Origin of the sequence: Kitasatospora sp. NPDC004615, assembly GCF_042873545.1 — a bacterium.
GTDB lineage: Bacteria > Actinomycetota > Actinomycetes > Streptomycetales > Streptomycetaceae > Kitasatospora.
Window position 1 is genome coordinate 273,149 of the sequence record NZ_JBIALQ010000003.1, and the last position, 56,415, is coordinate 329,563.

Here is a 56,415-nt window from a genome sequence, read left to right on the forward strand (position 1 = left end):
AGCAGGCGGGCCTTGGCTCGGGCGCCGACCAGGGAGCGGACCGGCTCGCCGCCCTGGAAGACCATCAGGGTGGGCATCGACAGGACGCCGTACGCGGCCTGGGTCTCCGGGTTGCGGTCCACGTCCAACGCGACGATCTTCAGCTTGCCCGCCTGCTCCTCGGCCACCTCGGCCAGCACCGGCGCCAGCTGGCGGCACGGCGGGCACCAGTCGGCGGTGAACTCCACCAGCACCGGGCCCTTCGCCGCCAGCACCTCGCTCGCGAAGTCCTGGTCGGTCACGGTCTGCACGCCACTCATCGGATTCTCCCCTCGTCGTTCACTCGTGGTCGCGGACCAGCTCGCAACGCGGCTCCCGGTCCGCCGCGGCCAGCGCGTCGCGCGCCGCCTCGGCCTGGGCCAGCTGGGCCGCCACCTGATCCCGGACCTCGCTCAACCGGGCCACCATGGCGTCCAGTTCGGCCAGTTTCGCCCGGTAGACCTCCAGCGAGGCCGGGCAGGAGTCACCGGCCGGATGCCCGGCCCGCAGGCACTCCACGAACGGCCGGGTCTCCTCCAGCTCGAACCCGAAGTCCTGCAGCACCCGGATCTGCCGCAGCAGCCGCAGGTCCTCCTCGTCGTACGCCCGGTACCCGTTCCCGCCGCGCCGCGCGGGCAGCAGCCCCCGCGACTCGTAGTACCGCAGCGTCCTGGTGGTGGTCCCCGCCCGCTGTGCCAGCTCGCCGATCCGCATGGCTCCGACGCTAGACCTTCACCCCGGCGTCAACGCCAGTGGTGTTCCCGTGAATTGCCGGTGAGCGCCTGCCAAGATCGTTTACCCTCACCTGGTGACCGACCCGACCACGGCCCTGCTCGCGGCCTACGACGAGCACATGCGCGGCCTCGGCCCCGCCCGCGACGGCGAGACCCGGGACTCCGACGGCCCGCTGCTGCGCAAGAGCGGCGGCTTCCGCGGCTTCGTGACCTCCCCGTCCGCCGACCTCGGCCTGGACGGCGCCGAGCTCGACGCGCTGATCGCCCGGCAGCGCGACTTCTTCACCGCCCGCGGCGAGAGCGTCGAATGGAAGACCCGCGGCCACGACCTGCCCGCCGACCTCCCGGAACGGCTGACCGCGGCCGGCTTCGTCGCCGAGGAGCCGGAGACCGTCCTGATCGGACTGGCCGCCGAACTCGCCACCCCCACCCCCGCGCCCGACGGCATCACGCTGCGCCGGGTCACCGCCCGCACCGACATGCGGCGGATCGCCGCGCTGCAGGGCGAGGTCTGGGGCCAGGACTGGAGCTGGCTGGTCGGCGACCTCACCGAGAACGCCGCCGCCGACCCCGAGGGCTTCCTGGTGGTGGTCGCCGAGACCGACACCCCCACCCCCGAGGTGGTCTCCGCCGCCTGGCTGACCCGCACCCCCGGCACCGAGTTCGCCGGCCTGTGGGGCGGCTCCACGCTGGCCGCCTGGCGCGGCCGCGGCATCTACCGCTCGCTGGTAGCCCACCGCGCCCGCTGGGCCCTCGACCACGGCATCCGCTACCTCCAGGTCGACGCCTCCCCCGACAGCACCCCGATCCTGCGCCGCCTCGGCATGCACGCCGTCACGACCACCACGCCGTACGTCTGGACCCCGCCGACCGCCTCCGCCGAATAACGTCGCCCCGCGCAGAGAAGCGCCACTCCGTGTAGAGAAGCGCCGCTCCGCTCCGACCAGTGGACACAAGCACCCACCGACACAGAGGACGTGGTCCCCGTGAAGTACCTGCTGATGACCTACGGCAACCAGGAGAAGTGGGCGTCCATCTCGGCCGAGGAGTGGCCGGCGGCGATCGCCCAGCAGGACGCGTTCAACCAGCGCTACCGCGAGACCGGCGAACTGATCGGCGCGTACGGCCTCGGCGACGCGGCCGCCAGCCGGCTGGTGCGCCGCCAGGACGGGCTGCCCGCGGTGAGCGACGGGCCGTACCTGGAGACCAAGGAGTACATGGCGAGCTTCTACCTGCTGGACTGTGAGAACGAGCAGCGGGCGCTGGAGATCGCCGCCGACATGCCGTGGGCGGACCAGGAACCGGTCGAGCTGTGGCCGATCCTGCACGAGACGCCGATGACGGACTGAACCGCGTCATGACCGACCGGGCACCCGCCGACCAGGACCTGCTGCGCGAACTCGCGCCCCAGGTCCTGGCGGTGCTGCTGCGCCGCCACCCCGGCGCGTTCGACAGCTGCGAGGACGCGGTGCAGGAGGCGCTGCTGGCGGCCGCGACACAGTGGCCGCGGCAGGGCCGGCCGGAGAACCCGCGCGGCTGGCTGGTGACGGTGGCGGCGCGCCGGCTGGTCGATCTGGTGCGCGCGGACCGGGCCCGGCGCGAACGCGAGGAGCGGCTGTTCCTGGCCACGCCGCAGTCCGAGCTGCTGGGCCGGGCGGCCGACGCCGACCCCGCCGCGGACCGGGACGACTCGCTGGCGCTGCTGTTCCTGTGCTGCCACCCGGCGCTGACCGCGCCGAGCCGGATCGCGCTGACGCTGCGCGCCGTCGGCGGCCTGAGCACGGCGCAGATCGCGGCGGCGTTCCTGGTGCCGGAGGCGACCATGGCGCAGCGGATCAGCCGGGCGAAGCAGACCATCCGTTCGTCCGGGCTGTGGTTCGTGCTGCCGGAGCCGGGTGAGACGGTGGAGCGGCTGCGCGAGGTGCTGCAGGTGCTGTACCTGGTGTTCAACGAGGGCTACACCGCCACCTCCGGCGAGGACCTGACCACCCCCCGGCTGTCCGACGAGGCGATCCGGCTGACCAGGCTGCTGCACCGGTCGCTGCCCGCGGACGCCGAGGTGATGGGCCTGCTGGCGCTGATGCTGCTCACCGACGCCCGGCGCCCGTCGCGGACCGGCCCGGGCGGGGAGCTGGTGCCGCTGGCGGAGCAGGACCGGACGCGCTGGGACGCGGCGGCGATCGCCGAGGGCGTGGCGCTGGTGGAACGGGCGCTGCCGCACGGCCGGGTGGGCCCGTACCAGTTGCAGGCGGCGATCGCGGCGCTGCACGACGAGGCGCCGGACGTGGCGGCCACCGACTGGCCGCAGATCCTGGCGCTGTACGACCTGCTGGTACGGGTGGCGCCCGGCCCGATGCCGGAACTGGGCCGGCTGGTCGCGCTGGCGGAGGTGCACGGCGCGGAGCTCGCGCTGAAGGAACTCGAAGCGCTGGAGCGGGTGTTGGGCCGGCACCACCGTTTTCTGGCGGTGCGGGCCGAGCTGCTGGCCCGCACCGGCGAGGCGGAGGCCGCGGCGGAGGTGTTCCGCCGGGCGTCCGCGCTGGCGCCGAGCCTGCCGGAGCGCCGTTTCCTGGCGGAGCGGGCCCGTCAGCCTCGTTAGGGGCCGGCGCGGCGTCGATCAGGGCAGTTGACCGACCGCCGCGGCCACCGCGGTGTCGATCGCTCCGTACAGTTCGGAGCGCAGGCCGAGCCGGCTGGCGCGGATCTCGACGGCCTCGGCGACGGCGGGCTGTGCGTAGCGGTCGACCGACTCGCGGATGCCGTTGATCAACGGCGTGCCGGCCAGGCCGAGTTCGCCGCCGATCACGATGGCGGCGGGGTTGAGGCAGTTGACCAGGTCGGCGAGGACGCGTCCGATGGTGCGGCCGGCTTCGCCGATGACGCGGGCGGCGGCAGGGGTGTCGGTGAGTTCGCCGAGCGGCGGCAGTTCGACGTTTTCGTCGGGGCGGGCGCCGGGGGCGAGGACGTGGGCGAGGCGGCGGCGGACCTCGACGATGGAGGCGACGGACTCCAGGCAGCCGCGGTTGCCGCAGCGGCACCAGGTGCCGGTGTCGGGGAGCTGGATGTGTCCGATCTCGCCGGAGATGCCGCTGGCGCCGCGGTAGATGCGTCCGTCGAGCAGCAGTCCGGCGCCGATGCCGGTGGAGGCCTTGACGTAGATCAGGTCGTTGACGGCGTTCCCGCCGCTGTGGGCGCGTTCGCCGCGGGCGCCCATCTCGGCGTCATTGCCGACGGTGACGGGCAGGCCGAAGAGCCGGCCGAGTTCGGCGGCGGGGTCCATGCCGATCCACTGGGAGAGGGTGGAGGGGGCGCGAACCACATTGGTGCGGGTGTCGAGGGCGCCGGGGATGCCGGCGGCGACGGCGGTGATGGCGTCCAGGGGGTGGCCGGCGGCGGCGAGTGCCCGGTCGGCGAGGGTGCGGGCGGCGGCCAGCACCTCGCGGGGGTGGTTGTCGACGTCGAGGCGGGCGGTGGCCTCGCCGCGTACGGTGCCGGTGGTGTCGGCGACGGCGGCGGTGACGTGGGTGTGCCCGAAGTCGAGGGCGAGGACGAGGGCGTGGGCGCGGCGCAGGGTGACGGCGGCGGCGCGGCGGCCCCGTCCGGCGGCGGCGGTGGCGGCGGTTTCGCCGGCGAGTCCTTCGTCGATCAGGTCGGTGACGGCGCTGCTGACGGCGGAGCGGGAGAGCCCGGTGAGCCGGCTGATCTCGGCGCGGCTGAGCGTGCCGTGTTCGCCGAGGACGGCGAGCAGGGTGGCCCGGGTGCGCAGGCGGCGGGCCGAGGGTGCCGGGTGGGCGGGGGCGGTCATGGCCGGAACGGTAGCGGACAGCGACCGGATATACACCGTTGAACGGATTATCTAATGGACAACTTGTCCTCTTGACGGAGGAATTGGCCTATACCTATGGTCTAAGGACCCCTGCCGCCCGCGGAAGCCCCCCCAGGTACCGGCACGGAGGTCCCGCCGGGAGAGGAAGGCCGATGGACGCCACCCAGAGCCGTCACCGTTGGTGCGTCGAGATCCCGCACGCCAACCAGGTCCGCTCCGGCAGCCACCTGTTCATCGTGGACGCCCCCGCCGAGGACGACGCCCGCCGCACCGCCATCGAACGCGCCGGATCCGCCGAAGCCCGCCGCCACCGCCGCGGCGCCACCCTGGACCTCGCCCGGGCCACCGTCGTCCACCTCGCCCTGCTGCGCATGCACTGACCTTCCCCGCTCACCGATCCCCCGACGGCCCCCGGCCGCCGGGGGATCGCGCTTTCCCGGGCACCGGGCGCGGGCGCCGCCACCGCACGGAGGGAGGGGTGTGACTTCACCCGACCGAATTTGTATGCTTCGCTGAACCTCTACAGCTCTGTAGAAGTTCGGGCCGGCGCTCCGCCGGCCACGACGGGGAAGGGTGCGTCATGTCTGCACGCAGGGTGGGGGCCCGGAGCGACGGATCCGGCCGCGGCCGCAAAGTCCGCCGGATCGTCCTGTGGTCCACCGCCGGCGTCGTCGCGCTCGCCGTCACCGCGGGCGGCCTGGTCTACTACCGGCTCAACGGCAACCTGAGCACCTTCGACAGCGCCGGCATCAGCAAGGACCGCCCCGACGCCGCCAGCGCCGACTCCCAGGGCCGGGTCCCGGCCAACCTCCTGCTGATCGGCTCCGACTCGCGCGCCGGCACCAACAAGGACCTCGGCGGCGGAGACGACGGCGGCGCCCGCTCGGACACCGCGATCCTGCTGCACGTCTACGCCGACCACAAACACGCCGTCGGCGTCTCCATCCCGCGCGACTCGCTGGTCGCCATCCCGTCCTGCCTGCTGCCCAACAAGACCTGGACCAAGCCGCAGGCCAGCGCCATGTTCAACGGCGCCTTCTCGGTCGGCAACACCGACCAGGGCAACCCCGCCTGCACCCAGAACACCGTGGAGAAGCTCACCGGGCTGCGCATCGACCACACCATGGTGATCAACTTCCAGGGCTTCGCCGACATGACCTCCGCCGTCGGCGGCGTCGACGTCTGCCTGCCCAAGGCCGTGTACGAGGGCGACCTCAACCCGAACCTCGGACACCGCGGCAAGGAGCTCTTCGCCCAGGGCCACCAGAAGATCTCCGGCCAGGCCGCCCTCGACTACGTCCGGATCCGGCACGGCCTCGGCGACGGCTCCGACATCGGCCGCACCAAGCGCCAACAGGCCTTCCTGTCCTCGCTGATCAAGCAGGTCAAGTCGCAGGGCATGAACCCCGTCGCGCTGCTGCCGCTGGCCGACGCCGTCACCAAGTCGCTCACCGTCGACGAGGGACTCGGCTCGGCGCAGAAGCTCGTCGACTTCGCCATGTCGCTCAAGGACATCGACCTGCACGACATCAAGTTCCTCACCGTGCCGTGGCGCTACCAGGGCGACCGGGTCGCCCTCGTGCACCCCGACGTCGACCAGCTGTGGGCCGCGCTCAAGGCCGACCGCACCCTGGACGGCCAGGACGCCTCGGCCGGCGCCAGTGCGCCCGCCGCCAGTGCGCCCGCCGCCGAACCCACGCCCAGCCAGACCGTCGCACCGGCCAAGGTCGACGGGGCCGGCATCAAGGTCACCGTCTACAACGGCACCGAGACCGGCGGACTGACCGGCAAGGCCGCCGAGGCGCTGGAAGGCTCCGGCTTCACCGTCACCGGCCGGGCCAACGCCACCTCCCGCAGCCACGCCACCACCCTCGTCGAATACGGGCCCGGCGAGAAGGCCAAGGCCCAGAAGGTCGCCGAACTCTTCCCCGGCGCCACCCTGCAGGCCGGCAGCCACGCCGGCATCTCCCTCACCCTCGGCGCCGACTACGCGGCCGGCAACGGCACCACCGCCGCCCCGCCGCTGCCCACCGGCCCGCTGCCCACCAGCGTCAGCCAGGCCCGCTCCGCCGACGACGACCTCTGTTCCGACGTCAGCTACGGCTGACCGGCATTCGACCCACGGGGGACAACACCATGGACCCGCTCACCGGTCACGGCCCCACCCAGCAGGACCGCGCCGACTTCGAGTACGCCCTCGGCCGGGCCTTCGCCGACCCCGCCGTGCGCACCGCACTGACCGGCGACACCTCGCAGGCCACCCGGCTGCGGATACTGGCCCGGCAGCGCACCGAGGAGATCCTGGCCGCGGCCGAACCTGAGTACCTGACGTACTGCCGGCTCCGCGACGCCGCACCCGCCGCACCCGGGCCCGCCGCCGAACCCGGCGAGCGGATGTCCGGCTGGTTCGGCGCGCTGGCCCTGGTGGTACCGATCGTGTCCGGCAGCGCCGCCGCCGTGTTCTTCCTGCTGGCGTCCCTGATCGGCCTGTCCAGCCCGCACGCCTTCACCGCCGACGTGCTGCGCACCGCCGCATGGTCCACCGTCGCCATCGCCGTCGCCAGCGCCCTGATCGGCCTGCTCGGCCTGCTGTTCAGCGCCTCCCGCCAGCGCGCCACGCCCTCCGAGGAGCCGCAGCACACCCAGGAGCTGTCCGCGGCCCGCACCGCCTGGCGCACCGCCCTGCTGCACCGCGGCCTGATCCCCTTCCTGCTGGCCGCCCCGCGCCCCGCCGCCCCCGCTCCGGAACCGCTGGACGACTGATATCGGCCCACGTTTTTCAGCTGCGGTCCGGCACCCGGGTCAGCGTGCGGATCGGGCGGGTGAGCAGCAGCGCGGCCGGGACGAGCAGCGCGACGACGGTGCCGACCAGCAGGACGGGCGTGGTGCCGAAGGCGTGCACGGCCGGGCCGGCCAGCGCGCTGCCGAGGGGGTACATGCCGACCGAGCCGGCCACCTCGTACGCGTGGACGCGGTTGAGGACCTCGCCGGGAACCTGGGTCTGCACGCTGGTGGCCCACATGACGCCCCAGACGCCGATCCCCGCGCCGACCAGCAGCTGCGCGGCGGCGAGCAGCCAGACCGGGGCACCGAGCACCAGGCCGAGCGGGTACAGCGGGTAGGCGAACATCGCAGCCCCGCCGGCGGCGAGCGGACGGGCCGGCTTCCAGCGGATCGCGATCAGCCCACCGGCCACCGTCCCGGCGCCGAGCGCGCAGTTGACCAGCCCGAAGGCGGTGGCGCCGTGCCGGGGGACGATCAGCCCTGCGGCGAGCGAGAGTTGCGGGCCCCAGGACAGCACGGCGTAGACCATCCAGATCGCGATGACGCCCCACAGCCAGCTGCGGGAACGGAACTCCCGCCAGCCGACCACCAGGTTCCGCCACAGCCCGTCCCCGACCGGCGGGGCGGGCACCGCACCGAGGCGGAGCGCGAACAGGCAGATCGCACTGGTCGCGTAGACGAGGCCGGAGATCACCATCACCCAGCCCGTGGAACCGAACCCGACCAGCACGCCGGCCAGCGCGGGCCCGCCCAGCCCGGTGACCGCCTCGGAGGTGCGCAGCACCCCGTTGGCACCCTGCACGTCCCGGGCCACCAGCGGGACGGTGGACGAAGCCCCGGGCTGGAACAGCGCGTTGGCGGTACCGGCCACCACCAGCAGGGCGTACAGCTGCCACAGGTGGTCGATGCCGTACAGGAAGAGAACGGCCAGCAGGATGTGCGCGGTGAGGTTGGCCAGGTCGGCAACGATCATCATCCGGCGGGCGGTGAACCGGTCGGCGAGCACCCCGCCGAACAGCACCAGCCCGGCGAACGGGCCGACCAGAAAAGCCATCGCGTAGCCGGCGGCGTCCAGGCCGTGGCCGCTGCCGATCAGACCGGCCGAGACCGCGACCGGGAGCATCGCCCAGCTGAGCAGGCCCGCACTGCGGGCCGTGAAGTAATAGCGGAAGTTGCGGGACCAGATCGCCGGTTCGGCGGGCCGGACCTGTTCCGCCGCAGGGGCATCGGCAAGGCGTTCGGACACGGTTCAGTCCTTCAAATCGGTACGGGCGGCGGCGAGTTCGGCGCGCAGGGCGGCGTTCTCCGCCTCCAGCCGCGCGAGACGCTCGCGGACCGGGGCGAGGGCGTGGTCGAGTTCGGCCTCGCTGAACCGCGGCGTGATGTGGTTGGGGCAGTTCCAGGCGAACGCCTCGACCCGGACGGTGACGACCTGTTCGATCCGGCCGTCGGTGCGCGGGGATTCCAGGCGGGCGACCAACTCCGGGTACCGGTCGGCCGGGACGGCGGTGGCCCGGCCGAACAACTTGAGCCGGGCCTGCCTGGCGTGGTCGAGGAAGAACAGCGACACCCGGTCGTCGGCACGCAGGTTGCCAGTGGTCAGGTACTGCCGGTTGCCGCGGACGTCCAGGTAGCCGAGCGTGTGCGCGTCCAGCACGTGCACGAAGCCCGGCGGGCCGCCCCGGTACTGGAGGTACGGCCAGCCGTTCTCGTTCACGGTGCCGACCAGGAAGCCGTCGAGGCCTGCGATGAACGCGGCGGCAGCACCGGTCAGCGGCTCGGGCTCCCCGGCGGGCTCGCGCGGGCGGCGCCCGGCCGCGGCGGCGCTGCCCAGCTCCTGTTGGACGCGGCGCGCCGACGGGGTGGACGCCAGCAGGTCGTAGCGGCTCATGCGAAGTCCTCCGGGTGTCGGCGCGGGCGGTGCGCCCACCGTACGAAGGTGGCCTGTACCCGCTCCCACAGCCGGACCAGAGGCGCCCAAACCCCTTCTGACCTGCCGATATGACCTTCCGTCAGCCGCGACCGGCAGAAAGCGCGGAAGCGGCGGAACTGCCGCTCAGCGCAGCCTGCTCACGCCCATCGCCCGGGACAGCCGCAACGCCTCCCGCCAGTGCCCGACGGCGAGGCCGGGCGCGCCGAGCGCGGACTGCGCGCGGCCGAGGGCCAGCAGGGCCCTCACCTCGCCGGGCAGGTGGCCGGTCGCACGGTGCAGGGCGAGCGCGCGGCGGCCGCTGTCCAGTGCCGCCTGCGGCTGCTCCAGCCGGACGAGTGCGCAGGTCAGAGCGGCAAGAGCGTTGCCTTCGAGGATGCGGAAACCCGCGGCGCGGCTGATCCGGAGAGCGTTTTCCACGTGCTCCAGGGCGGCCTGCGGGTCGGTGCCGGAGCGGGTGGTGGCGAGGCCGATCAGCGCGACGGCCTGCGGGTGCCGGTCGTCGGCGGCCTCCGCGAGGCGCAGCGCCTCCCGGTATCCGGCGGCCGCGTCGGCTCGGCAGTGGGCGCGTTCGTGCGCGGCGGCCAGCGCGAGGTGGGCGCCCGCCTCCAGCGCGGGGTGGCGCAGGGTGCGGGCGGCGGTGATCGCGGCGCGGGCGAGCAGCCGGCCGGCGGCGGGGTCGCCGAGGTCGGTGCGCGCGCCGGACAGGCAGGTCAGCGCCACCGCCTCGCTGAACGTGTTGCCGGTGCGGCGGTGCACGGGCAGCGTCGCGTCGAGCAGGCGGACGGCGTCGGCCGGACGCCCCAGCGCGCGGCGGACGGCGGCCAGGTTGGTCCGGGCGATGGCCTCCTCGGCGGTGGCGCCCTGCTCGCGGTGCAGCCGGGCGGCCCGGGTGAAGTGCTCGGCGGCCTCCTGGAGCCGGCCGAGCTTCCCGCAGATCAGCCCGAGCACGGTGAGGTCGTCGGGGTGCCCGGTGGCCGCCGCCGCGGGCCGCCGCTGTTCGGCGAGCCGCCGGGCGGTGGCGGGGAAGCCGGCGTCGCAGGCCTGCCGGACAACGGGGGCCAGGTCCTCGTCGGCGTCCGTCAGATACCAGTCGAACAGCCGCTTCCGGGCGGGGCCCATCTCTTGACGCTCCGTCAACTCGCGGGCATGCGCACGCAGCAGCCCGGGGAGCCCGTACCGGCCGGCGCGCTCACGCAGCAGATGGGCGTCGGCGAGGGTCCGCAACAGGGCGGCGGCCTCGCCGGGGCCGGTGCCGGCAAGGGCGGCGGCGCCGTCGGCGGTGGTGTCCGGGCCGGGAAGCAGCCCGAGCAGGCGGTACAACCGCCGGGCCGGGGAGGGCAGTTCGCGGTAGGAGAGGTCGAGCGCGGCCCGGACGGTCGAACGCGGGTCGCCCTCGACGTGCAGCAGCTCGAGCAGGCCGTCCCCGGCCAGCCGGGCGCAGTGTTCGGCGATCGTGCCGTCCCGGGCGACCAGGCCGGCACCGGCGGCACGGACGGCCAGCGGCAGGCCGTCGCAGAGCTCGACGAGGCGGCGGGCGGCCTCGGGTTCGGCGGCGACCCGGCACTCGCCGACCACGCTGCCGAGCAGCTCGCGGGCCTCGTCCGGGCCGAGCGCGTCCAGGGTGAGCCGGCGGGCGCCGTCGGCGGCGACCAGCCCGGTCAGGCGGTGGCGGCCGGTGACCAGGACGGCGCAGCCGCGGGCGCCGGGCAGCAGCGGGCGGATCTGTTCGGCGTCGCGGGCGTTGTCCAGCACGATCAGCACGCGCCGGTCGGCGAGCAGGGTGCGGTAGAGCGCGGCGGCCTCGTCCCGGCAGTCGGGCAGCCGGTCCGGCGGGGTGCCGAGGGCGCGCAGGAAGCGGCCGAGCACCTCGGCGGGACGCAGCGCCGGGTGCGGAGAATGGCCGCGCAGGTCGATGTACAGCTGCCCGTCCGGGAAGCGCTCGCGGCGGGTGTGCGCCCAGTGCACGGCGAGCGCGGTCTTGCCGACACCGGGCGGGCCGACCACCGCCGCCAGGCGCGGCTGCGGGCCCGGGGCGGTCAGCGCGTCGAGCAGCCGGAGCTCGGCCCGGCGGCCGAGGTGCGGGCCGCTCTCGGCGGGCAGCTGAGCCGGCTGGACATCCCTTGCGGGCAGCTGAGCCGGCTGGACATCCCTTGCGGGCAGCTGGGCCGGCTGGACGCCCCTTGCGGGCACTGGAAGTTGGCGACGCAGCACCCGCAGGTGGGCGTCCTCGACCTCCGGGCCGGGGGCGATGCCCAGCTCCTCGTCGAGTCGCTCGCGCAACCGCTGGAACACGTCGAGCGCGGCGGCCTGCTCGCCGCCCCCGGCCAGCGCGAGGATCAGCCGGGCGTGCAACCCCTCGTGCAGCGGCTCGGCATGCACCAACTCCCACAGCTGGGGGACGGCGTCGGCGGGCCGGTGCAGCAGCAGGGCGGTGTCGGCGTACAACAGCGCGGCGCGGATCCGCCGTTCGCCCGCCGCGACGGCGGCCGGGTGCCGCCGCAGCGCCGGGTCGGCGTCGGCCAGCACCGGCCCGCGCCACCAGCGCAGCGCCCGGGCCAGCGTCTCGTGGACGGTGGCCGGTTCGGGCGCGTGGTGCGTGCACACCGTACGGGCCAACAGGGCGTCGAAGCGGCCGAGATCGGTGTCCTGCGGGCCGGCCGTCAGCCGGTAGCCGGTGGGGGTGCGGGCCACCCCGGTTGCCAGTAGGCGGCGGGCCTGGCTGACGTACGTGTGCACCAGGCTCTGCTGCGAGTCCGGCGGCCCGTCCGGCCACAGCGTGTCGGTGATCTCCTGCCGGGTGGCGGGCTCCGGGTGCTTGAGCGCCAGCAGGCCGAGCAGGCGGCGCAGCATCGGGCTGGTGACCGGGACGGGATCGCCACCGTTCCGCAGCTCCAGCGGCCCGAGGACCAGCAGCCGCGGCCCGTCGTCCAACTCCCGTTGCGCATCGGCGAGTTCTTCGTCGCTGATCGCCAGCGCCTCGGCCAACTGCCGCAGCGTACGCGGCCGGGGCCGGCGGACCCGGCCCTGTTCGAGGTCACGCAACGCCCGGGTGCTCAGCCCGGCGCGCTCGGCGGCGGCCTGCTGGCTGAGCCCGGAACGCCGGCGCAGCGCCCGCAACCGGGGGCCGAACGGGACCCCGCCGACCGCTGCCGGTACCGCCATCGCGCGCCCCCCTCGTCCGACCCGAGGCAAGTGTGGCCGGGCCGTTCGCGCCGGGCAAGGGAGGACGGGGTCGCTCTTGGATCAGCCGGTCAGCCAGCTGAGGAACTGGCTCCAACGCCCCGGTTTTCCAGCCGGCGCCTCCGGCTTCCGCGCCGTCTCCGGCTCCGCGGCCGCGCGCCGGGCGGGCACCGGCGGCACCGGCTCGCGCGGCGTGAACCGGCCCGGCAGCGCGGCGAGCGCCCGGTTGAACGGGCCCGGACGCCAGCTCAACGACGCCTCGGGCACGGCCAGTTCGAGATCCGGCAGCTGCTGGAACAGGTTGTCCAGCGCGGCCATGGTGATGTGCAGCGCCGGATCCTTCGACGGGCAGGCGTGCGGCCCGGCACTCCACGACAGGTAGGCGCGACTGCCGGCCTGGCGCTGCGCGACCAGCTCCGGGCCGGTGTTGGCGGCGGCGAAGCTGACCAGCACCAGGTCGCCCGCCCGCACCCACTGCCCGCCGAGGTTCAGGTCCGTCACCGGGTAGTGCGGCGCCAGGTTGGTGATCGGCGGGTTGTCCCACAGGGTGTCGTCGATCGCCTCGTCGGTGAGGCCGCCGCCCACGGTGTAGGTGTCGCCGGTGAGCCGCCGGTGCAGCGTGTTGCCGATCAGGTTGCCGAGCGGCTCGGCCCCGGCACCCAGCAGCAGGGCCAGTTGGTGGACCATCTCGTCGTCCGTGAGCCGCTGACCGTGCTCCATCAGCCAACTCGTCACGTCGTCGCCCGGCCGCTCCCGCTTGAGCACGACCAGTTCGCCGACCGCGCCGAACAGCACCTGGGCGGCCTGCTCGGCGTTCACCCCGTCGAACATGCCGGAGATCCCAAACAGCACCCGGTCGCCGATCTCGGCCGTACAGCCGAACAGGTCGTTGAACACGAACAGCGGCAACTGCTTGGCGTACGCGGCCAGTAGATCGGCCGCCCCCTGCTCCGCGAACCGCGAGATCAGGAAGTCGGAAACCTGCCTGGTCGTCCGGGCCAGCCGACCCGGATCGACCCGGGCCATGCTGTCGGTGACCGCCTGCCGCAGCCGCAAGTGCTCGGCGCCGTCCGTGAACATGCAGTTCGGACGGGGCGCGAGCAGCGGCAGCACCGGGCTGTCGGCCGGGATCCGCCCCTCGTACAGCGCCCGCCACCGGTGCGGATCCTTGCGGAACGTCGCCGGATCCTGCAGCAGTCGCAGGGCCGTCGCGTAGTCGGTGACCAGCGTGGCCTCCACCCCGGGCGCCAATTCCACCGGAGCCGCCGGCCCGAACCGCCGCAACCGCTCGTAGTACCCCTGCGGATCGGCGGCGAATTCCGGCCCGTACAGCGGCACCCGCCCGCCCTTTACCGGGCACCCCGGCACTGCCTCGTCGAGTCGTACGTCCATCGTCCCGGCTTCCTCCTCGCAGGCACACACCTCGGCCGACCGCGCATGCTACCTGTGCACCCGCCACTCCGCCGAAGCAGAACTCCCGCCCCTCGACGTCGACTTGAGGCCACGTCCGCTCCCCCTCCGGGGCCAACCGGATGAATCCCGGCCCCCGCAAGCCGCGCCGCGACACCCCTGAACACTCGACTTCCGATGCTGGCGCCATGTCCCATCACCTCAGCGGCCCCAACCTCCGCTCACCCCTGGACGACGCCCGCCTCGACATGACGGACCTGTTCGCCTTCGCCGCCCCCGGCGACCGCACCGTCCTGATCCTCAACGTCAACCCGATCGCCCCCACCGGCGGCGACGCCTTCCACCCGGACGCCGTCTACCGCATCAACATCGACACCGACAGCGACCACCGGGCCGACATCGCCTACAGCTTCACCTTCTCCCCACCCACCAACAACCATCAGACCGCCACCGTCCGCCGCGCCACCGGCGACCAGGCCCGCGCCCACGACGCCACCGGCCAGGAACTCTTCACCGACCTCCCGGTGAACTTCGACGCCACACCCACCGTGACCGAGTCCGGCCCCTACAAGTGCTACATCGGCTTCCGCAGCGACCCGTTCTTCGCCGACCTGGACGGCATCGTCGCCAAGTTCCAATGGACCGGCGTCGACTGGGGAGCCGACAAGAACGTCTTCGCCATGGCACTGGAAGTCCCGAACACCGAACTCGGCCCGCACCCCGAAATCGGCGTCTGGGGCCGGGTCAGCCTCCACCAGAACGGCCGACTCACCTCCGTCGACCGCGGCGCTCACCCGTCCCTGACCGCCTACTTCAACGCCGAGGACGTCAAGGACGCCTACAACGCCGGCGAACCCGCCGACGACTGGACCACCTACCGCGAACCCTGGTCGGCCGTCCTCCAGCACTTCGGCGACTACACCCCCCAAGCCGCCGAACAGGCCCTACGCGCCGTCCTCCCCGACATCCTCCGCTACGACCGCACCAAGCCCACCGCCTACCCCAACGGCCGCACCCTCACCGACGACGTCACCTCCGCCCGCCTCACCATGCTCACCGGCGGCAAAGTCCCCACCGACCACATCACCCCCCACACCGACCTCCTCCCCCACTTCCCCCACCTCGGCGCCCCGCACCCGGCCTGACCCCACCACCACAAAGAGCCCCGGACCACCGGCCCGGGGCTCTCCGCTGGAGCGGGCGACACGAACCGAACTCTCGTTCCAGGCTGGTGATACTGGTGGCCTACCAGCCCCGGGCTCTGTGCGCACCAGCCTGATGGGGTTTCGAAAAGCGAGAGGCAACCGTTCGGCGTCGGCCGCAGTACCGGCCTTCCCGGCATCCCCGGGGCCGACCCACTGCACAATGACGACATGACCAACTCGGAACGCCTGCTCGATCTGATCGAAACCCTGGCCAATCACCTCGACCGCGAATCGGGCAACAGCCGGCGCCCGGCCGATTGGCCTACGGCGGCAGAGATCCGCGGCACCGTCGAGGAAGCTCGCGCGGTGCTCAAGCGCGAACGCATGGATCTGGATCTGCTGCGGGAAGAGAACGACCGGCGCACCGCGTCGCTCCAGAACTGGTACTCCGAGATCGACACGAAGAACGCTCCCATGCTCCGCAACACCGAGAAAGTGAGGGCTGCGGACCTCCGCGCAGGCGACACAATCCTGATTGAGGCGCAGTCCGGGCGGTACCGGACAGCCGGCGTCCAGAAAGTCGCGCCCTCCGCGCACTACAGCGAAATGTACGAGGAGCCCATGGTCGAGGTCACCCGTACCGGACGGAGCACGCCGGAGCCCTTTGGGGAGGACCAACCCGTCCTCCGAAAGATCAAATAGCGCCGGACCCGTGCCGAGCCGGCCTTCACCCTCGAATTGGCCCAGGCAACGAGAAAGCCCCAGGCCACTGGCCTGGGGCTTTCTGCTGGAGCGGGCGACGAGAATCGAACTCGCGCTCTAAGCTTGGGAAGCTCATGTTCTACCATTAAACTACGCCCGCAGCTGACGAACCGTCAGGGACGGATCGATCAAGCACCACTGTACCCCATCGGGTGGGGTGGGAGTACGGGGTTCTGGGTGGCGGCGAGCCTGGTGGGGTGGTGTCCGGTTGGTCCCCTAATGTGACGGCTTTCGGTGGATGCGGAAGTACGGGAAGGGGACCGATGGAGCAGCGCACCCTGGTTCGTTGTGCGGAGGGGCATCTGTTCGGGACGGCGGCGTTTCCGATGCAGCAGTTGCAGGCGGGGCGGCTGGGGCCGGGGCGGTTGTTGCGGTGTCCGCGGTGCGGGCGGTTGCGGAATTCGGTGCCGGCGGACGTGTCGGAGCTGTCGGAGGTCCAACTGGCGCGCGGGCTAAGGATGTAGGCGGTGCGGGCGGCCGCCGGGGCTGGTCTGCGGGGCGGGTGCTTTTGGGCGGCCCGCCCGTGGCACGTACCCTCGGGGGCGTGCTGCTCTCTGACAATGACATCCGTAGCGAGATCGACAAGGGCCGGGTCGTCATCGACCCGTTCGACCCGTCGATGGTCCAGCCGTCGAGCATCGACGTCCGCCTCGACCGGTTCTTCCGGGTTTTCGAGAATCACCGTTACCCGCACATCGACCCCTCCGAGGAGCAGCCGGACCTGACCCGGCTGGTGGAGCCGGAGGGCGATGACGCGTTCATCCTGCACCCGGGCGAGTTCGTGCTGGCATCCACCTACGAGGTGATCACGCTGCCGGACGACGTCGCTTCGCGGCTGGAGGGCAAGTCCAGCCTGGGCCGCCTGGGCCTGCTGACGCACTCGACCGCGGGCTTCATCGACCCGGGCTTCAGCGGCCACGTGACGCTGGAGCTGTCGAACGTGGCGACGCTGCCGATCAAGCTGTACCCGGGCATGAAGATCGGCCAGCTGTGCCTGTTCCGGCTGTCCTCGCCGGCCGAGCACCCGTACGGCTCGGAGCGTTATGGCTCCCGCTACATGGGCCAGCGCGGCCCGACGCCGTCGCGGTCGTACCTGAACTTCCACCGCACCGAGGTCTGAGCCGCTTCAGCAGAGCGCACGGACAGCAAGGAGGGCCGGCCCCGCAGTTCGGGGCCGGCCCTCATCATGTGTCAGGCGCGCTTGGGGCTGGTCCGGGCGACCAGCTCGGTGCCGTCTGCGGAGAGCGTCAACTCGGTGCGCAGCTCGACGAGTTCGCCGAGGTGGTGGAGGTGGGTGCCGCCGCAGGGGATCTCCGCGGCGCCGTCCGGGAGGTCGGCGTGCCAGCGGCGGCGGGCGGTGAGCTCGGGGCCGGGGACGTCGATCCGGACGGCCGCGTCGGCGGCGACCCAGGCGGCCAGGCGGGCGTTGACGTCCGCGGTGAGGGCGGGCAGCGCGTCGGCGAGCGAGGGGAGTTCCTCGGTGGCGTCGACGGTGAAGCCCTTCTTCTTCAGCGACTTGCCGATCCGGTAGGTGTCGGTGCTGGCCTCGGTGTCCATCACCGAGGTGTCCATGGCGAGGCTGTCGAAGTCCGGGTTGCCGAAGGCGTCGGAGCGGCCCGGGTCCTTGCGCCAGCGCGGGGCGAGCGCGGCGTTCAGGGCCAGTGCCAGCAGGTGGCAGCCGGTGTGCGCGGCGGACAGCAGCGCGCGGCGCTCGGTGTCGACGGCGAGTTCGGCGGTGCGTCCGACAGCCTCCGGGCCGAGCGCGCCGGCGGGCAGCACGTGCAGCACCAGCCAGGCCCAGTCCTCGTCGCCGCGCCGGACCGGGATGTCGGCGCCGGCCGCGAACTCGCCGTCCGGGCCGTGGCCGCCGGTGAGGCAGTCGACGACCGGGTGCGCGGTGCCGTCGACGGTGAGGGTGCCGAGGTCGGCGGGCTGGTCGGGCCAGGTGTGGTCGACCGGGTGGAAGGGGGTGGCCTCGGTGACCACGGCGGTGCGCCCGTCGGGCAGGGTGTGCACGGCGAGGATCGGCGAGGCGCCGGTCACCGCCCCGGCCGGGAAGCTGACGTGGGTGGTGGGCAGGCTCATGCGCGGGCTCCGGACGGGATCTGAGGGTGGGCCGAACACCCCACCCTACAAAAATCCCACCATCCGGACGCCCGGGGCTACGGGCCTCAGCCCAGCGTGGGCAGCTTGATCAGCACCAGCAGCGCGATCAGCTGCACCGCCGCCGCACCGGCCGCCTTGCCCCAGGGCAGGTCGTGGATCCGCCGCACCATGATGGTCAGCAGCGCCGCGCAGCCCACCCAGGTCGCCCAGCCGACCGCCTGCACCACCACGTTGCCGGCGGGCAGGAACAGCGTCAGCAGCAGCCGCGGGACGTCGGTGGTCCAGCTGACCAGCACGGCCAGGCCGACCGTCGACTGCCATGGCCCGTCGCCGCCGAACTGCCGGGCCAGCACGTAGGTGACGGCGCTGAGGATGCCGCCGGCCAGGGTGAAGCCGATCGCGGCGGCGGCGATCGCGGACAGCGCGACCCCGAAGGTGGACCGCACCACCTCGTCGTAGGTGCTGTCGAGGCCGAACACCGCGAGCACGCCGTACAGCAGCGAGACGGACAGCGCGGGCAGCCACACCTGGTGGTCGCGCATCCGGTCGAAGGTGGCGCTCGGGCGGCGGTAGATCCCGGCGAGCAGCTCCCGCCAGGCCAGCCGGGGCCCGCCGAGGTGCGGCGCGGCCTGCCCGCCGGCCCGGTAGACGGCGACGTTGTCCTCGACCGGGTAGCCGCCCTGCTGGTCGTACTGCTGCTGGTACCCGTCCGCGTACGGCTGCTCGCCGTACTGCCCGCCGTACTGCCCGCCGTACTGGTCGTACGAGCCCTGGTGGGCCCCGTCGTCGTACGGCTGCTCGCCGATCGCGAAGGCCCTGGTGTGACCGGGCTGGTCGCCGGGGTGCGCGGGCGGGGCGGGGTAGCCGGGGGTCGGGGCGGTGAAGTACTCGGGGACGCCGGTGGGCGCGCCGCGGTACGGGTCACCCTGCGGGGTGCCCGGTTGGGGTGCCGTCCAGCGCCGGGGGTCGACTCCCCGTCCGTCGTCGTGTCGATTGCCAGCCACGGCACGACGGTACCCGCAACGGCCGACCCCTGGCCGGGTGATCATGAAGGTACGACCGGATTGCAGCCGTCCTGTGACGCGGCCGCGCGGGCCCGGAAACGGCGCACGGCCGCGCCGTCGGCGGTGAAGCCGAGGGCGCGGCCGTGCGGGGGCCGTTGGAGGTCAGCCGATGACGCGGCTGCCGGGCGCGTGCACCGCGGCGGCGTTGCTCAGTCCGGCCTCGCAGCCGCCGGGGCCGGCGGAGCGGCGCACGGCGCCGACCGGCAGGCGGGTGCCGCAGGCGATCCGCAGGCCGTTGGAGAGCTCGTTCTCGGCCTCCAGGACGGCGCCGTCGCCGATCACCACGCCGTCCAGCGAGCAGCTCTCACCGATCTCGGCGAAGGCGCCGACGATGGAGTCCTTGACGTACGCGCCGGCCTTGATCCGGGCGCCCTGGAGCACCACGCTGCCCTCGACGATGGCGCCGGCGGCGATCTCGGCGTCCGCGGAGACCACGGTGCCGGAGCTGAGCACGGCGGCCGGGTCGACGTGCGAGCCGGGCAGCAGCAGGGCCTCGCCGGTCGCGCCGGGGACGGCCGGGGAGTCGACCTTGCCGAGCACCAGGTCGGCGGAGCCGCGGACGAACGCGGCGGGGGTGCCGAGGTCCAGCCAGTACGAGGTGTCGACGACGCCGCGCAGCAGGGCGCCGGTGGCGAGCAGCTCGGGGAAGGTCTCGCGCTCGACGGAGACCTCGCGGCCGGTCGGGATGCGGTCGATCACCGAGCGGGTGAAGACGTAGCAGCCGGCGTTGATCTGGTCGGTGACGATCTGCTCGGGCGTCTCGGGCTTCTCCAGGAAGGCGAGCACCCGGCCGTTCTCGTCGGTCGGGACCAGACCGAAGGCGCGCGGGTCGGCCACCCGGGTGAGGTGCAGGGTGACGTCGGCACCGGAGGCGGTGTGCTCGTCGCGCAGCGCGGCGATGTCCAGGCCGGACAGGATGTCGCCGTTGAAGATCAGCACCGGCTCGTCGGCGCCGCAGGTCAGGCCGGCCGCGGCGTTGCGGATGGCGCCGCCGGTGCCCAGCGGCTCGTCCTCGGTGAGGTAGACCAGTTCGAGGCCGTAGGGGCTGCCGTCCTTGAAGTGGTCGACGAAGACGTCGGCCAGGTACGAGGTGGCGAGCACGACGCGGGTGACGCCGGCGGCGGCGGCACGGGCCAGCTGGTGGGCGATGAACGGGACACCGGCCACGGGCAGCATGGGCTTCGGCGTGTGCGTGGTCAACGGGCGCAGCCGGGTGCCCTTACCGCCGACCAACATGATCGCCTCGGTCATGTCCTATCTCCCCTGGTCAGATTCCGGCGGCCCGGCTCGACAGGGTCCGGTGCGCTCGCTCGGTGACTGTGTCGGGCCGGCACAAGGCGGCCTCCGACGGAACCGGCTATTTCCCGGCCCCGCCGCATACTCTATTTGCTCGAACAGCGTGTCAAACCCACTCCCCCTGTCGGGCAGGTGTGCGGACGCCGGGGCAGACCCGGGACAGCCGCCGGGTCCGGGCTAGGGCAGCAGCCAGGAACGTTTGGCGGCCGTTCCCGCATCGGTGCCGCCGGACCCGTTCAACCGGGCGACGGCGGTGGCGGGCAGCGCCTGGTCCCAGACCTGCACGTCGGAGATGGCGCCGTCCCAGAAGTCGCTCCAGGTGTTCTTGTAGCGCACCCGGCCGAGCTGGAGTCCGCCGGTGGTCTGCCAGACGCCCTGGACGGCGGTGGTCTGCTGGAGCACCCCGTTGACGTACAGGGTGATCTTCTTGCTGCCCGCGTCGTAGATGCCGGTGAGCAGCGTCCACTGGCCGGTGGTGGCGGCTCCGGCGGCGGTGGAGAAGGCCTGGTAGGTGGTGTTGTCCTGGGCTCCGGCGGCGGTCTGCACCTTGAACACCCACTGGTTGTGGGTGCCCCAGTCGTCGCGGCCCAGGTAGAAGGAGTAGTAGCTGTCGTTGCCCTGGGTGACCACGGCCCGGCCGCCGGCCGGGGCGTTGTTGCGCACCATCGCCGAGACGGTGAAGGACCGGGAGGTGTCGATCACCGGGCTGCCGCTGTCCGCCCAGCCGTCGGTGTTGCCGTGCAGGGTCAGGGTGGGCCCGTTGTGGCCGGCGGTGCTGCCGATCGCGGTGCCGCCGCCGAGGGTCATGCCGGGCAGCGTCGCCGCGGGGCCGTTCGGTTTTCCGCCGGCACTGCCGCTGGGCTTGGCGCTGTTGCCGGCGGACGCCGAGCCCGAGGGCTGCGCGGAGCCGGACGCCGAGGGCGAGGCGGAGGCGGAGGCGGAATCGGACGGGCCGGGGCTGGGGGCGGTGGTGGGCGCGTCGGTGGGGCCGTCGGGCTGGATGGTGACGGCGGGCGCGGACGAGGTCTTGGGTTCGTCGGACGGCCCGGACATCGCGACGGCGGTGGCGACGACGCCGCCGATCAGGACCACGCCGAGCGCTCCGGCGCCGATCCGCAGCCGCAGCCGGCGACGGCGGTGCTCGTTCTCGTTGGCCTCGGCGAGCGCCGCCCAGTCCGGAGCCGCGCTGGTCACCGTCGGCAGGTGGTAGGGCCCGCCACCGGAGCCGCCGGGCCCCGGTATTCCCCCGTCAGCAGTCATGCGGCAGATGCTAGGTCATCGGCGATCGCCGAAAACGCCCGGACCCCGGAGCCGCGAGGGGCGTCCGGGGTCCGGGGAGTGAGGCGGTGTCAGGCCTCGACGGGCTCGGCGTCCGCGGTGGGCAGGGCCTTGACCGACTCCAGCAGCAGCTGGGCGACGTCCACGACCTTCAGGTGCTCCTTGGCGGCGCCCTCGTTCTTCTTGCCGTTGACCGAGTCGGAGAGCATCACCAGGCAGAACGGGCAGGCGGTGGAGACGATGTCCGGGTTGAGGGACAGCGCCTCGTCCACGCGCTCGGTGTTGATCCGCTTGCCGATGCGCTCCTCCATCCACATCCGCGCGCCGCCGGCGCCGCAGCAGAAGCCGCGCTCCTTGTGGCGGTGCATCTCCTCGTTGCGCAGGCCGGGCACCTTGCCGATGATCTCGCGCGGCGGGGTGTAGACCTTGTTGTGCCGGCCGAGGTAGCACGGGTCGTGGTAGGTGATCAGGCCTTCCACCGGGTTGACCGGCAGCAGCTTGCCCTCGTCGATCAGGTGCTGCAGCAGCTGGGTGTGGTGGATGACCTCGAAGTGCCCGCCGAGCTGCGGGTACTCGTTGGCGATGGTGTTGAAGCAGTGCGGGCAGGTGGCGACGATCCGCTTGGTCGGCGCGTCCTCCAGCGCGGCGTTCAGGGTCTCGACGTTCTGCGCGCCGAGCATCTGGAACAGGAACTCGTTGCCGAGGCGGCGCGGGGAGTCACCGGTGCAGGTCTCCTCCTTGCCGAGGATCGCGAACTTGACGCCCGCGGTGTGCAGCAGCTCGGCGAAGGCCTTGGTGGTCTTCTTCGCCCGGTCCTCCAGGGCGCCGGCGCAGCCGACCCAGTACAGGTACTCGACCTCGGCGGGGTCGATGTCCTCACCGATCACCGGCACCTCGATGCCGGTCTCCTTCTTGAGCTCCTTGACCCAGTCCAGGCGCGCCTTGGTGGCCAGGCCCCACGGGTTGCCCTTGTTCTCCAGGTTCTTGAGCATCGTCCCGGCCTCGGTCGGGAAGCTGCTCTCGATCATCACCTGGTAGCGGCGCATGTCGACGATGTGGTCGATGTGCTCGATGTCGACCGGGCACTGCTCGACGCAGGCGCCGCAGGTGGTGCAGGACCACAGCACGTCCGGGTCGATGACGCCGCCCTCTTCGGCGGTGCCGATCAGCGGGCGCTCGGCCTCGGCGAGGGCCTCGGCGGAGACTCCGGCCAGCTGCTCGCTGGAGGCCTTCTCCTCACCTTCCATGTCCTTGCCGCCACCGGCCAGCAGGTACGGGGCCTTGGCGAAGGCGTGCTCGCGCAGGCTCATGATCAGCAGCTTGGGCGACAGCGGCTTGCCGGTGTTCCAGGCGGGGCACTGCGACTGGCAGCGGCCGCACTCGGTGCAGGTGGAGAAGTCGAGGATGCCCTTCCAGGAGAAGTGCTCGACCTGCGAGACGCCGAACACCGCGTCGTCGGCCGGGTCCTCGAAGTCGATCGGGGCGCCGTTGCTGGTCATCGGGCGCAGGGCGCCCAGCGCGGTGCCGCCGTCCTCCTCGCGCTTGAAGTAGATGTTGAAGAAGCCCAGGAAGCGGTGCCAGGCGACACCCATCGACGGGTTGATGCCGATGGTGGTGGCCCACGCGAACGAGATGACGATCTTCAGCATCGCGAACAGGTAGATCAGGTTGACCAGGGTGCCGTGGGCGGTGCCCTCGAACGCGGCGACGATCGGGTACGAGATCAGGTACGTCGGGTCGTAGGAGGTGACGCCTTCGAGGGCGCCCTCCAGGCCGCGCAGCATCATGATGCAGATGCCGATGCCGAGGATCGTGTACTCGACGTAGAACGCCTGCCAGGCGATCGAGCCGGCGAACCGGGACTTGCGGCCGGACCGGGACGGCAGGCTGAGCAGCCGGATCACGATCAGGACGGCGATACCCAGGGTGGTCAGCGTGCCGATCAGCTCGACGAAGATGTTCCAGACCAGCCAGTGGCCGATGATCGGCAGCGTGAAGTCGGCGTCGAAGAGCTGACCGAAGGCGTTGACCAGGGTGAGGATCAGCGAGAAGAAGCCGACCGCGACGAACCAGTGGGCGACGCCGACCACGCCCCACTTGTTCATCCGGGTGTGGCCGAGGAACTCCTTGGCCACGGTGGCCACGCGCTGGGCGGGCTGCCCGAATCGGGTGCTGTCGGCGGAGCCGGTGCGCACCACCTTGTAGATGTACAGCGCCGCCCGGGCGGCGAGCGCGGTGCCGATCACGAAGGTGACCAGCGAGATGACGATCGCTGCTAGCTGCATCGGCTCTCCGTCTTCAGCGGCTTCTGGTCCGGGTTCTCCCCAGCTTCCCAAGTCTTCCCAAGAGTGTACTGGTCGGTAACTTTGAGGGTAGACGCGCCGGACATTACCGCGCGTTAACACCCGTCCAGAAGATGTTCAAGGTATGGCGGCAGTCACTATGCCCAGACTCACCCGTCCGGAGCACCTCCAAGTCCTGGTCGGAGAGCCTCGCGACATAAGCGCTCAGTAAAGTTGAGCCACGTCAACTCAAAGCTGTTGACGGTTCGGGCGACCTCGTGCATAGTTGAGCCTGTACTGCTCAACTTCTCCCCGGAGGTATTCACGATGGCACGCGCGGTCGGCATCGACCTCGGTACGACGAACTCCGTCGTCAGTGTTCTTGAGGGCGGTGAGCCCACGGTCATCACCAACGCCGAGGGTGCTCGGACCACGCCGTCCGTCGTCGCCTTCGCCAAGAACGGCGAGGTGCTCGTCGGCGAGGTCGCCAAGCGCCAGGCGGTCACCAACGTCGACCGGACCATCCGTTCGGTCAAGCGCCACATGGGCACCGACTGGAAGATCGGCATCGACGGCAAGGACTTCACGCCGCAGCAGATCTCCGCTTTCGTCCTGCAGAAGCTCAAGCGGGACGCCGAGGCCTACCTGGGCGAGACGGTCACCGACGCCGTCATCACCGTCCCGGCGTACTTCAACGACTCCGAGCGCCAGGCCACCAAGGAGGCCGGCGAGATCGCGGGCCTGAACGTCCTGCGCATCGTCAACGAGCCGACCGCCGCCGCCCTGGCCTACGGCCTGGACAAGGACGACCAGACCATCCTGGTCTTCGACCTCGGTGGTGGCACCTTCGACGTGTCGCTGCTGGAGATCGGCGACGGCGTGGTCGAGGTCAAGGCCACCAACGGTGACAACCACCTCGGTGGTGACGACTGGGACCAGCGCGTCGTCGACCACCTGGTGAAGGTCTTCCAGTCCGGTCACGGCGTCGACCTGTCCAAGGACAAGATGGCCGTCCAGCGTCTGCGCGAGGCTGCCGAGAAGGCCAAGATCGAGCTGTCCTCCTCCTCGGAGACCTCGATCAACCTGCCCTACATCACGGCCTCCGCCGAGGGCCCGCTGCACCTGGACGAGAAGCTCACCCGCTCGCAGTTCCAGCAGCTGACCGCCGACCTGCTGGACCGCTGCAAGGTCCCGTTCCACAACGTCATCAAGGACGCCGGCATCGCGCTGTCCGAGATCGACCACGTGGTCCTGGTCGGTGGCTCGACCCGTATGCCGGCCGTCGCCGAGCTCGTCAAGGAGCTGACCGGCGGCAAGGACGCCAACAAGGGCGTCAACCCGGACGAGGTCGTCGCCATCGGCGCCTCCCTGCAGGCCGGTGTGCTGAAGGGCGAGGTCAAGGACGTCCTGCTGCTCGACGTCACCCCGCTGTCCCTGGGCATTGAGACCAAGGGCGGCATCATGACGAAGCTGATCGAGCGCAACACCACGATCCCGACCAAGCGCTCCGAGATCTTCACCACCGCCGAGGACAACCAGCCCTCCGTGCAGATCCAGGTCTACCAGGGCGAGCGCGAGATCGCGGCGTACAACAAGAAGCTCGGTATGTTCGAGCTGACCGGCCTGCCGCCGGCCCCCCGCGGCCTGCCGCAGATCGAGGTCACCTTCGACATCGACGCCAACGGCATCATGCACGTGGCCGCGAAGGACCTCGGCACCGGCAAGGAGCAGAAGATGACCGTCACCGGCGGCTCCTCGCTGCCGAAGGACGAGGTCAACCGCATGCGCGAGGAAGCCGAGCGCTACGCGGAGGAGGACCACAAGCGCCGCGAGGCCGTGGAGACCCGCAACCAGGGCGAGCAGCTCGTCTACTCGACCGAGAAGTTCATCGCGGACAACGCCGACAAGCTCCCGGCCGACGTCAAGACCGAGGTCGAGACGGCGATCACCGAGCTCAAGGAAGCCCTCAAGGGCGAGGACATCGCGGCCATCCGCACCGCCACCGAGAAGGTCTCCACCACTGCCCAGAAGCTCGGCGCGGCGCTGTACGCGCAGGCCGACGGCGCGGGTGCGGCCACCGGTGCGGCCGGGGCCGGCGAGGCCGGCGCCAAGGACGACGACGTGGTCGACGCCGAGATCGTCGACGACGAGAAGCCCAAGGGCGGTGCGGCATGACGGAGAAGCCGCAGGGCGAGCAGCCCGGCGACGACTCCGCCGCCGAGGAAGCCGTGCTGAAGGCCGCCGAAGAGGCTGTCGCGGGTGCGGGTGCCGACGAGCTGGCCGCCGCCAAGCGCGAGGCCGGCGAGCGTACCGCCGACCTGCAGCGTCTCCAGGCGGAGTACCAGAACTACCGCAAGCGGGTCGAGCGCGACCGGGCCACCGTCCGGGAGATCGCGGTCTCCAACATCGTGGAATCGCTGATCCCGGTGCTGGACGACATCGGCCGGGCCCGCGAGCACGGCGAGGTGACGGGTGGCTTCAAGTCCGTCGCCGAGTCGCTGGAGACGGTCGTCGCCAAGCTCGGGCTGCAGCAGTTCGGCAAGGAGGGCGAGCCCTTCGACCCGACCATCCACGAGGCGCTGATGCACAGCTACTCGTCGGACGTCACGGAGGACACCTGCGTGCAGATCCTCCAGCCCGGGTACCGGATCGGCGAGCGGATCATCCGCCCGGCGATGGTCGCGGTCGCGGAGCCCCAGCCGGGCACCCAGACCACCGGCGAACCGGACGAGGACAAGGCTGACGGTTCGTCCGACAGCTGAGTAGAGTCCCTGTGCGCTGCGGAGTCGTACGTCGTCCAGTACGGCGGCCGGCTCCGCAGCGCCGTATCGGGGCTCTTCCCAACAACACGCTTCACCAACAGACTTACGGGATTACGGGAGGTGGCGGTCAAAGGCCATGAGCGCTAAGGACTACGTGGAGAAGGACTACTACAAGGTCCTCGGCGTGCCCAAGGACGCCACCGCCGCCGAGATCAAGAAGACGTACCGCAAGTTGGCCCGGGAGTTCCACCCGGACGCCAACAAGGGCGATGCCAAGGCCGAGGAACGGTTCAAGGACATCTCCGAGGCGTACGACGTGCTCTCCGACGAGAAGCGCCGCAAGGAGTACGACGAGGCGCGCTCGCTGTTCGCCGGCGGCGGTTTCCGGCCGGGCGGCGCGGGTGGCGCCGGCGGCGGCTTCGACTTCGGCGACCTGTTCAACGGCGGCACCGCCGGCGGCAGCGGCGGACTCGGCGACGTGTTCGGCGGCCTGTTCAACCGCGGCGGCCGGCAGACCGCCCAGCCGCGGCGCGGCGCGGACGTCGAGACCGAGGTCACCCTGAACTTCGAGGAGGCCGTGGACGGCGCGACGGTGCCGCTGCGGATGACCTCCCAGGCGGCCTGCCGGGCCTGCGCCGGCACCGGTGCCAAGACCGGCACCACCCCCCGGGTCTGCCCGACCTGCGTCGGCGCGGGCACCGTCAGCCGGGGCCAGGGCGCGTTCGCGCTCTCCGAGCCGTGCCGGGACTGCAAGGGCCGCGGCATGATCGTCGACGACCCGTGCACCGTCTGCCACGGCAGTGGCCGGGCCTCCTCGGCCCGCACCATGCAGGTCCGGATCCCGGCCGGCGTGCAGGACAGCCAGCGGATCCGACTCAAGGGCAAGGGCGCCCAGGGCGAGCGCGGCGGCCAGCCCGGCGACCTGTACGTCACCGTGCACGTCGACCCGCACCCGGTGTTCGGGCGCAAGGGTGACAACCTCACCGTGACGGTGCCGGTCAGCTTCCCCGAAGCCGCACTCGGCGGCACCATCGAGGTGCCGACCCTGAACGGACCGGCCGTGAAGCTCAAGCTGCCCCCGGGCAGCGCCAACGGTCTGACCATGCGGGCCCGCGGCAAGGGCGCCACCCGCAAGGACGGCACCCGGGGAGACCTGCTGGTCACCGTCGAGGTCGCCGTACCCAAGATCGTCAGCGGCGACGCACTGAGCGCACTGGAGCAGTACCGCGAGGCCACCGCCTCGGACGACCCGCGAGCCGCCCTGTTCAAGGCGGCGGAGGGAGCGTGAGATCCCGATGAGCCCCCATCCCGACAGCCCGCGCGGCGCCGAGGCCCGGATCGGCGCCGGCATCGGCGAGGGCCTGCCCGGCGCCGGCCGCCGCCCCGCCGGTCCGCCGACGTACGTCCTCACCGAGGACACCCCGGTCTACGTGATCTCGGTCGCCGCCGAGCTCTCCGGCCTGCACCCGCAGACCCTGCGCCAGTACGACCGGCTCGGCCTGGTCTGCCCGGACCGCACCGCCGGGCGCGGCCGGCGCTACTCCGCGCGTGACATCCAGCAGCTGCGCGAGGTCCAGCGCCTCTCCCAGGACGAGGGCATCAACCTGGCCGGCATCAAGCGGATCATCGAACTGGAGAACCAGGTCGCCGCCCTGCAGTCCCGGGTCTCCGAACTGGTCGACGCCCTGGAGGGCGCCGCCGCCACCCTGCAGCAGCGCGAGGCCGCCGTGCACGCCTCCTACCGCCGTGACCTGGTGCCCTACCAGCAGGTCACGCAGTCCAGCGCCCTGGTGGTCTGGCGCCCCAAGCGCTGACCGGCCCGACCACGAACCGTCGACATTCCTGCCCACCGGGGGGTGTCGGCGGTTTCGGTGTGCTGCCAGAGTCTTGGGAGAGGACGTGCTTCCGGCTCCGCTCCGATCCGGTAATTCGGCGGAACCGAGCGCCCTTCGCTCTATGATGCGGGCCGGAAGACGCTCCCGAACTGCCGGAAGCCCCAGCTCAGGCAAGGAGTCATGGACATGAGTACTGAGCAGAGGAGCAGTGCCGTCACCCCGGCCCTGTCCCCGGAGGCCAGGTCCCTCTACGTCCGCGCCGTACAGACCGGAGGCAGGCTGACCGAGCGCGATGCCGGCAGCCTGTCACCCGGTCAAATCGCCGGCCCCTTGCAGGAGTTGCTGGCCATCGGCCTGCTTCAGGCGGAGGTGGGACCGTCCGGCACCTACGCCGTGAAGGATCCCCAACAACTGGCGGAATCGCTGACGCTGGAGCTCCAGCAGGAAGCCGGCGAAATACTCCGGCGCTCGGTCTCGATCCACCACACCCTGCAGGACCTGAACCGGGAATACCAGAGCTACATCAGCCGCCCGGAGGCCGGCGGTTCCATCGCATATGTCCAGGGCCGCGGGAACATCAACCAACGGCTGGCGACGCTGATGGCCAACGGTGCGAAGGAAATGCTCACCGCGCAACCCGGCGGCGGCCGCGGCGAGGACGCGCTGAAAATCGCGATCGCCCGTGACCTGAAATTCGTGGAACGCGGCGGCACGATCCGTACGATCTACCAGCCCAGCGCCCGCTATTCGAACCCGACGGTCAGTTACGTCCAGGCGGTCACCCAGGAAGGGTGCCAGGTCAGAACGCTCGACGAAGCCTTCGCCAAACTCATCGTCATCGATCGCCAGGTCGCGGTCGTCACCGTGGGGGACGAGGAGAACCGCGATCGCGCGGCGTTCATCCGGGACGACTCGGTCATCGACTACATCGTCGGGGTGTTCAACAGCCAATGGGAACGGGCAATTCCGTTCACCGGCGACCACGGAATTCCACCCCTGGTGGTCACCCGAATGCGTCGGCAGATCGTGCGAATGATGCTGGAAGGGATCGCCCATCGCACCATTGCCAGGCGGCTGGGCCTCAGCGAAAGGACGCTGGCCCGGCACATCGCCGAAATGCGCGAGGAATACGGGGTCGACACGCTGTTCCAACTCGGCTGGAAACTCGCGCAAACGGAGGGGCCGACGGCTTGATGCCGGCGGCCCCTCCGTCCTGCGCTTCAGGGCTCTACCAGTGGCTGTCGAGGGAGGCCACCTGGGTTTCGGTGGTCTGGGACGCAAACCAGTGAGAGTCCGCGCTCGCCGGGGCGGCCCCGAGGAACACGGCCATGCCCAGGAGGAGCGCCGAGATCAGGATACGGCGGGCCTTCAGCACAAAATCACCCCTTTCGGACAAATTCATCGCGAGCACCGTTCACCGAACGGCGCCCGCATCAATTGGCACCCATATGATTACTCATCAACTGCCTCGCCGTCACCTACCGGGTGCGGCAGCACCGCCCGGGCCGTGAAATGTGCATGTCGGCACTAAGAAGTCCGGATGATGGATAGAGGTGTCATCTGTCCGCCAGGCAGCCAGATGCCACCATGCGCCAGTGGACTCCCTGACACCCGGCGATGGACGATCAGCTAGTCGTAACCAAAGCGGCATGATCTGCGAGTTCCACGTCGGTCCGCTCGACCCCGAAGTGCGGCAATCTTCGGGCCCGCACCGCTTCCACCGGACAGGGCCTTCCGGACCGAGCCGGCCGAATCACCACACCCGGAGTCGACATGACTGAGCCCCACCTGCAGTACCAGGCCTCCGAGGGGCGACGCGCACGGGTCTTCCTCGCCGCGCCCCTGATGCGGCTGACCGGGCCTGCGGACAGCGTGGTGACGCTGGCCAGCCGGACCAGACTGACCACGCTGCGGAGCACGCTGCTTCGCAGTGGAGCCGCGGTGTACAGCGCCCACCACAGCGACGCGTGGACGGTGGCCGGGAAGGCGCCGGAGCAGCGGGTCCCCTCGGACTTCCGGGCGATGCAGAGCGCGGACCTGGTGTTCGCGTACGTCGGCGCCCCGCTGTCGGCCGGGGTCAGCCTGGAGCTGGGCTGGGCGTCGGCGCTGCGCAAGCCGATCGTGATGCTGGTGGACGAGGCGATCACCCACAACCCGCTGATCGCCACCATCGAGCAGGTCTCCCCCGTGCTGCCGCTGGTCTTCGACGACACCTGGTCGCAGGAGGCGCTGCACCACACCGTGGAGACCGCGCTGGACTGGGCCGGCATGGCGCTCTCGCTGCGCAGCGGCTTCTGGACCGCGCCCGGCGAGCAGTTCCCGCGTCCGCGCCGTGAGCACGCCGCCCCGTACGGCTTCTGGTCCCCGGAGATCGCCACCGGCTGATGCCCGGTCAGGCCGGTGGCGCGGCCGGGCCCTCGGCCGCGCGCATCTGCCACCCCAGCTGGAACAGCGTCTCCGCGTCGTGCAGTTCGCGCAGCCGGGAGATGTGGCCCGCCACGGTCCGTTCGGAGAGGCCGAGGCGGGAGGCGATCGAACGCTGCGTCAGGCCCTGGGCGAGCAGCCGGCCGACCTGTTCGTGGACCGGAACGACGCTCTCGCCCTCGCGGTCGGCCGAATGCCAGCGGACCCGTTCGGCCCGATCCCAGTCCCGTTCGAAGGCGGCGACCAGGAACGAGACCACCGCCGGGTCCTCGACCAGCGCGGCGCTGGAGTTGTCCGCCGACGCCGGGACGACGGCGATCCGGCGGTCGAAGACGGTCATCCGGCTGAACGGCTCGCTCAGCGTCCGGAACCTGCCGCCCCATCCGGTGACGGCCTCCGCCCAGCGCACCGTCCCCTCGTCGAGCAGCGCGGCCGGCTCGTAGACCGTGTGCAGCACGGCCCCGCCGGTCAGGAAGCCGCGGGCCCGCTCCAGGGAGTCGGCCTGGAGGTCGCCCGCGGGCGCCCCGCCGGGCTGCAGGGCGAGCACCTCCTCCTCGGCCTCGTTCTCCAACTGCCGTACCCGCTCCCGGATCCGGTCGCTCCGGCCGACGTGATGCACCACGCTGGAGCGGTCCGCGCGGCGCGGGGTGGCGTCGTAGGCGTGGGTGAGGTCCTCCAGCAGGACGGGCATCTCCTCGGCGCGCAGCAGCATCCGGGTGCCCTCGGCGCGGAGTTCGGCGCTGATCCGGTCGCCGACCACCCGCGGGTTGACCGCCGTCAGCGACTGGCCGACCGCGTCGTGCACCAGCAGTCCGAGTTCCAGCAGCCGCAGCACCCCCGCCGAGTCCTGTTCGACCGCCTCGCGGAAGGCCACCCGGCCGCCCTGGTCGAGGATCTGCTGGTACAGCTGCCGCTCGGGCCCGGTCGGCAGGGCGGCTCCGTTCGACTCGCTCACAGGTCCCACTCCTTCCGGGCCGCTCGGCGGCGGCGCCAGGGCGGTCGGTTCCGATCGGTCATTCCGGTGCTCCGCGCAGCTGCCGGCCGAGCCGGAACAGGGTCTCCGCATCGTAGAGGTCGCGCAGCAGGGCGATATGGGCGGCCACCGTCCGTTCCGACGGGCCGAGCCGGGAGTCCGGCAGTCGGTCCGTCACCGGGCACCGTCCCGCATCAGCCAGCCGAGCTGGAAGAGCGTCCCGGCGTCGTAGCGTTCGCGCAGGCGGGCGATGTGTTCGGCGACGGTGCGTTCGGAGACGCCGAGGCGGCTGGCGACAGCGCGCTGGGTGAGGCCCTGGGCGAGCAGGCGGGCGATCCGGTCGGTGACGGCGGGGACGGCGCCGCCCGCGAGGTCGTGCCACGGGACGCGTTCGGCCCGCTCCCAGTCGCGCAGGAACAGGCCCACCAGGTGGCCGACCACGGCCGGGTCCTCGATGAACGCGGCGGTGCGGTTGTCGGCGGACGCCGAGATGATCGCCACCTTGCGGTCGAAGATCAGCATCCGGGTGAAGTCCTCGTCCAGCGAACGCAGCCGCATGCCCCAGCCGGTGGCGCGCACCGCGTAGTCGATCACCGCCGGATCGGTGCTGCCGACCGGCTGGTAGAGGATGTCCATCCGGGCGCCGGCGGCCAGGGCCCGCTCGGTGCGGTCGCTCTTCTCCAGGTAGACGGTGGGGCGGTGGCCGGGCTGCGCGGCCAGCACCTCCTCGCGGAAGTCGGCCTCGATCTGCAGCAGCCGGTGCCGGATCCGGTCCACGTCGAAGATGTGGGTGATCTGCGGCGCCCGGTCGCCCCGGCGGGTGGAACTGTCGAACGCGTCCGCCAGCTCGTCGAGTTCGGCCGGAACCCGCTCGGCCTCGATGAACCGGCGGGTACCGGCCTCCCGCAGTTCCCGGCTCAGCCGGTGGCTGACGTTGCGCGGGTTCACCGCGGTCAGCTGCTCGCTCTCGTCGTGCTGGATCAGCAGGCCCAGTTCGAGCAGCCGGGTGGTGGCCTCGGCGTCCTGCTCGACCGCCTCCCGGACCGAGACCCGGCCGCCGGCCCGCAGGACGGCGAGGTAGAGCGCCCGTTCGGCCGCGGTGGGCCCGGTCATCGGACGCCGTCCCGCATCAGCCAGCCGAGCTGGAACAGGGTCTCGGCGTCGTAGCGCTCGCGCAGGCGGGCGATGTGGGCGGCGACGGTGCGTTCGGAGAGGTTCAGGCGGGAGGCGATGGAGCGCTGGGTGAGCCCGGCGGTGAGCAGCTCGCCGATCCGGCGTGCGGTTTCCGGGAGTTGACGTCCGGCCAGGTCGCGCCAGGGAGCCCGGACGGCGCGGGCGAAGTCGCGCTGGAAGACGGCGACCAGGTGGTCGACCACGGCGGGGTCCTCGATGAAGGCGGCGGCGAGGGTCCTGGTGGACGCGGAGACGACCGCCACCCGCCGGTCGAAGATCAGCATCCGGGCGAACGGCTCGTCCAGGACCCGCACGCGGACGCCCCAGCCGGTGGCCTCGGCGGCGTAGGCGACGGTGTGCGGGGCGTGCCGGGTGAGCGGCTGGTAGAGGACGTCGATGACGGCTCCGCGGGCCAGCGCCTTGTGCAGCCGGGAGCTGTCCTTCAGGTACTCGGGCGGGCGCGGTCCCGGCTGGGCGGCCAGGCCCTCCTCGCGGTAGTCGGCCTCGATCTCCAGCAGCCGGTGCCGGACCTGCTGGACGCTGGTCAGGTGGGCGATCCCGGCGACCGGTTCGGTGCGGCGCTGGGCGGTGTCGTAGGACTCGGCCAGTTCCTCGAAGCCGGCCGCCGTCCGGTCGGCACGGGTGAGCAGGCCGGTGGCGCGCTCCCGCAGGGTGCTGCCCAGCCGGGCGCCGGCCGTGCGCGGGTTGACGGCCGCCACCCAGCCGTCCACCACGTAGTGCTCCAGCAGCCCCAGTTCCAGCAGCCGGGCGGCCGCGCCCGCGTCCTGTTCCATCACCTCGCGCAGCGAGACCCGGCCGGCCCGCAGGACGGCGAGGTAGAGCGCCCGTTCGGCCTCGGTCGGGGGGACGGTGTCCGGTTCAGTCACGGTCCTCGCCCCCGCGCATCAGCCAGCCGAGCTGGAACAGGGTGTCGGCGCCGTGCTGGTCGCGCAGGCGGGAGATGTGGCCGGCGACGGTGCGCTCCGACAGGCCGAGGCGGGTGGCGATGGCGCGCTGGGTGAGGCCCTGGGCGAGCAGGCGGGCGGTGCGGTCTACGGCGGTGCGGGTGGGGGCGGTGTCGAGCAGTGAGTCCCAGCGGACGCGCTCGGCGCGGGCCCAGTCGCGTTCGAAGCCGGCCACGACCATCGCGACGGTGGCGGGGTCGAGGATCAGCGCGGCCCGGCTGTGGTCCTCGGCGGCGGGGACGACGGCGGTGCAGCGGTCGAAGACCAGGGCGCGCTGGAAGGGTTCGTCGAGCAGCCGGACCTCGCCGCCGGCCTCGGTGAGGGCGGCGGCGTAGCGGATCGCGGCGGGTTCGGCGAGCACGCCGGGCCGGTAGAGGGTGCGGATCCGGCAGCCGCGCCGCAGCACCGGGAGTTCCTGGTGGAGCGAGGTCTCCAGGGCGCTGGGGGCGAACGCGCCGGGGTGGGCGGTGAGGGCCTCTTCGCGGCAGTCCGCGCCGAGTTGGGCGATCCGCCGGCGGATGTGCTCGCGGCCGATCACCTGGATCTCGCAGCCGGCCGGTTCGATCGGGCGGGGGACGCTCTCGTACGCGGTGATCAGCGGTTCGAGGCGGCCGGGCAGGCATTCGGCGCGGTTGAGCAGCCGGGCGGCCTCGGTGTTCATCTCGGCGCCGAGGCTCTCGGCCACGAACCGCGGGTCGACGGCCAGGTAGGCGCCGTCCAGGCCGTCGGAGATCAGCAGGCCGGTGCGGAGCAGTTCGGCGAGCGCGGGCCGCTGCGGGTCGGCGATCCGGTCGGCGGCGATCCGGCCGCCCGCGTCGAGGATCTCCAGGTAGAGGCGTCGGGCGAGGTCGTCGACCGGCGGGGGTACGGCGGAGGGGTCAGCCACGTCCACCGCCTCTCATCAACCAGCCGAGCTGGAACAGGGTCTGGGCGTTGTGCAGGTCGCGCAGCCGGGAGATGTGACCGGCCACGGTGCGCTCCGACAGGCCGAGGCGGGTGGCGACGGCGCGCTGGGTGAGGCCCTGGGCGAGCATCCGGCCGACCCGGTGGGTGACGGTGCGGGTGAGGGTGCGGCCGTCGAGGCTGTTCCAGTGCACCTGGTCGGCCCGGGCCCAGTCGCGTTCGAAGCCGGCCACCAGGTAGGCGATGGCGGCTGGGTCCTCGACGAAGGCGGCGCGGCTGTGGTCGTCGGCGGCGGGGATCACGGCGATCCGCCGGTCGATGACGATCACCCGCAGGAACGGCTCGTCCAGGACGCGGAGTTGGGCGCCCTGCTCGGCCATCGCGGCGGCGTGCCGGACGGCGCTCTCCTCGGTGAGCGCGACCGGCTGGTAGAGGGTGCGCATGGTGCCGCCCCGGCGGAGCATCAACTGGTCCTGGGTGTGGGCGAGTTCGAGGACGGCGGGCGGGCGCAGGCCGGGCTGGGCGCTGAGCAGTTCGAGCCGGCAGTCGGAGACCAGCTGGGCGATCCGCAGCCGGATGCTCTCCTGGCCGTCCACGTAGACCGCCCGCCGGGCCCGGTCGGCGGGCCGGGGGACGGCGTCGTAGGCGCGGGCGAGCGGGTCGAGGGCGGCGGGCAGCCGGTCGGCGTCGAGCAGCAGCCGGGTGGCCTGGGCGCGCAGGTCGGCGCCGACGCGTTCGGCGACGGCGCGCGGGCTGACGGCGACGTAGCACTCGTCGATGCGGTTGGGCATCACCAGTCCGATGGCCACCAGCTGCTCCAGCAGGGCGCGTTGGCGTTCGGGGGTGAAGTCGGAGCCGGGCAGTTCCGGGTGGTCGAGCGGGATCCGACCGCCGGCGGCCAGGATGGCGAGGTACAGCCGGGAGGCGTCGTCCTCGGGGAGTGTGTCGTCCGGGTCGGACTTCGGGTGGTCCGCAGCCACGTCGAGCTCTCCTGCCGTCTTCCTCCGTTGCGGATGATGATCTCAGCAGGGCCGTCCGGCTCGACGGCGGGAGTCCCCGCAGACGGGCGCGTCCCCCGGGGGCGGGCGCCACAGGCACCCGGACCCCGGAGGACCCGCTCGTGTCACGCCAAGCGTCAAGGCGCTTTCGGCGAGGCGGAGCAGCAACGCCTCACCGATCCCGGTCCCTCGGCCACCACCACACGTGGCGTCCGGACCGGTGCTCTTCCCCCCGTTGCGCAGATACGAACGCACCTGTCGCCCCCACGCGAAGAGCAAGTCGCCGACTCGGGCTGCGGCGGCCCGGGACGACTTGACGTGACTACACCCTCACAGCGCGGGGAACGCCGAACAAGTGCTCTCCGGCTGCAGGTTCCCGCAAGTGCAGGAACCTGCAGCAAACCACTCGATCGAGTGACCGGAATCCTCGATTTTTCGGCATTGCCCCCCTCTCCGAGCAGGCATTCGTCCCTCTCCGACGGTCCGCCGGGGCGGTAGCGTCGCGCGGCACGGAAATGTCACTGGTGTCTCCGAGAATTCGACAATCCTTCGCCGAATCCACCGATCCGGAATCGCCCGCACGCGACTCACCCGGTCCCGATAAGGGCTAGAGGAGCCGCCCGGCCTTCAGACCGGCCAGGGTGCGGGCCGAGGCCACCGCCCAGGCGGTGAAGAGCAGCAGCCACAGCGCGACGCCCAGCCCGGTGAAGCCGCCGAAGCCGGTGTGCCGGGACAGCGCGGCCGAGCCGGTGACGAGCGTGCCGACCGGGAAGGTGAACGCCCACCAGGTCATCGCGAACGGCATCCCGGCGCGCAGCGCCCGCAGGTTGGCGACCAGCGCCACGGCCAGCCACAGCAGCGCGAACCCCATCACCGCGACGCCGTAGACCTCCGCCAGGCCGCGTGCCACCGCCGCCCCCTGGTGCCCGGCGCCCGGCAGCGCGAACGGCACCGCGTCGGCGAACTGGTTCACGGCGGTGGTGGACTGGCCGAGCGGGCCGAGCACCAGGAACAGCGACGGGGTGAGCACCACCGCGGGCAGCTTGCTGTGCACCAGGCCGCCGAACACCACCGGCAGCAGCGCCAGGGTGGCCAGCAGACTGGCCCCGAACATCGCCACGCACCCGTACAGCAGCGCCTGCCGGGCCGTCCCCTCCGGCAGGTGCGGCACCAGCGCGGGGCCGAGCGCGGCGGCCACCATCGGGGCGACCACCGGCAGCAGCCAGGTCGGGTTGGCCTCCAGCGCGGACAGCCGGTGCCGGGTGATCATCAGGTACGGCAGTCCGGCCGCGACCACGAGCGCGTACAGCGTCCCGGCGCTCCACAGCAGTACGTCCAGCGCCAGCCCGGCCCGCTCGCCGATCACCGGCCCGCCGACCGCCAGCGCGCCGTAGCCGACGGCCAGCAGCGCCATCGGCGGGCAGCCGTAGAAGACGGCGGCGGCCGGCTCCTCCAGCAGGGTGCGGCGGGCCTGCTCGCGGTGGCGCACCAGGTGCACGGCGCGGGCCGCCAGCAGGACGGCGAGCAGCAGCAGCGACAGCGTCCACACCGCCTCGGCGAGGACCAGCCGGCCCGGCAGGTCGACCGGCAGCGCGGCGGCGCCGTTGCCGGTGATCGCGGTGCCCATCACGGCGGCGTACCAGTTGGGTCCGAGCCGGGACAGCCTGGGCAGGCTCGGGGTGTGCGGGTGGGTCTGCGGCGCGAGGAGGGTTGCCATGGCACCACCGTCCCCGCGCGGCTGGGGCGGCGGTAGCGGGGGCTCCGCTATGAGGACATAGCCTGGGCCTATGGCTCTCTCCCCGCACGTCCCGGAACTCGGCGCCCTGGAGCTGCTGCTCGCGGTGGCCCGGCTGGGCAGCGTCGGCCGGGCCGCGGCCGAACTGGGCGTCAGCCAGCCCGCCGCCAGCGCCCGGATCAAGGGGATGGAGCGGCAGATCGGGGTCGCGCTGCTGGAGCGCTCCCCGCGCGGCTCCCGGCCCACCGAGGCGGGCCGGCTGGTGGTCGAGTGGGCCCGGCAGGTGGTGGAGGCCGCCCAGGCGCTGGACGCCGGGATCGACGCGCTGCGCGAACGCCGGGACGCCCGGCTGCGGGTGCTGGCCAGCCTGACCGTCGCCGAATACCTGATGCCGGGCTGGCTGCTGGCGCTGAGCGAGGCCAGCCCGGGCACGGCCGTCACCCTGCGCACCGCGAACTCCGCGGACGTCGCCGCCCGGGTGCTGGCCGGGGAGGCCGACCTCGGCTTCGTCGAGGGCACCTCCACCCCGCCCGGCCTGTCCGGCGCGGTGGTCGCCACGGACCGGCTGGTGGTGGTGGTCTCCCCCGAGCACCGCTGGGCCCGCCGCCGCACCCCCGTCACCGGACCCGAACTGGCCGCCACCCCGCTGGTGCTGCGCGAGGTCGGCTCCGGCACCCGGGAGGTGCTGGAGGAGGCGCTCGCCCCGTACGGCGGGCCGGCCGCGCCCCGGCTGGAGCTGGCCTCCTCGACGGCGCTGAAGGCCGCCGCGATGACCGGCGCGGGCCCGGTCTGCCTGAGCGAGCTGGCCGTCACCGAGGAGCTGGCCACCCGCCGGCTGGTCGCCGTCCCGCTGGCCGGGCTGGAGCTCCAGCGCCCGCTGCGCGCGGTCTGGCCGGCCGGTCAGCGCCCGGCCGGCCCGGCCCGGCTGCTGCTCGGGCTGACCCGCGGGGGGCAGCCGCCGCAGGGCCTCAAAAAAAGTTGAGCGGAATAGACTCAACTTAGTGCATGCTGTAGTCAGCAGACTTGGTCACGAACCAGATGACCCGCAGACGAGAGGGGTATGCCCGCAGTGGACGCCAGTAAGTTCACCAGCAAGACGCAGGAGGCCCTGTCCTCCGCCATCCGCCAGGCCGGCACCGCGGGGAACCCCGACGTCAAGCCGGTGCACATCCTGCTGGCGCTGCTCGACCAGCCGGAGGGCCTGGCCCGCCCGCTGCTCAAGGCCGTCGCGGCGGACGCGGCGCCGATCGCCACCGAGGCCCGCCGGCAGGCCGCCGCGCTGCCCGCCGCCCAGGGCTCCACGGTGGCCGCCCCCCAGCTCGCCCGGGACACCCTCGCGGTGCTGGAGGAGGCCGGCAAGCGCGCCGCCGATCTGGACGACCAGTACGTCTCCACCGAGCACCTGCTGGTCGGCCTCGCCGCCGAGGGCGGTCCGGTGGCCGAGCTGCTGAAGCAGCACGGCGCCACCCCGAAGGCCCTGCTCGCCGCGTTCAAGGACGTCCGGGGCAGCGCCCGGGTCACCTCGCCGGACCCGGAGGGCACCTACAAGGCGCTGGAGAAGTACGGCTCGGATCTGACCCAGGCCGCCCGGGACGGCAAGCTCGACCCGGTGATCGGCCGCGACCAGGAGATCCGCCGGGTGGTGCAGGTGCTCTCCCGCCGCACCAAGAACAACCCGGTGCTGATCGGCGAGCCCGGCGTCGGCAAGACCGCCGTCGTCGAGGGCCTGGCCCAGCGCATCGTCGCCGGTGACGTGCCGGAGTCGCTGCGCGGCAAGCGCCTGGTCTCGCTCGACCTGGCGGCGATGGTGGCCGGCGCGAAGTTCCGCGGCGAGTTCGAGGAGCGGCTGAAGGCCGTCCTGAACGACATCAAGGACTCCGACGGCCAGGTCATCACCTTCATCGACGAGCTGCACACCATGGTCGGCGCGGGCGCCGGCGGCGACTCCTCGATGGACGCGGGCAACATGCTCAAGCCGATGCTGGCCCGCGGCGAGCTGCGCATGGTCGGCGCCACCACGCTGGACGAGTACCGCGAGCGGATCGAGAAGGACCCGGCCCTGGAGCGCCGATTCCAGCAGGTGCTGGTCGGCGAGCCCACCGTCGAGGACACCATCGCCATCCTGCGCGGCCTCAAGGGCCGTTACGAGGCGCACCACAAGGTGGAGATCACCGACGCCGCGCTGGTCGCCGCCGCCACCCTGTCCAACCGGTACATCACCTCCCGCTTCCTGCCCGACAAGGCGATCGACCTGGTCGACGAGTCGGCGTCCCGGCTGCGGATGGAGATCGACTCCTCCCCCGTCGAGATCGACGAACTCCAGCGCGCCGTGGACCGGTTGCGGATGGAGGAGCTGGCGCTGGAGAACGAGTCCGACCCGGCCTCCGTCGAGCGCCTCGGCCGGCTCCGCCGCGATCTGGCCGACAAGCAGGAGCAGCTCAGCACCCTCAACGCCCGCTGGGAGCAGGAGAAGAAGTCCCTGAACCGGGTCGGCGAGCTCAAGGAGCGCCTCGACGACCTGCGCGGCGCCCTCGACCGCGCCCAGCGGGACGGCGACTTCGAGCGCGCCTCCAAGCTGATGTACGCCGAAATCCCGGCCGCCGAGCGCGAGTTGACGGAGGCCCAGGAGCGCGCGGCGGACGAGCCGAACACCACCATGGTCAAGGAGCAGGTCGGCCCGGACGACGTGGCAGACGTGGTCTCCTCCTGGACGGGCATCCCGGCCGGCCGGCTGCTGGAGGGCGAGAGCGCCAAACTCCTGCGCATGGAAGACGAGTTGGGCAAGCGCCTGATCGGCCAGCGGGAGGCCGTCCAGGCGGTGTCCGACGCGGTGCGCCGCACCCGCTCCGGCATCGCCGACCCGGACCGCCCGACCGGCTCGTTCCTGTTCCTCGGCCCGACCGGCGTCGGCAAGACCGAACTGGCCAAGGCGCTCGCCGACTTCCTGTTCGACGACGAGCGGGCGATGGTCCGGATCGACATGAGCGAGTACGGCGAGAAGCACTCCGTCTCCCGCCTGGTCGGCGCCCCGCCCGGATACGTCGGCTACGAGGAGGGCGGCCAGCTCACCGAGGCGGTCCGCCGCCGCCCCTACAGCGTGGTGCTGCTGGACGAGGTGGAGAAGGCCCACCCCGAGGTGTTCGACGTCCTGCTCCAGGTGCTGGACGACGGCCGCCTCACCGACGGCCAGGGCCGCACGGTCGACTTCCGCAACACCATCCTGATCCTCACCTCCAACCTCGGCTCGGCCCACCTGGTCGACCCGGCCACCCCGGAGGAGCGGAAGAAGGAACTGGTGCTGGAGACCGTCCGGCAGGCGTTCAAGCCGGAGTTCCTCAACCGGCTGGACGACATCGTGGTCTTCGACCCGCTGAGCACCACCGAGCTCAGCCGGATCGTCGACCTCCAGGTCGCCGCGCTGGCCCGCCGCCTGCACGAGCGCCGGCTCACCCTGGACGTCACCGCGGCCGCCCGCGACTGGCTGTCGCTCACCGGCTACGACCCGGCGTATGGCGCCCGCCCGCTGCGCCGCCTGGTGCAGTCCGCGATCGGCGACCAGCTGGCCAAGGAGATCCTCTCCGGCCGGGTCCTGGACGGGGACACCGTCCTGGTCGACCGGGACGAGGCGAACGACCGGCTCAGCGTCGGCCCGAAGCCCTCGCTGGTGAAGTGACCAGGTGAAGTAGCGATGCCCCTCCGACGGGCGGAGCCCCTGCGGGCTCCGCCCGTCGGCGTGTGCGCACCGCCCGGGACCAGGCAGGAACACCCCGAGGTCACTCTGTGCCGGGAGCCACGAATGAGGCAGGATGGAGGCATGAGAAGGCGGCCCCCTATCGGCAGCCGACCTTGTGCACCGTGAAAGGGACACCCCCGTGAGCATCGACCCGTCGTCCATCCCGTCCTTCGGCCTGCCGCAGCCGCCGCAGGGCGGACAGCCCGGTGGCGCTCCGGCCGGGCCGCCGCCGGTGATCGTCCCGGACCAGAACCTGGTCGCCCAGCTGCTCGACCAGATGCAGCTCAAGCACGTGGTGGACGAGGAGGGCGACCTCACCGCCCCCTGGGAGAACTTCCGCGTCTACTACATGTTCCGCGGCGACCACAAGGAGCTGTTCGCGGTCCGCGCCTTCTACGACCGCGCGTTCCCGCTGGAGAAGAAGGGCGAGATCCTCGACCTGATCGACGAGTGGAACCGCGAGACCCTGTGGCCCAAGGTCTACACCCACACTCACGAGGACGGCGTGGTCCGCCTGATCGGCGAGTCCCAGATGATCGTCGGCAACGGCGTCAGCCTGGAGTACTTCGTCGGCACCACCGCCAACTGGACGCAGGCCGCGGTCGGTTTCGAGCAGTGGATGGTCGAGCGCCTGGGCCTGCAGGAGCAGGTCGAGGACGAGAAGCCCGCCGACGGCGAGGACGGCCCGGCCGACGAGGCCTGAGCCTCCGCCCCCTGGCACACGGAAGGGCCCGCGCCGGATCGGTGGGCGGGCCCTCTCGCGTTCTCGCGCACTACTCGGCGACCGGCCCGCGCAGCAGCAGGACGCCCTCCTCCTCGCGCACCGTCCAGAAGCCCTCCGTGCGCAGCTTCGCTATCTCCGCGGCCTCCTGAGCCCCGTTCAGCGGCCACCCCATCGGGTTGCGGGTGTCCAGCACCACCCAGTCCGCGGTGCGCCAGTCCTTCGGCCAGCCGAACTCGAACACCGTGCAGCGGCCGGTCAGTTGGGGCACCAGCCGGTTGCCGGCCGCCACCCGCGCCCCGGACGGTATGTCGGCCAGCACCGACTGCACCGTCCGCACGTGCGCGGAGTCCCGGTAGAAGCCCGCGTCGGTCGCCTGCGCCATCGGGAAGAACGGGAACAGCACCCCGGTGACCACCACGCTGCTGGCCAGGAACGGCGCCGTCGCCCAGCGCCCCCAGTGCGGCTTCGCGGCCCGCAGCCGGATCAGCACATCGACGAACGCCACGAACACGATCGGCATCAGCACCACGCTGTAGTGGTACTGGGTGCCCCAGTACATCGGGTTCTTGCTGAGCAGCCGCCAGCCCAGCGTCGGGACGGCGACCAGGAACAGCGGCGAGCGCAGCGCCAGCAGCAACGTCGGGATCAGCAGGAAGAACAGCAACCGCCCCTCGACGGTGGCGGTCACCAGGTGCCCGGGAATCGACAACAGCCGCTCCACCAGGCTCGGTTCGGTGCCGGGCTGGCTCTCCAGGTTGTCCCAGTAGTTGTAGGCGTGACTGGGGCTCATCGCCGGCAGCAGCACCAGCAGTTCCACCACGCTGGCCAGCACGCCGGACACCGCCGTCACCAACCCGAGCCGACGCGGCCCGCGCCAGGCGACGTAGCCGCCGATGACGGCGACGGTGAGGCCGAGATCCTCCTTCACCAGGCAGAGCGGCGCCGCCCAGGCGACCGCCGCCACCCAGCGCCGCTCCGCCAGCGCGACCACCGAGAACGCCAGCAGCGGCGCCGCGAAGGCCACCTCGTGGAAGTCGAAGCCGATCGTCGAGCCGACGCCCCAGGAGAGCCCGTACCCGAGCGCCACCGCCACGGCCGCCGCACGGCCCAACTCCCGCTGCGCCCAACGGGAGATCGGCACCACGGCCAGCGCCAGCAGGGCGGCCTGCCCGAGCAGCAGCGTCTCGGCGGCCGGCCACACCAGGTAGAACGGCACCAGCGCCAGCAGGATCGGCGAGAAGTGGTCGCCGAGCAGGTTGAAACCGTTCCCCTTCAGCGGGGTGACCGGCAGCTCGAAGTGCGCGTAGCTGCGCACCGCCTGTTCGAATATCCCCAGGTCGTAGCCGGTGGTCAGCAGCAGCCCGTGGCGCCGCAGGCAGAACACCGCGTAGAACGCGAAGAACCCGGCGGCCAGCCCCCACGGCAGCAGCCCCGGCCAGTTGATCACGCGCCGGCCGGCCGGCGGGCTGCCGTCTTCCCCGCTCAGCCGGACAGGAGACGACGATACGACTGTTCCGGACGCCATATCTTCACTTCCGATAGCCCCACGCGGGCCCGGTTCCCCCCGGCCCCACGGATCCCCGAAGGAGGATCACCCCTCTGGCGGCAGACTATGCCAGCCTCCGCGAACCGACGATCCGTCCGAGGTACGAGCACGCACGGCCGCGGCCCCGGCGGACGGTGTCCGGCGGGGCCGCGGCCTGGAGGGTCGAGCGGGCTTTCCGTGGTCAACGGCGGCGCCGACGACGGAACTTGGGCAGCAGCAGGCCCACCGCGGCGAGCGCGAGGGCCGCGAGCCCGGTGACCACCGGGGTGGAGAAGTGACCGGCCCGGGCGACCGCCGCGGTGACCGCCCCGGTGGCGCCGGGAGCCGCCGGGAACGTGACGGTGGCCCGCGTGGAGTGCTCGACCAGGCCACTGCGGAGCGCCAGCTCCACGGCCCACGGGCCCTCCGGCACCCGGGCGTCCAGCGGGACGATCGCGTCCCCCCGCTCGCCCGGGGCCAGCGTGGTGCCCGTCCTGGCGGAGAAGGGTCCGGCGCGCAGTCCGCCCGGCCCGTCGGAGAGCACCAGCCTCCCGCCGATGTCCAGGGCACGTCCCCCGGTGTTGTGGATCCGGGCGCGCAGCTCGGCCCGCCCGTCGCTGCCCCGGCCGGGAGTGAGCTGCTCGATCTCGAAGTCCGAGGCCGGCTCACCGCCCGGGCCGATGTCGAGGTACATCCGGACGCCGACCCGGCCCAGGAGCGTCAGATTGCCCGCACGCTTCTCGGGCGGGCCGGTCTGCGCCCAGATGACGCCGTACCGTTCGCCGGCGGAGGCGTTCTTGGGCACCTGGATGGTGGCGCGGACCTTCGCCGTCTCGTGGGCCGCCAGGTCGAGGCCGGTGGTGTCGAGCGACGTCCAGCCGGTCAGCTCGTTGGCGGTGCGGTCGGCCGCGACGGTGAACTGCCCCTTCGCGACGGACGCCGCCGCCGCGTAGACGTCGATGTGCATCGGCGTGGACGACTCGTTGCTGACCTCCACCCGGCGCTCGATGGTCGAGCCCGGCGCGAGGTGGTCGACGATGTAGGCGTGCGCCCTGGGGTCGTCCTGGCGGTCCTCCGGGGCGTCGAGCAGCTTGATGCCGATGGTCCGCTGCTCCGGGTTCGCCTCCGGGGACGGCCGCCCGTGCTCCTCGTGCTCCTCGTGCCGCTCGTGCTCGGCCGTGCTCGGCACCGGGGAAGGCATCCCGTCCGCCATGGCCGGCAGCACCGCGGCTGTCTGGACGGCGGCCGCCAGCAGCAGCAGCGGTACCACGTACCTGCGCGCGCGCTTCATCGCGTCAGCTCACGGACTGGGTCAGCGTGCCGGTGTACTGCCCGCCGACCGCCGAGGCGGGCACGTTGACGCTGACGGTCGGGTTCCAGGTCGCGGTGTTGTCCCCGACCCCGGCAGTTCCGGTGAGCACCGTCTGCGCGGCGTTGCTCAGCGTCACGTTGGTCGTGGTGACGGTGATGGTGCCGGTCGTCGTCACCGAGCCGACCGTGTAGGTGGCGTCGGAGGCGGGAATCGTCTGCGCCCCGTGTGCGAAGTCCGTCTCCGCCGCGGTCACCGTCCAGGATGCCGAGAGCAGGGCGCGGTCGTCGGTGACCGTGCAGGTGCCGATCGGGGAACTGATCGTGGTGCCCGGCGCTCCCGAGCCGAGGGTCGCGAACGCCGGTACCGACAGCGACAGCGCGCCGGAGGTGACCACGAAGGTGACGGTGGTACTGGGGTCGTCCGCCTCGTCGGCGACAGCCAGGCCCGGCTGGGTCATGGCGAGGACGGCGGCCACGGCCGCGGCAGACAGAATTCGTGCACGCACAATAGCCCCCGTAGTAACCCCCCACCGACTGACATACCGATCGAAAACGTCTCTTGACGTGCGATCAGCCAATCCAGCGCGGCCGGTACCCGCAACCCGGATTGCGCCGATCCGCCCCGCCGGAACGAGCACCGCTGTGTGCTTGTCCACGGCCCGCCGCCGTCGGAGGATTGGCCGACCACAACCTGCGAGGAGCCGCAATGGGTGCAAGGCCGCTGCTGAACCGCCGACTGGCGGGCATGGGGACGACGATCTTCGCCGAGATGTCCGCCCTGGCCACCGCCACCGGCTCGATCAACCTGGGGCAGGGGTTCCCGGACACCGACGGCCCCGAGGAGGTCCGGGAGGCGGCGGTCCGGGCCCTCCGTGACGGCCGCGGCAACCAGTACCCGCCCGGCCCGGGCGTGCCCGAGCTGCGTACCGCGATCGCCGAACACCAGCACCGCTTCTACGGGTTGACGGTCGATCCGGATACCGAGGTACTGGTCACCGCCGGCGCCACCGAGGCCATCGCCGCCGCCCTGCTCGCCCTGCTGGAGCCCGGCGACGAGGTGATCGCCTTCGAGCCGTTCTACGACTCCTACGCGGCCTGCATCGCGATGGCCGGCGCGGTCCGGGTGCCGCTCACCCTCCGCCAGCCCGCGTTCCGCCCGGACCTCGACGAGCTGCGCTCGCTGATCACCCCGCGCACCCGGCTCCTGCTGATCAACACCCCGCACAACCCGACCGGCACCGTGCTGACCCCGGAGGAACTCGCCGCGATCGCCGAACTGGCCGTCGAGCACGACCTGTTGGTGATCACCGACGAGGTCTACGAGCACCTGGTCTTCGCCGGCGCCCACCACCCCCTCGCCGCCCTCCCCGGCATGCGCGAGCGCACCGTCGCGATCTCCTCGGCCGGCAAGACCTTCTCGTTCACCGGCTGGAAGGTCGGCTGGGTCACCGGCGCACCCGAGCTGGTCGCCGCCGTCCGCACCGCCAAGCAGTACCTGACGTACGTCTCGGCCGGCCCGTTCCAGTACGCCGTCGCCGAGGCGCTGCGGCTGCCCGACTCGTACTTCGCCGAATTCCGCGCCGAGTTGCACCGCAAGCGCGACCTGCTGGCCGCCGGGCTGACCGAGGCCGGGTTCCGGGTGTTCGAACCGCAGGGCACGTATTTCATCACCACCGACATCACCCCGCTCGGCGAGAAGGACGGCATCGAGTTCTGCCGCACGCTGCCCGGCCGGTGCGGGGTGGTGGCGATTCCCAACGCGGTGTTCTACGACAACACCGACCTCGGCATCAGCCAGGTCCGATTCGCCTTCTGCAAGCGGGAGTCGGTGCTGCGGGACGCCGTCGAGCGGCTGCACCGGCTCTGAGGACCCACCCGTTACCGGGGAGCCACCGGCATCGCGTCGAAACCGTCGAACAGGTAGGCGTAGACCTGGCCCAGAAACGCCGTCAGCCGGCGCTGGTCGTGGAAGCGGATGTAGGTCAGCGCGTACCACTGGTCGACCGTCAGTGGGCGGTTGCGGATGAGGTGCAGCAGGCCGGCCCGAATCACGTCCTGATAGTCGGGCCACGCCTCGTCGAAGGTCTCGCGCAGCTCACCGAGATCGTCGACCGCCTCCACTCCGAGAATCCCGGCGCAGAAGTGCACGAACCGACGGTCCACCCCCGGCGCATCCAGCCCGAGTTCGCCGAGGCCGATCTCGGTCGGATCGATCGCGAACGCGGTGGCCTTGCCCGCGCACTCCAGGAACGGGCCGTAGACCGCCTCGAACGGGAGGATCGGCGACAGGTCGTGGTTCTTCAGTGCCGCAGCCCGCAGGGCGTCCTCGGCTTGGTACAGGGCGTCCTCGGAGTCGAACCGGCTGGCCCAGGGCCCACTGCGGGGCGGGAGCTCGTTGCGAAGCGGCATGGTGTCGCCGCTTCCTTCCAGGGTGTGATCGGAGCAAGGACCGACAGGTCAGGACCAGAGCATGTCGACCCAGTCCGGCATCGGGGCCTCCGGGTCCGGTGCCACCGGCAGCTCGCTCCGGCCCTCGAAGAGGTGGTCGAAGAGATCCTGCAGGTAACCGTACAGATGCGCCTCATCGTTGAAGGCAACCTTGGTGAGACGGGCCCAGTCGATCACGTCGCAGGGCCGCTCCCCCAGTAGGTACTCCAGGGCCTCTCGAAGATGGCGGGAGAACGCGGATTTCCGTCGTTCCGCGCTCACCCGCGCCTCGTGGACGTCGTCGATGAACTCGGGCGAGAGCGCGTAGCGGAAGAACGTACCGATCGCCGGGTCGGCGTCGAAGTACGGAATGCTGGACGGCTGGAAACTCACCTGTTCCTCCCTCTGTCTGTCGGGTTCCGGGAACATGGTGACCAGACGGTGTCCGCCGTTGCCGTGATCCAGACAAGCTCCGGCGGTAACTCGATCGACAACGCTCAACCCCCAGATCCGAGCGGACACTTGCTTGGTTCCAACACGAAGGCCGAACGGGACTTCCCATGCGGTTCCCACCGGCCCGGCGAGGCGCCGCGAGCACGGGGCATCCGGTGGGCGGCGATTCCGGTGCCGGGTGTCCTGTCGTGTCCGGACGCCCTTCACCCCGAGCGCACTCCAGGAGTGCACGGCGCGCGAGACCGGCGTGGTGGCGCCCGTCGGACAGAGTGCAACCCGGGACCGATCACACCCAGTCGGGCACAGGCCTCAGAACGGTGAATGAGTGCCAAACATGGGTAAATCCCTGACGGACCCGGAGAATTCATGCTTCTCTGCTGCTGAATCTCCAGCCGGAATTCCTCCTTCCCCCCGGTCGGCCGCGCCCCGGATCAGACAGTCTCGAACAGCCTCACGCACTGAGGAGTGGAATCCGGCCGTTGGGGCGCGTACGGAGCTGAAACGCGGAGCCGAGCATGCTCACCACCTTGCAGACCTCCTACACGGACACCCGCGCCGGCGACCTGGCCTGGCAGCTGGGCGGCGATCCGCTTCCCGCGCTGGCCGTCCGTGACATCGGACTCGACGACGGGACCGGCCGGTCCGGCGCCCTCGGCGGCACCCTCCAGCTGCGGCTGCTGGGCGCCTCCCACCAGGTCGTCCTGGCGGCCGGCCCGGGCGACTGCCTGGAGACGGTGGCCTGCCTGCCCGGCCGCCGCACCCCGCTGCCGGCCCGGGTCGCCGAGCAGGTGGCCGGCTGGGAGTACGAGTTCGCCGCCCGGATCGAGGAACTCCCGCCGCACGTGTTCGCGGCCCGCGCCCAGGAGCTGCTGGCCCTGGTCGAAGGGCACCCGCGGGCGCTGGCCGGGGTCTTCCCCGGCGACCCGAGCGCCTTCACCGCGCTGGTCGCCCACTGCGGGGACCGCCGGGTGCACTGGCGCACCTGGCACGCCTACCCGCAGGAGGGCCGCCTGGTGTGCACCCGCTCCTCGCTCTCGCTGCGCCGCACCGTCGAAGCAGCCCCGGGCGGCGAGGGCGGCCGGAGCGGGCACAGCGGGCACGGCGGGCACAGCGGCTAGGCCCCGGAAACGGACCGGAACCGCAGGCCGGACGGTGACCGGACGTCAACCGGACGCCGCCCGCTGTCCCCCGATTGGGCGCAGCCATTCACCCGGGCTCTCGCCTAGCGTTCATTCATGATCAACCATCCGGTCGGACGGTCCGCGCAGCCGGGTCCGGACGCCCCCGCTCCCCCGCCGGCGGCCGAGTCCCGGCCCACCGCCACCCGCACCGCGGGCCTCGGCGGCGCGATCCGGGCAGCGGGCGCCATACCGCTCGCCCTGCCCGCCCGGCCGGCCCGGATCCTGGTGCTGCTGGCCGCGTTCGTCTGCGCGGCCTGCGGCCTGGTGTACGAACTCGAACTGGTCGCGCTCGGCGGCTACCTGCTGGGCGACTCGGTCACCCAGACCTCCGTGGTGCTCTCCGTGATGGTCTTCGCGATGGGCATCGGCTCGCTGCTCGCCAAGGGCCTCACCCGCCGCCCCGCCACCTCCTTCGCCCTGGTCGAGTACGCGCTGTCGCTGACCGGCGGCCTGTCCGCACTCGCCCTGTACTGCGGCTGGGCCTGGCTGCGCCAGCCGCACGCCACGCTGGTCGCGCTGGTCGCCGCCACCGTGCTGATCGGGCTGCTGATCGGCGCCGAGATCCCGCTGTTGATGACGCTGATCCAGCGGATCCGGCGGGAGCACGCCGGCCGGGCCGTCGCCGACCTGTTCGCCGCCGACTACGTGGGCGCGCTGATCGGCGGCCTGGCCTTCCCGTTCGTGCTGCTGCCCGCGCTCGGGCAGGCCGCCGGCGCGCTGGTGACGGGCGCCGTCAACGCCGTCGCCGGGGCGGTGGTGGTGCTCTGGCTGTTCCGCGCCGAACCCACCCGGCGGGCCCGCCTGCTGCTGTGGACCGGCTGCGGCCTGGTGCTCGCCGTCCTCGGGCTGGCCGCCGCCTGCACCGGCGCGATCGAGCGCGCCGCCCGGCACGCCCTGTACGGCGGGCCGATCCGGTACGCGGCGCAGAGCCGCTACCAGGAGATCGTCCTCACCGGCGGCCCGGCCGGCGTGCTCCCGCCGGATCCGCTGAAGCTCTTCCTGGACGGCCGGCTCGCCGTCTGCGGCGCCGACGAGTACCGCGAGCACGAGGCGCTGGTCCGCCCCGCGCTGGCCGGCGGCCCCAGCGACCGGGTGCTGGTGCTCGGCGGCGACGGCCTGGCGCTGCGCGAGGTGCTGCGGCACCCGGCGGTGCGCAGCGTGCTGGTGGTCGAGCGCGACCCGGCACTGTCCGCGCTGGCCCGCCGGGACGACGCCTACGACGCGCTGACCGAGCACGCCTGGGACGACCCCCGGGTGCGGCTGGTGACCGCCGAACCGATGGGCTGGCTGCGGGAGACCCCCGACCAGTTCGACGTGATCGTCTCCGACCTGGACGACGAGGCCGCGCACGGCAAGTACCGCTCGCGCGAGTTCTACGGCCTGGCCGCCCGGCGCCTCGCCACGGACGGGCGGCTGGCGGTGCGCGGCGGCGCCCCGGACGGCGTGCTGTGGAGCTCCGAGGCGGGGCTGGCCGCCGCCGGGCTGGACGCCGTCCCGTACCAGGGCGTCGCGCCGGCCGCCGACGACTGCGGGCCGGCCGGGCCCGCCCCGGCGTTCCTGCTGGCCGCCCACGACGCGCCCGCGCTGGCGCTGGACCCGGCCGCGCCCGCGCCGCGTTCGCTCACCGTCGACGGGCTGCGCGGCACGGCGGCCCGGCTGTCCGCGCACCGGCCGTCGCCGCTGCCGCCGCCGCACTCGCTGATCGGCCCCTGACCGGGGCACCACCCTCCGGCCGGGCCCGCGGCGCTCGAACCACCGCTCGCCGTGCGCCCGTTCCGAGCACACCCAGCCCGGCTGTGGGCGCGGGGCCTGGCTGTCCACCCACCGGCCGTCGCCGCGCTCGGCCACCGTCCGGCCGGGCCCACGGCGCTCGAACCACCGTCCGCCGTGCGCCCGTTCACGGCACACCCGGCCCGGCTGTCCGCGCACCGGCCGTCGCCGCTGCCGCCGCCGCACTCGCTGATCGGCCCCTGACCGGGCGCCGTCCGGCCGGGCCCGCGACGTTCGAACCGCCGTTCGCCGTGCGCCCGTTCGCGGCACGCCCGGCCCGGCTTCGGGTGCGGGGCTCGGCACGGCGGCGGCCGGTCGGTAGGCTCGCTGGTATGGAGCATGAGGTTGTCGTCCCGGTGCCCGCCGAGGTGGTGCGGGAGGCGCTGCTGGACCGCGAACTGGTGGCCCGCTGCGTGCCGGGGCTGAGCGCGGTCGCGTCCACGTCCGCGCCCTCGGCGGCGAACAGCCGGCTCAAGGTCCGGATCGCCGGCTCCACCATCACCTTCGCCGGCCGGCTGTCGGTGGGCGACTGGCAGGACGGCGCGCTGGAGCTGCGGCTGACCGGCGAGGAGATCCGCGGCGCCGCCCCGGTGACCGCCGAACTGCGGGTCACCCTGCGGGAGCGGCCGGGCGAGACCGTGGTGTGCTTCGCGACCTCGCTGACCGCGTCCGGCCGGCTGGCGGGCTTCACCGCCCCGGTGCTGGAGACGGCCGGCCGCCGGCTGATCGACCGGGCGGTGGCGGCCCTGGTGGCCGAGCTGTCCGGGCCGGGCGAGGACGCCGAGGACGAGCCGGCGGACGGCGCGACCGTGGTGTTCCTGGACGAGCGGGCACAGGGCCCGGACCTGGACGACGACCTGTCCGACCTGATCGCGTTCGGCGAGGACGACCTGCCCGAGCCGGTGCCGGTCACCCGCCCGGAGCCGGCGTTCGAGCAGGAGAGCGCCCCGGTGCGGCGCAGCATCGTCGGCCGCTCGGCGGAGGAGGTCGACCACGCCCCGCCGCACGGCCGGTACGCGCCCGCCCCGCCGGCGCACAGCGCGCGGGCCCGGGCCGCCACCCGCTGGGGCGGCGCGGAGCCGGCCCTGGTGCCGGGCGCGGGCGGCGAGCGCAGCGCGCTGCCGTGGGTGATCGGCGGCGGGGTGGCGCTGCTCGGCGGCGCGGTGGTGCTGGTCCGGGCGCTGCGGCGGCGCTGACGAGGCCCTTTCTGCACCTAAACTGGCTGTCCATGAGCAACGACCGGGACGCCCTGCTGGCGCAGATCAAGAACAAGGCCGTCGTGCACGGCAAGGTCACCCTCTCCTCGGGCCGGGAGGCCGACTACTACGTCGACCTGCGCCGGATCACCCTGGACGCGGAGGCGGCCCCGCTGGTCGGCAAGGTGATGCTGGACGCGGCGGCGGACCTGGAGTTCGACGCGGTGGGCGGCCTGACCCTGGGTGCCGACCCGGTGGCCGCGGCGATGCTGCACGCGGCGGCGGCCCGCGGCCGCAAGCTGGACGCCTTCGTGGTCCGCAAGACGGGCAAGGCGCACGGCCTGCAGCGCCGCATCGAGGGCCCGGACGTGAAGGGCCGCCGGGTGCTGGCGGTGGAGGACACCTCGACCACGGGCGGTTCGGTGCTGACTGCCGTGGAGGCGCTGCGCGAGGCGGGCGCCGAGGTCGTGGGCGTCGCGGTGATCGTGGAGCGCGGCGCGGCCCCGGCGATCGCGGAGACCGGCCTGCCGTACATCACCGCGTACACCCTGGACGACCTGGGCCTGTGAGCCCCTGGACCGGCGCCCGGGAAGCGCGCCGGTTCCACGTGGAACGAGCCAGAGGCCCCGGCCACCGGAAGGTGGTCGGGGCCTCTCGCATCGAGCGGTGCGGGCTCAGTGCTTGCGGTGCCGGCCGCTGCCGAGCGCCTCCGCGGCCTCGGCCTCGGCGGCGCCGCCGGCCTTCTTCTTCTTCCGCTCGCGGATCACCTCGACGATGATCGGCGAGATCGAGATCAGGATGATCAGCGCCATCGCGGGCAGCAGGTACTTGTCGATCACCGGGGCGAGCTGGTCGCCGGTGAAGTAGCCGATCAGCAGCATGGTCTCGGTCCACAGCACACCGCCGACGACGTTCCAGAGCAGGAAGGTCTTGGCGGGCATCTGCAGGGTGCCGGCGACCGGGTTGAGGAAGGTCCGCACGATCGGGATGAAGCGGGCCAGCACCACGGCCTTGGCCGGGCCGAACTTGTCGAAGTAGTCCTCGGCCTTCTCCACGAACTCGGGCCGGAAGATCTTCGAGTTCGGCTTGTCGAACATCTTCGGGCCGACCTTGCGGCCGAGCAGGTGGCCGAGCTGGGCTCCGGCGATCGCGCAGAGCGGCGCGCCGATCAGCAGCATGGCGATGTTCATCTGGGCACCGTCGCCGAGCACCGCCGGGGCGGCGCTGGAGGCGGCGACACCGGCCAGGATGAGCAGCGAGTCACCCGGGAAGAAGAACCCGACCAGCAGGCCGGTCTCGGCGAAGATGATCGCCAGGATCCCGATGGCGCCGACGGAGGCGACGAGCGATTTGGCGTCAAGGACGTTGACGGCGAGCTGGATGTGTTCCACGCGCGCAGGATAGCCCGACTCGCTTCGCGAAGGCTCGGCCGGAGGCCCGCGAACCCCCCTGCGGGAGCGCCCGCCCGAGCCGTTGTCCCAACCTGCGGGCCGCTGGGTGTGTCCGCGGGGCGAGTCTGGGAAGATGACCGAGGTGTCCGGCCCGCGGTCGAGCAACCACCCTCAGCTCGTGCCGCATCCGTCGTGAACCACAGGCGTATCGAGCCTTCGGACAGCGTCGTCCGATCGCCCCACACCGACAGGAGCGGATTCGCATGCCCATCGCAACTCCCGAGGCCTACAACGAGATGCTCGACCGGGCCAAGGCGGGCAAGTTCGCCTACCCGGCCATCAACGTCACCTCGTCGCAGACTCTGCACGCCGCCCTGCGCGGTTTCGCCGAGGCCGAGAGCGACGGCATCATCCAGATCTCCACCGGTGGTGCGGAGTTCCTGGGTGGCCAGCACAACAAGGACATGGTGACCGGCGCCGTCGCGCTGGCCGAGTTCGCGCACATCGTCGCGGCCAAGTACGACATCACCGTGGCCCTGCACACCGACCACTGCCCGAAGGACAAGCTGGACGGCTACGTCCGCCCGCTGCTGGCGATCTCCGCCGAGCGCGTCGCCCGCGGTGACAACCCGCTGTTCCAGTCGCACATGTGGGACGGCTCGGCCGAGACCCTGGCCGACAACCTGTCCATCGCGCAGGAGCTGCTGGCCCAGGCCGCCGCCGCCAAGATCATCCTCGAGGTCGAGATCACCCCGACCGGCGGCGAGGAGGACGGCGTCTCGCACGAAATCAACGACGAGCTGTACACCACCGTGAACGACGCGGTGCGCACCGCCGAGGCGCTCGGCCTGGGCGAGAAGGGCCGCTACCTGCTGGCCGCCTCGTTCGGCAACGTGCACGGCGTGTACAAGCCGGGCAACGTGGTGCTCCGTCCGGAGCTGCTGGCCGACCTGCAGGCCGAGATCGGCAAGCAGTACGGCAAGCAGGACCCGTTCGACTTCGTCTTCCACGGCGGCTCCGGCTCCACCGCGGAGGAGATCCGGACCGCGCTGGAGAACGGCGTGGTCAAGATGAACCTCGACACCGACACCCAGTACGCCTTCACCCGCCCCGTCGTGGACCACATGTTCCGCAACTACGACGGCGTGCTGAAGGTCGACGGCGAGGTCGGCAAGAAGAACACCTACGACCCGCGCACCTGGGGCAAGCTGGCCGAGGCCGGCATGGCCGCCCGCGTGCTGGAGGCCGCGCAGCAGCTGCGCTCGGCCGGCAAGCGGATGAAGTAACAGCGCCACCGCCGGTGCCCCGTACCCGCCCGGGTGCGGGGCACCGGCGTTTCCGGAAGCGGCGACCACCGGCCGCCCGAGTGGCAGACTGGCACACCATGGAGATGCACAAGAACCTGCTCGACGGACCGGAGCCGACCCTCCTGCCCGAGGAGGAGCAGCCCTACCGGATGCTCGCCGAGGAGTCCGCCTCCCCGACCCAGGTGGCCGCCGAGTACCCGGCGTTCTGCCTGGCCTGGGCGATGCTCGCGGACGACTCGTTCGCGGCCGGCCGGACCGTCGAGTCCTACGCCTACGCCCGCACCGGCTACCACCGCGGCCTCGACCAGCTGCGCCGCGCCGGCTGGCGCGGACACGGCCCGGTCCCGTGGGAGCACCGCGGCAACCGCGGCTTCCTGCGCTGCCTGGCCGCGCTCGCCCGGGCCGCCGGCTCGATCGGCGAGACCGAGGAGGAGGCCCGCTGCTGGCAGTTCCTGAAGGACAGCAGCGCCGAGGCGTACGCCGAACTCAAGCAGTAAACCGCACGCACATGCACCGACGGGCCGTCCCCCACCGCGGGGGGCGGCCCGTTCCCGTCAGCCCTTCAGGTCGACGGCGAGCGGGCCCTCGTCGAGGCCCACCAGCAGGACGTCGCCGGCCAGTGAGAGCCCGTCGGCCGGGGAGCCGAGGCGCAGGTCGAGCACGCTGTCGGGCTGCTCCGGGCGCCTGACCCGGATCAGGCCGTCGGACCAGGCGGTGGCCAGCAGCAGCCCGGACGGCCCGGTGCCGAGGGCGAGTGCGGTGACCGGGCACGGGCGGCGCTCGGCGGGTTCGGGCATCGGCTCGGAGCCGGGCCCCCAGAGCCGGACGGCACCGTCCAGGCCGCCGCTGGCCAGCAGCGGGGCGCCGGGCCCGGTCCGGTCGGCGCCCACCGCGTCGGCCGCCAGCGCGGTGACCGGGCCGGTGTGCAGCTTCTCGCTCAGCACCGCGCCGTCCTGGTACCAGTGCACGCCGCCGCCGCTGTCGCCGAGCGCCGGGGCCGCGCCGGGCAGGCCGGGAGCGGCGGCCAGGACGGCCGGTTCGCCACCCACGGCGGCGCGCAGCCGGGCCAGCGCCTCGTCCAGGGCGTACGGATCGAGGCCGGGGGCGGTCGGGCCGGGCGTGACCAGGTCGAGGCCGCCCCAGACGTCCAGCAGGACGAGGCTGCCGCCGGGGGTGGCGGCGAGGGCGCGCAGCGGTTTCGGGCCGGGCACGGCGATCCGGCCGAGCACGGTGCCGTCGGCCGGGGAGAGCGCGTGCACCGCGCCGCCCGCGTCGGCGAGCAGCCACTGGCCGAGGTACGGGCCGGCGCCGGGAGCGGTGGCGGCCGCGCCGGGGCTGTGACGGGCCCAGCGGGCGGCCCAGCGGCCGGGGGCGGTGCCGAGCCGGTCGGCGGCGAATGCGGCGACGACGGCGACCGCCGGGTCCGCGGGGTCGGTGCCGAGCAGCCGGGCGCGGAGCTGGTGGGCCCGGACGGCGGGCTCGGGGGTGTCGATCAGCGCGGGGCCGGCGGCCTGCCAGGCGGCGTCCAGCGCGGCGGGGGCGGTGCCCGGGGCCGCGCTCTCCAGGGCGGCGGTGACGGCGACGGGTTCGGCGAGCACGTACAGCAGCGGGTCGGCGGCCAGCGGGCCGAGCTCGCCGGCGCGGGCCGCGGCCGCCCACAGGCCGGTGAGCAGCTCCGTCCCGGCGGCGGGGAGGTCGGGCCCGCCGTCGGCGCCGAGCGGGACGCGGGCCAGCAGGTCGGCGAAGGCGGGCGGCGCGGGCGGCTCGGCGGTGCCCAGGGCCCGCCCGGGGTTCGGGTACCCGGTCGGGTC

Annotated in this window: 51 protein-coding genes, 1 tRNA gene and 1 pseudogene (2 of these 53 only partly in view); 26 read left to right on the plus strand and 27 right to left on the minus strand. The window is 72.6% G+C overall.

Annotation, left to right across the window (positions count from 1 at the left end):
• Positions 1-299: the 5' portion of a thioredoxin gene (gene trxA / locus ACFYS8_RS12360; protein ID WP_387639527.1), read on the minus strand. The gene continues 25 nt to the left of window position 1, outside the view; only the first 299 of its 324 coding nucleotides appear in the window; it begins with the start codon at positions 297-299; the stop codon falls past the left edge of the window.
• Positions 300-318: 19 nt separating this feature from the next.
• Positions 319-732 carry a MerR family transcriptional regulator gene (locus tag ACFYS8_RS12365; protein ID WP_387639530.1) on the minus strand — a complete coding sequence of 138 codons (414 nt, stop codon included), beginning with the start codon at positions 730-732 and terminating at the stop codon, positions 319-321.
• A gap of 94 nt (positions 733-826) precedes the next feature.
• Here ACFYS8_RS12365 and ACFYS8_RS12370 point away from each other — a divergent pair, with 94 nt between their 5' ends.
• The 3 genes from ACFYS8_RS12370 (at position 827) to ACFYS8_RS12380 (ending at position 3,351) form a co-directional block, all read left to right on the plus strand.
• Positions 827-1,639 carry a GNAT family N-acetyltransferase gene (locus ACFYS8_RS12370; RefSeq protein WP_387639533.1) on the plus strand — a complete coding sequence of 271 codons (813 nt, stop codon included), beginning with the start codon at positions 827-829 and terminating at the stop codon, positions 1,637-1,639.
• A gap of 99 nt (positions 1,640-1,738) precedes the next feature.
• Complete coding sequence (locus ACFYS8_RS12375) at positions 1,739-2,101, plus strand: YciI family protein (protein ID WP_387639536.1); 363 nt, start codon at positions 1,739-1,741, stop codon at positions 2,099-2,101.
• Between the two features lie 8 nt (positions 2,102-2,109).
• Positions 2,110-3,351: an RNA polymerase sigma factor gene (locus tag ACFYS8_RS12380; RefSeq protein ID WP_387639539.1), complete on the plus strand. Its 1,242-nt coding sequence runs from the start codon at positions 2,110-2,112 to the stop codon at positions 3,349-3,351.
• 18 nt (positions 3,352-3,369) lie between these two features.
• Here the strand turns inward: ACFYS8_RS12380 and ACFYS8_RS12385 are convergent, their stop codons facing one another.
• The gene (locus tag ACFYS8_RS12385; RefSeq protein WP_387639541.1) at positions 3,370-4,557 is read right to left on the minus strand and encodes an ROK family transcriptional regulator; all 1,188 of its coding nucleotides are present in this window, start codon (positions 4,555-4,557) and stop codon (positions 3,370-3,372) included.
• A gap of 173 nt (positions 4,558-4,730) precedes the next feature.
• Between ACFYS8_RS12385 and ACFYS8_RS12390 the strand changes: the two genes are divergently transcribed.
• The 3 genes from ACFYS8_RS12390 to ACFYS8_RS12400 all read left to right on the plus strand — a co-directional run bounded on the left by ACFYS8_RS12390 (position 4,731) and on the right by ACFYS8_RS12400 (position 7,341).
• The gene (locus tag ACFYS8_RS12390; protein WP_387639544.1) at positions 4,731-4,958 is read left to right on the plus strand and encodes a hypothetical protein; all 228 of its coding nucleotides are present in this window, start codon (positions 4,731-4,733) and stop codon (positions 4,956-4,958) included.
• Between the two features lie 200 nt (positions 4,959-5,158).
• The gene (locus ACFYS8_RS12395) at positions 5,159-6,685 is read left to right on the plus strand and encodes an LCP family protein (protein WP_387639547.1); all 1,527 of its coding nucleotides are present in this window, start codon (positions 5,159-5,161) and stop codon (positions 6,683-6,685) included.
• Between the two features lie 29 nt (positions 6,686-6,714).
• Positions 6,715-7,341 carry a hypothetical protein gene (locus tag ACFYS8_RS12400; RefSeq protein WP_387639548.1) on the plus strand — a complete coding sequence of 209 codons (627 nt, stop codon included), beginning with the start codon at positions 6,715-6,717 and terminating at the stop codon, positions 7,339-7,341.
• Positions 7,342-7,357: 16 nt separating this feature from the next.
• Here the strand turns inward: ACFYS8_RS12400 and ACFYS8_RS12405 are convergent, their stop codons facing one another.
• The 4 genes from ACFYS8_RS12405 to ACFYS8_RS12420 all read right to left on the minus strand — a co-directional run bounded on the left by ACFYS8_RS12405 (position 7,358) and on the right by ACFYS8_RS12420 (position 13,867).
• A complete protein-coding gene (locus ACFYS8_RS12405) occupies positions 7,358-8,608 on the minus strand; it encodes an MFS transporter (protein WP_387639551.1) in 1,251 nt (416 codons plus the stop codon).
• A gap of 3 nt (positions 8,609-8,611) precedes the next feature.
• Complete coding sequence (locus ACFYS8_RS12410) at positions 8,612-9,253, minus strand: pyridoxamine 5'-phosphate oxidase family protein (RefSeq protein ID WP_387639554.1); 642 nt, start codon at positions 9,251-9,253, stop codon at positions 8,612-8,614.
• Between the two features lie 165 nt (positions 9,254-9,418).
• On the minus strand, positions 9,419-12,457 hold the full coding sequence (locus tag ACFYS8_RS12415; RefSeq protein ID WP_387639556.1) for a BTAD domain-containing putative transcriptional regulator: 3,039 nt from the start codon (positions 12,455-12,457) through the stop codon (positions 9,419-9,421).
• A gap of 81 nt (positions 12,458-12,538) precedes the next feature.
• The gene (locus tag ACFYS8_RS12420) at positions 12,539-13,867 is read right to left on the minus strand and encodes a cytochrome P450 (RefSeq protein ID WP_387639559.1); all 1,329 of its coding nucleotides are present in this window, start codon (positions 13,865-13,867) and stop codon (positions 12,539-12,541) included.
• Between the two features lie 206 nt (positions 13,868-14,073).
• Between ACFYS8_RS12420 and ACFYS8_RS12425 the strand changes: the two genes are divergently transcribed.
• Both ACFYS8_RS12425 and ACFYS8_RS12430 read left to right on the plus strand, forming a co-directional pair.
• A complete protein-coding gene (locus tag ACFYS8_RS12425; protein WP_387639562.1) occupies positions 14,074-15,030 on the plus strand; it encodes a DUF4331 family protein in 957 nt (318 codons plus the stop codon).
• A gap of 228 nt (positions 15,031-15,258) precedes the next feature.
• Positions 15,259-15,732, plus strand: coding sequence for a hypothetical protein (locus ACFYS8_RS12430; protein WP_387639564.1), 474 nt, complete (start codon positions 15,259-15,261; stop codon positions 15,730-15,732).
• 86 nt (positions 15,733-15,818) lie between these two features.
• Here the strand turns inward: ACFYS8_RS12430 and ACFYS8_RS12435 are convergent.
• A tRNA-Gly gene (locus tag ACFYS8_RS12435) sits at positions 15,819-15,892 on the minus strand.
• A 163-nt stretch (positions 15,893-16,055) separates the two neighbouring features.
• Here ACFYS8_RS12435 and ACFYS8_RS12440 point away from each other — a divergent pair.
• Complete coding sequence (locus tag ACFYS8_RS12440) at positions 16,056-16,256, plus strand: hypothetical protein (RefSeq protein WP_387639567.1); 201 nt, start codon at positions 16,056-16,058, stop codon at positions 16,254-16,256.
• Positions 16,257-16,336: 80 nt separating this feature from the next.
• Entirely contained in the window at positions 16,337-16,912 is a 576-nt protein-coding gene (gene dcd / locus ACFYS8_RS12445) for a dCTP deaminase (protein ID WP_387639570.1), read from the plus strand.
• 71 nt (positions 16,913-16,983) lie between these two features.
• On the opposite strand, the gene ACFYS8_RS12450 is transcribed toward dcd, so the two are convergent.
• The 5 genes and pseudogenes from ACFYS8_RS12450 to ACFYS8_RS12470 form a co-directional block, all read right to left on the minus strand.
• Positions 16,984-17,877, minus strand: coding sequence for a metal-dependent hydrolase (locus ACFYS8_RS12450; RefSeq protein WP_387639573.1), 894 nt, complete (start codon positions 17,875-17,877; stop codon positions 16,984-16,986).
• An 86-nt stretch (positions 17,878-17,963) separates the two neighbouring features.
• Complete coding sequence (locus tag ACFYS8_RS12455) at positions 17,964-18,902, minus strand: Yip1 family protein (protein ID WP_387639575.1); 939 nt, start codon at positions 18,900-18,902, stop codon at positions 17,964-17,966.
• A 237-nt stretch (positions 18,903-19,139) separates the two neighbouring features.
• Positions 19,140-20,213: pseudogene (locus tag ACFYS8_RS12460) on the minus strand (sugar phosphate nucleotidyltransferase); the annotation flags it as partial.
• Positions 20,214-20,435: 222 nt separating this feature from the next.
• Positions 20,436-21,518, minus strand: a complete 1,083-nt coding sequence (locus ACFYS8_RS12465; protein ID WP_387639577.1) for a LamG domain-containing protein — start codon at positions 21,516-21,518, stop codon at positions 20,436-20,438.
• Between the two features lie 89 nt (positions 21,519-21,607).
• Positions 21,608-23,821 carry a (Fe-S)-binding protein gene (locus tag ACFYS8_RS12470; protein WP_387639580.1) on the minus strand — a complete coding sequence of 738 codons (2,214 nt, stop codon included), beginning with the start codon at positions 23,819-23,821 and terminating at the stop codon, positions 21,608-21,610.
• Between the two features lie 324 nt (positions 23,822-24,145).
• Here ACFYS8_RS12470 and dnaK point away from each other — a divergent pair, with 324 nt between their 5' ends.
• The 6 genes from dnaK (at position 24,146) to ACFYS8_RS12500 (ending at position 30,800) form a co-directional block, all read left to right on the plus strand.
• On the plus strand, positions 24,146-25,993 hold the full coding sequence (gene dnaK / locus ACFYS8_RS12475; protein ID WP_387639582.1) for a molecular chaperone DnaK: 1,848 nt from the start codon (positions 24,146-24,148) through the stop codon (positions 25,991-25,993).
• A complete protein-coding gene (gene grpE, locus ACFYS8_RS12480; protein WP_387639585.1) occupies positions 25,990-26,580 on the plus strand; it encodes a nucleotide exchange factor GrpE in 591 nt (196 codons plus the stop codon). Before dnaK ends, grpE begins: the two co-directional genes overlap by 4 nt.
• 136 nt (positions 26,581-26,716) lie before the next feature.
• Positions 26,717-27,868 carry a molecular chaperone DnaJ gene (gene dnaJ, locus ACFYS8_RS12485; RefSeq protein ID WP_387639588.1) on the plus strand — a complete coding sequence of 384 codons (1,152 nt, stop codon included), beginning with the start codon at positions 26,717-26,719 and terminating at the stop codon, positions 27,866-27,868.
• A 7-nt stretch (positions 27,869-27,875) separates the two neighbouring features.
• Positions 27,876-28,394: a heat shock protein transcriptional repressor HspR gene (locus ACFYS8_RS12490; RefSeq protein WP_387639590.1), complete on the plus strand. Its 519-nt coding sequence runs from the start codon at positions 27,876-27,878 to the stop codon at positions 28,392-28,394.
• A gap of 207 nt (positions 28,395-28,601) precedes the next feature.
• On the plus strand, positions 28,602-29,609 hold the full coding sequence (locus ACFYS8_RS12495) for a helix-turn-helix domain-containing protein (RefSeq protein ID WP_387639593.1): 1,008 nt from the start codon (positions 28,602-28,604) through the stop codon (positions 29,607-29,609).
• Between the two features lie 579 nt (positions 29,610-30,188).
• A complete protein-coding gene (locus tag ACFYS8_RS12500; RefSeq protein WP_387639596.1) occupies positions 30,189-30,800 on the plus strand; it encodes a hypothetical protein in 612 nt (203 codons plus the stop codon).
• Positions 30,801-30,807: 7 nt separating this feature from the next.
• On the opposite strand, the gene ACFYS8_RS12505 is transcribed toward ACFYS8_RS12500, so the two are convergent.
• The 7 genes from ACFYS8_RS12505 to ACFYS8_RS12535 all read right to left on the minus strand — a co-directional run bounded on the left by ACFYS8_RS12505 (position 30,808) and on the right by ACFYS8_RS12535 (position 37,568).
• A complete protein-coding gene (locus ACFYS8_RS12505) occupies positions 30,808-31,794 on the minus strand; it encodes a LuxR C-terminal-related transcriptional regulator (protein WP_387639599.1) in 987 nt (328 codons plus the stop codon).
• Positions 31,795-31,852: 58 nt separating this feature from the next.
• Positions 31,853-31,990 (minus strand): hypothetical protein, encoded by a 138-nt coding sequence (locus ACFYS8_RS12510; protein ID WP_387639602.1) that lies wholly within the window; start codon positions 31,988-31,990, stop codon positions 31,853-31,855.
• Positions 31,987-32,925 (minus strand): helix-turn-helix domain-containing protein, encoded by a 939-nt coding sequence (locus tag ACFYS8_RS12515; RefSeq protein ID WP_387639605.1) that lies wholly within the window; start codon positions 32,923-32,925, stop codon positions 31,987-31,989. The genes ACFYS8_RS12510 and ACFYS8_RS12515 overlap by 4 nt, the downstream gene beginning before the upstream one ends.
• Positions 32,922-33,872: a LuxR C-terminal-related transcriptional regulator gene (locus ACFYS8_RS12520; RefSeq protein ID WP_387639608.1), complete on the minus strand. Its 951-nt coding sequence runs from the start codon at positions 33,870-33,872 to the stop codon at positions 32,922-32,924. The genes ACFYS8_RS12515 and ACFYS8_RS12520 overlap by 4 nt, the downstream gene beginning before the upstream one ends.
• Positions 33,865-34,836 (minus strand): helix-turn-helix domain-containing protein, encoded by a 972-nt coding sequence (locus ACFYS8_RS12525; RefSeq protein ID WP_387639611.1) that lies wholly within the window; start codon positions 34,834-34,836, stop codon positions 33,865-33,867. Before ACFYS8_RS12525 ends, ACFYS8_RS12520 begins: the two co-directional genes overlap by 8 nt.
• On the minus strand, positions 34,829-35,833 hold the full coding sequence (locus tag ACFYS8_RS12530) for a LuxR C-terminal-related transcriptional regulator (RefSeq protein ID WP_387639614.1): 1,005 nt from the start codon (positions 35,831-35,833) through the stop codon (positions 34,829-34,831). The genes ACFYS8_RS12525 and ACFYS8_RS12530 overlap by 8 nt, the downstream gene beginning before the upstream one ends.
• Positions 35,834-36,458: 625 nt before the next feature.
• Entirely contained in the window at positions 36,459-37,568 is a 1,110-nt protein-coding gene (locus ACFYS8_RS12535; RefSeq protein WP_387639617.1) for a TDT family transporter, read from the minus strand.
• A gap of 70 nt (positions 37,569-37,638) precedes the next feature.
• Here ACFYS8_RS12535 and ACFYS8_RS12540 point away from each other — a divergent pair, with 70 nt between their 5' ends.
• The 3 genes from ACFYS8_RS12540 (at position 37,639) to ACFYS8_RS12550 (ending at position 42,022) form a co-directional block, all read left to right on the plus strand.
• Positions 37,639-38,568, plus strand: a complete 930-nt coding sequence (locus ACFYS8_RS12540; RefSeq protein ID WP_387639619.1) for a LysR family transcriptional regulator — start codon at positions 37,639-37,641, stop codon at positions 38,566-38,568.
• A gap of 87 nt (positions 38,569-38,655) precedes the next feature.
• Positions 38,656-41,259, plus strand: a complete 2,604-nt coding sequence (clpB, locus tag ACFYS8_RS12545) for an ATP-dependent chaperone ClpB (RefSeq protein WP_387640698.1) — start codon at positions 38,656-38,658, stop codon at positions 41,257-41,259.
• 199 nt (positions 41,260-41,458) lie between these two features.
• A complete protein-coding gene (locus ACFYS8_RS12550) occupies positions 41,459-42,022 on the plus strand; it encodes a YbjN domain-containing protein (RefSeq protein WP_380480394.1) in 564 nt (187 codons plus the stop codon).
• A gap of 70 nt (positions 42,023-42,092) precedes the next feature.
• Here the strand turns inward: ACFYS8_RS12550 and ACFYS8_RS12555 are convergent, their stop codons facing one another.
• From ACFYS8_RS12555 to ACFYS8_RS12565, 3 genes are all read right to left on the minus strand, one after another.
• On the minus strand, positions 42,093-43,490 hold the full coding sequence (locus ACFYS8_RS12555; RefSeq protein WP_387639623.1) for a DUF2079 domain-containing protein: 1,398 nt from the start codon (positions 43,488-43,490) through the stop codon (positions 42,093-42,095).
• A 280-nt stretch (positions 43,491-43,770) separates the two neighbouring features.
• Positions 43,771-44,859: a peptidase gene (locus ACFYS8_RS12560; protein WP_387639625.1), complete on the minus strand. Its 1,089-nt coding sequence runs from the start codon at positions 44,857-44,859 to the stop codon at positions 43,771-43,773.
• 4 nt (positions 44,860-44,863) lie between these two features.
• Positions 44,864-45,337 (minus strand): hypothetical protein, encoded by a 474-nt coding sequence (locus tag ACFYS8_RS12565; protein ID WP_387639628.1) that lies wholly within the window; start codon positions 45,335-45,337, stop codon positions 44,864-44,866.
• Between the two features lie 248 nt (positions 45,338-45,585).
• On the opposite strand from ACFYS8_RS12565, the gene ACFYS8_RS12570 reads away from it, so the two are divergent.
• Complete coding sequence (locus ACFYS8_RS12570) at positions 45,586-46,746, plus strand: pyridoxal phosphate-dependent aminotransferase (protein WP_387639630.1); 1,161 nt, start codon at positions 45,586-45,588, stop codon at positions 46,744-46,746.
• Positions 46,747-46,757: 11 nt separating this feature from the next.
• On the opposite strand, the gene ACFYS8_RS12575 is transcribed toward ACFYS8_RS12570, so the two are convergent.
• A complete protein-coding gene (locus ACFYS8_RS12575; RefSeq protein WP_387639633.1) occupies positions 46,758-47,288 on the minus strand; it encodes a hypothetical protein in 531 nt (176 codons plus the stop codon).
• Between the two features lie 48 nt (positions 47,289-47,336).
• Positions 47,337-47,699, minus strand: a complete 363-nt coding sequence (locus ACFYS8_RS12580; protein WP_387639635.1) for a hypothetical protein — start codon at positions 47,697-47,699, stop codon at positions 47,337-47,339.
• Between the two features lie 575 nt (positions 47,700-48,274).
• On the opposite strand from ACFYS8_RS12580, the gene ACFYS8_RS12585 reads away from it, so the two are divergent.
• The 4 genes from ACFYS8_RS12585 (at position 48,275) to pyrE (ending at position 52,475) form a co-directional block, all read left to right on the plus strand.
• Complete coding sequence (locus tag ACFYS8_RS12585; RefSeq protein ID WP_387639638.1) at positions 48,275-48,877, plus strand: DUF2617 family protein; 603 nt, start codon at positions 48,275-48,277, stop codon at positions 48,875-48,877.
• A 117-nt stretch (positions 48,878-48,994) separates the two neighbouring features.
• The gene (locus ACFYS8_RS12590) at positions 48,995-50,653 is read left to right on the plus strand and encodes a spermidine synthase (RefSeq protein ID WP_387639641.1); all 1,659 of its coding nucleotides are present in this window, start codon (positions 48,995-48,997) and stop codon (positions 50,651-50,653) included.
• Between the two features lie 389 nt (positions 50,654-51,042).
• Entirely contained in the window at positions 51,043-51,906 is an 864-nt protein-coding gene (locus ACFYS8_RS12595; RefSeq protein WP_387639644.1) for a CoxG family protein, read from the plus strand.
• Between the two features lie 32 nt (positions 51,907-51,938).
• Positions 51,939-52,475, plus strand: a complete 537-nt coding sequence (gene pyrE / locus ACFYS8_RS12600) for an orotate phosphoribosyltransferase (RefSeq protein ID WP_387639646.1) — start codon at positions 51,939-51,941, stop codon at positions 52,473-52,475.
• 105 nt (positions 52,476-52,580) lie between these two features.
• On the opposite strand, the gene ACFYS8_RS12605 is transcribed toward pyrE, so the two are convergent.
• A complete protein-coding gene (locus tag ACFYS8_RS12605) occupies positions 52,581-53,297 on the minus strand; it encodes a DedA family protein (RefSeq protein ID WP_387639649.1) in 717 nt (238 codons plus the stop codon).
• 263 nt (positions 53,298-53,560) lie between these two features.
• Between ACFYS8_RS12605 and fbaA the strand changes: the two genes are divergently transcribed.
• Positions 53,561-54,583 (plus strand): class II fructose-bisphosphate aldolase, encoded by a 1,023-nt coding sequence (gene fbaA, locus ACFYS8_RS12610; RefSeq protein WP_387639651.1) that lies wholly within the window; start codon positions 53,561-53,563, stop codon positions 54,581-54,583.
• Between the two features lie 98 nt (positions 54,584-54,681).
• Positions 54,682-55,101 (plus strand): DUF3151 domain-containing protein, encoded by a 420-nt coding sequence (locus ACFYS8_RS12615; protein WP_387639654.1) that lies wholly within the window; start codon positions 54,682-54,684, stop codon positions 55,099-55,101.
• A gap of 57 nt (positions 55,102-55,158) precedes the next feature.
• Here the strand turns inward: ACFYS8_RS12615 and ACFYS8_RS12620 are convergent, their stop codons facing one another.
• Positions 55,159-56,415: the 3' portion of a hypothetical protein gene (locus tag ACFYS8_RS12620; RefSeq protein WP_387639656.1), read on the minus strand. 543 nt of this gene lie beyond the right edge of the window; the window shows 1,257 of its 1,800 coding nt (coding positions 544-1,800); the start codon falls outside the window, past its right edge — the gene reads right to left on this strand; the stop codon is at positions 55,159-55,161.

Coding starts and splice junctions, on each gene's coding strand:
- ACFYS8_RS12585 (WP_387639638.1), top strand. CDS start 48,275: ATGCTCACCACCTTGCAGACCTCCTACACGGACACCCGCGCCGGCGAC.
- ACFYS8_RS12450 (WP_387639573.1), bottom strand. CDS start 17,877: ATGAGCCTGCCCACCACCCACGTCAGCTTCCCGGCCGGGGCGGTGACC.
- ACFYS8_RS12400 (WP_387639548.1), top strand. CDS start 6,715: ATGGACCCGCTCACCGGTCACGGCCCCACCCAGCAGGACCGCGCCGAC.
- ACFYS8_RS12465 (WP_387639577.1), bottom strand. CDS start 21,518: ATGACTGCTGACGGGGGAATACCGGGGCCCGGCGGCTCCGGTGGCGGG.
- ACFYS8_RS12515 (WP_387639605.1), bottom strand. CDS start 32,925: ATGACCGGGCCCACCGCGGCCGAACGGGCGCTCTACCTCGCCGTCCTG.
- ACFYS8_RS12615 (WP_387639654.1), top strand. CDS start 54,682: ATGGAGATGCACAAGAACCTGCTCGACGGACCGGAGCCGACCCTCCTG.
- ACFYS8_RS12380 (WP_387639539.1), top strand. CDS start 2,110: ATGACCGACCGGGCACCCGCCGACCAGGACCTGCTGCGCGAACTCGCG.
- ACFYS8_RS12395 (WP_387639547.1), top strand. CDS start 5,159: ATGTCTGCACGCAGGGTGGGGGCCCGGAGCGACGGATCCGGCCGCGGC.
- ACFYS8_RS12565 (WP_387639628.1), bottom strand. CDS start 45,337: ATGACCCAGCCGGGCCTGGCTGTCGCCGACGAGGCGGACGACCCCAGT.
- ACFYS8_RS12595 (WP_387639644.1), top strand. CDS start 51,043: ATGGAGCATGAGGTTGTCGTCCCGGTGCCCGCCGAGGTGGTGCGGGAG.
- ACFYS8_RS12410 (WP_387639554.1), bottom strand. CDS start 9,253: ATGAGCCGCTACGACCTGCTGGCGTCCACCCCGTCGGCGCGCCGCGTC.
- ACFYS8_RS12420 (WP_387639559.1), bottom strand. CDS start 13,867: ATGGACGTACGACTCGACGAGGCAGTGCCGGGGTGCCCGGTAAAGGGC.
- ACFYS8_RS12415 (WP_387639556.1), bottom strand. CDS start 12,457: ATGGCGGTACCGGCAGCGGTCGGCGGGGTCCCGTTCGGCCCCCGGTTG.
- ACFYS8_RS12440 (WP_387639567.1), top strand. CDS start 16,056: ATGGAGCAGCGCACCCTGGTTCGTTGTGCGGAGGGGCATCTGTTCGGG.
- ACFYS8_RS12425 (WP_387639562.1), top strand. CDS start 14,074: ATGTCCCATCACCTCAGCGGCCCCAACCTCCGCTCACCCCTGGACGAC.
- ACFYS8_RS12365 (WP_387639530.1), bottom strand. CDS start 732: ATGCGGATCGGCGAGCTGGCACAGCGGGCGGGGACCACCACCAGGACG.
- ACFYS8_RS12590 (WP_387639641.1), top strand. CDS start 48,995: ATGATCAACCATCCGGTCGGACGGTCCGCGCAGCCGGGTCCGGACGCC.
- grpE (WP_387639585.1), top strand. CDS start 25,990: ATGACGGAGAAGCCGCAGGGCGAGCAGCCCGGCGACGACTCCGCCGCC.
- ACFYS8_RS12490 (WP_387639590.1), top strand. CDS start 27,876: ATGAGCCCCCATCCCGACAGCCCGCGCGGCGCCGAGGCCCGGATCGGC.
- ACFYS8_RS12560 (WP_387639625.1), bottom strand. CDS start 44,859: ATGAAGCGCGCGCGCAGGTACGTGGTACCGCTGCTGCTGCTGGCGGCC.
- ACFYS8_RS12540 (WP_387639619.1), top strand. CDS start 37,639: ATGGCTCTCTCCCCGCACGTCCCGGAACTCGGCGCCCTGGAGCTGCTG.
- dnaJ (WP_387639588.1), top strand. CDS start 26,717: ATGAGCGCTAAGGACTACGTGGAGAAGGACTACTACAAGGTCCTCGGC.
- ACFYS8_RS12570 (WP_387639630.1), top strand. CDS start 45,586: ATGGGTGCAAGGCCGCTGCTGAACCGCCGACTGGCGGGCATGGGGACG.
- ACFYS8_RS12470 (WP_387639580.1), bottom strand. CDS start 23,821: ATGCAGCTAGCAGCGATCGTCATCTCGCTGGTCACCTTCGTGATCGGC.
- dnaK (WP_387639582.1), top strand. CDS start 24,146: ATGGCACGCGCGGTCGGCATCGACCTCGGTACGACGAACTCCGTCGTC.
- ACFYS8_RS12575 (WP_387639633.1), bottom strand. CDS start 47,288: ATGCCGCTTCGCAACGAGCTCCCGCCCCGCAGTGGGCCCTGGGCCAGC.
- ACFYS8_RS12535 (WP_387639617.1), bottom strand. CDS start 37,568: ATGGCAACCCTCCTCGCGCCGCAGACCCACCCGCACACCCCGAGCCTG.
- ACFYS8_RS12390 (WP_387639544.1), top strand. CDS start 4,731: ATGGACGCCACCCAGAGCCGTCACCGTTGGTGCGTCGAGATCCCGCAC.
- ACFYS8_RS12430 (WP_387639564.1), top strand. CDS start 15,259: ATGACCAACTCGGAACGCCTGCTCGATCTGATCGAAACCCTGGCCAAT.
- ACFYS8_RS12385 (WP_387639541.1), bottom strand. CDS start 4,557: ATGACCGCCCCCGCCCACCCGGCACCCTCGGCCCGCCGCCTGCGCACC.
- fbaA (WP_387639651.1), top strand. CDS start 53,561: ATGCCCATCGCAACTCCCGAGGCCTACAACGAGATGCTCGACCGGGCC.
- ACFYS8_RS12495 (WP_387639593.1), top strand. CDS start 28,602: ATGAGTACTGAGCAGAGGAGCAGTGCCGTCACCCCGGCCCTGTCCCCG.
- pyrE (WP_387639646.1), top strand. CDS start 51,939: ATGAGCAACGACCGGGACGCCCTGCTGGCGCAGATCAAGAACAAGGCC.
- ACFYS8_RS12500 (WP_387639596.1), top strand. CDS start 30,189: ATGACTGAGCCCCACCTGCAGTACCAGGCCTCCGAGGGGCGACGCGCA.